This window comes from Ensifer sp. LC11, assembly GCF_001695835.1.
In the GTDB taxonomy this organism is placed as follows: Bacteria; Pseudomonadota; Alphaproteobacteria; order Rhizobiales; family Rhizobiaceae; genus Ensifer.
In genome coordinates this window covers 288358-345193 of sequence record NZ_MBSO01000023.1, presented here as the reverse complement: position 1 = coordinate 345193, position 56836 = coordinate 288358, and the positions used below count along the sequence as shown (strand labels likewise).

52 protein-coding genes and 1 pseudogene (2 of these 53 running past the window's edge) are annotated in these 56836 nt (G+C 62.2%); 29 read left to right on the top strand and 24 right to left on the bottom strand.

Going from position 1 to position 56836, the window contains the following annotated elements; all coding sequences use genetic code 11:
- Positions 1-511, top strand: the end of a protein-coding gene (locus tag BBX50_RS17815; RefSeq protein WP_065792085.1) for a HAMP domain-containing sensor histidine kinase. 959 nt of this gene lie to the left of the window's left edge; only the last 511 of its 1470 coding nucleotides appear in the window; the start codon falls outside the window, past its left edge; the stop codon is at positions 509-511.
- A gap of 156 nt (positions 512-667) precedes the next feature.
- Positions 668-1909 carry an adenylate/guanylate cyclase domain-containing protein gene (locus BBX50_RS17810; protein WP_065776649.1) on the top strand — a complete coding sequence of 414 codons (1242 nt, stop codon included), beginning with the start codon at positions 668-670 and terminating at the stop codon, positions 1907-1909.
- A 79-nt stretch (positions 1910-1988) separates the two neighbouring features.
- Here the strand turns inward: BBX50_RS17810 and hutC are convergent, their stop codons facing one another.
- Entirely contained in the window at positions 1989-2765 is a 777-nt protein-coding gene (gene hutC, locus BBX50_RS17805; RefSeq protein WP_065776730.1) for a histidine utilization repressor, read from the bottom strand.
- Between the two features lie 625 nt (positions 2766-3390).
- Between hutC and repA the strand changes: the two genes are divergently transcribed.
- From repA to BBX50_RS17775, 5 genes are all read left to right on the top strand, one after another.
- Complete coding sequence (gene repA, locus BBX50_RS17795) at positions 3391-4590, top strand: plasmid partitioning protein RepA (RefSeq protein WP_139108493.1); 1200 nt, start codon at positions 3391-3393, stop codon at positions 4588-4590.
- 3 nt (positions 4591-4593) lie between these two features.
- On the top strand, positions 4594-5595 hold the full coding sequence (gene repB / locus BBX50_RS17790; protein WP_065776647.1) for a plasmid partitioning protein RepB: 1002 nt from the start codon (positions 4594-4596) through the stop codon (positions 5593-5595).
- Positions 5596-5750: 155 nt separating this feature from the next.
- On the top strand, positions 5751-7037 hold the full coding sequence (gene repC, locus BBX50_RS17785; RefSeq protein WP_065776646.1) for a plasmid replication protein RepC: 1287 nt from the start codon (positions 5751-5753) through the stop codon (positions 7035-7037).
- A 504-nt stretch (positions 7038-7541) separates the two neighbouring features.
- Positions 7542-8051, top strand: coding sequence for an AAA family ATPase (locus tag BBX50_RS17780; protein ID WP_065776645.1), 510 nt, complete (start codon positions 7542-7544; stop codon positions 8049-8051).
- Between the two features lie 370 nt (positions 8052-8421).
- A complete protein-coding gene (locus BBX50_RS17775) occupies positions 8422-9591 on the top strand; it encodes an RHE_PE00001 family protein (RefSeq protein ID WP_065776644.1) in 1170 nt (389 codons plus the stop codon).
- Between the two features lie 57 nt (positions 9592-9648).
- Here the strand turns inward: BBX50_RS17775 and BBX50_RS17770 are convergent, their stop codons facing one another.
- The 8 genes from BBX50_RS17770 to BBX50_RS17730 form a co-directional block, all read right to left on the bottom strand.
- Positions 9649-9864: a hypothetical protein gene (locus tag BBX50_RS17770; protein ID WP_065776643.1), complete on the bottom strand. Its 216-nt coding sequence runs from the start codon at positions 9862-9864 to the stop codon at positions 9649-9651.
- A 61-nt stretch (positions 9865-9925) separates the two neighbouring features.
- Positions 9926-10546 (bottom strand): helix-turn-helix domain-containing protein, encoded by a 621-nt coding sequence (locus BBX50_RS17765; protein WP_065776642.1) that lies wholly within the window; start codon positions 10544-10546, stop codon positions 9926-9928.
- A gap of 754 nt (positions 10547-11300) precedes the next feature.
- Positions 11301-12806 carry a tripartite tricarboxylate transporter permease gene (locus BBX50_RS17755; protein ID WP_065776640.1) on the bottom strand — a complete coding sequence of 502 codons (1506 nt, stop codon included), beginning with the start codon at positions 12804-12806 and terminating at the stop codon, positions 11301-11303.
- A 10-nt stretch (positions 12807-12816) separates the two neighbouring features.
- A complete protein-coding gene (locus BBX50_RS17750; RefSeq protein ID WP_065776639.1) occupies positions 12817-13278 on the bottom strand; it encodes a tripartite tricarboxylate transporter TctB family protein in 462 nt (153 codons plus the stop codon).
- A gap of 228 nt (positions 13279-13506) precedes the next feature.
- Positions 13507-14484, bottom strand: a complete 978-nt coding sequence (locus BBX50_RS17745; protein ID WP_065776728.1) for a tripartite tricarboxylate transporter substrate-binding protein — start codon at positions 14482-14484, stop codon at positions 13507-13509.
- A gap of 227 nt (positions 14485-14711) precedes the next feature.
- Positions 14712-15467 carry a pseudouridine synthase gene (locus BBX50_RS17740; RefSeq protein ID WP_244513192.1) on the bottom strand — a complete coding sequence of 252 codons (756 nt, stop codon included), beginning with the start codon at positions 15465-15467 and terminating at the stop codon, positions 14712-14714.
- 94 nt (positions 15468-15561) lie between these two features.
- Entirely contained in the window at positions 15562-17124 is a 1563-nt protein-coding gene (locus BBX50_RS17735) for a D-aminopeptidase (protein ID WP_065776637.1), read from the bottom strand.
- 98 nt (positions 17125-17222) lie between these two features.
- Entirely contained in the window at positions 17223-18941 is a 1719-nt protein-coding gene (locus tag BBX50_RS17730; protein ID WP_065776636.1) for an ABC transporter ATP-binding protein, read from the bottom strand.
- 335 nt (positions 18942-19276) lie between these two features.
- On the opposite strand from BBX50_RS17730, the gene BBX50_RS17725 reads away from it, so the two are divergent.
- A complete protein-coding gene (locus BBX50_RS17725) occupies positions 19277-19576 on the top strand; it encodes a DUF6074 family protein (protein ID WP_065776635.1) in 300 nt (99 codons plus the stop codon).
- Positions 19577-19579: 3 nt separating this feature from the next.
- On the opposite strand, the gene BBX50_RS17720 is transcribed toward BBX50_RS17725, so the two are convergent.
- The 3 genes from BBX50_RS17720 to BBX50_RS17710 all read right to left on the bottom strand — a co-directional run bounded on the left by BBX50_RS17720 (position 19580) and on the right by BBX50_RS17710 (position 23616).
- Positions 19580-20800, bottom strand: coding sequence for an adenylate/guanylate cyclase domain-containing protein (locus BBX50_RS17720; RefSeq protein ID WP_065776634.1), 1221 nt, complete (start codon positions 20798-20800; stop codon positions 19580-19582).
- 64 nt (positions 20801-20864) lie between these two features.
- A complete protein-coding gene (locus tag BBX50_RS17715; RefSeq protein WP_065776633.1) occupies positions 20865-22931 on the bottom strand; it encodes a pyridoxamine 5'-phosphate oxidase family protein in 2067 nt (688 codons plus the stop codon).
- Positions 22932-23004: 73 nt separating this feature from the next.
- The gene (locus BBX50_RS17710; protein ID WP_065776632.1) at positions 23005-23616 is read right to left on the bottom strand and encodes a glutathione S-transferase; all 612 of its coding nucleotides are present in this window, start codon (positions 23614-23616) and stop codon (positions 23005-23007) included.
- Positions 23617-23760: 144 nt separating this feature from the next.
- On the opposite strand from BBX50_RS17710, the gene BBX50_RS17705 reads away from it, so the two are divergent.
- Complete coding sequence (locus tag BBX50_RS17705) at positions 23761-24654, top strand: LysR family transcriptional regulator (RefSeq protein WP_065776631.1); 894 nt, start codon at positions 23761-23763, stop codon at positions 24652-24654.
- A 21-nt stretch (positions 24655-24675) separates the two neighbouring features.
- On the opposite strand, the gene BBX50_RS17700 is transcribed toward BBX50_RS17705, so the two are convergent.
- From BBX50_RS17700 to BBX50_RS17690, 3 genes are all read right to left on the bottom strand, one after another.
- Positions 24676-25479, bottom strand: coding sequence for a LytTR family DNA-binding domain-containing protein (locus tag BBX50_RS17700; RefSeq protein ID WP_065776630.1), 804 nt, complete (start codon positions 25477-25479; stop codon positions 24676-24678).
- Positions 25476-26570, bottom strand: a complete 1095-nt coding sequence (locus BBX50_RS17695; RefSeq protein ID WP_065776629.1) for a histidine kinase — start codon at positions 26568-26570, stop codon at positions 25476-25478. Before BBX50_RS17695 ends, BBX50_RS17700 begins: the two co-directional genes overlap by 4 nt.
- 131 nt (positions 26571-26701) lie before the next feature.
- Positions 26702-27796 carry a histidine kinase gene (locus BBX50_RS17690; protein ID WP_065776628.1) on the bottom strand — a complete coding sequence of 365 codons (1095 nt, stop codon included), beginning with the start codon at positions 27794-27796 and terminating at the stop codon, positions 26702-26704.
- A gap of 245 nt (positions 27797-28041) precedes the next feature.
- Between BBX50_RS17690 and BBX50_RS17685 the strand changes: the two genes are divergently transcribed.
- A complete protein-coding gene (locus tag BBX50_RS17685; RefSeq protein WP_065776627.1) occupies positions 28042-31077 on the top strand; it encodes an autotransporter domain-containing protein in 3036 nt (1011 codons plus the stop codon).
- Between the two features lie 26 nt (positions 31078-31103).
- A complete protein-coding gene (locus BBX50_RS17680) occupies positions 31104-31616 on the top strand; it encodes an invasion associated locus B family protein (protein WP_065776727.1) in 513 nt (170 codons plus the stop codon).
- Positions 31617-31796: 180 nt separating this feature from the next.
- On the opposite strand, the gene BBX50_RS29385 is transcribed toward BBX50_RS17680, so the two are convergent.
- On the bottom strand, positions 31797-31952 hold the full coding sequence (locus tag BBX50_RS29385) for a hypothetical protein (RefSeq protein WP_201723493.1): 156 nt from the start codon (positions 31950-31952) through the stop codon (positions 31797-31799).
- 65 nt (positions 31953-32017) lie between these two features.
- Here BBX50_RS29385 and BBX50_RS17675 point away from each other — a divergent pair, with 65 nt between their 5' ends.
- Genes BBX50_RS17675 through BBX50_RS17665 form a run of 3 tightly spaced genes read left to right on the top strand, consistent with a single transcriptional unit; the run spans position 32018 to position 33022 of the window.
- Positions 32018-32341: a metalloregulator ArsR/SmtB family transcription factor gene (locus tag BBX50_RS17675; RefSeq protein ID WP_065776626.1), complete on the top strand. Its 324-nt coding sequence runs from the start codon at positions 32018-32020 to the stop codon at positions 32339-32341.
- The gene (locus BBX50_RS17670) at positions 32338-32748 is read left to right on the top strand and encodes an SRPBCC domain-containing protein (protein ID WP_065776625.1); all 411 of its coding nucleotides are present in this window, start codon (positions 32338-32340) and stop codon (positions 32746-32748) included. Before BBX50_RS17675 ends, BBX50_RS17670 begins: the two co-directional genes overlap by 4 nt.
- A 46-nt stretch (positions 32749-32794) precedes the next feature.
- Positions 32795-33022 (top strand): hypothetical protein, encoded by a 228-nt coding sequence (locus tag BBX50_RS17665; RefSeq protein ID WP_065776624.1) that lies wholly within the window; start codon positions 32795-32797, stop codon positions 33020-33022.
- A gap of 131 nt (positions 33023-33153) precedes the next feature.
- On the opposite strand, the gene BBX50_RS17660 is transcribed toward BBX50_RS17665, so the two are convergent.
- The gene (locus BBX50_RS17660) at positions 33154-34041 is read right to left on the bottom strand and encodes a LysR family transcriptional regulator (protein ID WP_065776623.1); all 888 of its coding nucleotides are present in this window, start codon (positions 34039-34041) and stop codon (positions 33154-33156) included.
- Positions 34042-34162: 121 nt separating this feature from the next.
- Between BBX50_RS17660 and BBX50_RS17655 the strand changes: the two genes are divergently transcribed.
- A complete protein-coding gene (locus BBX50_RS17655; RefSeq protein WP_065776622.1) occupies positions 34163-34858 on the top strand; it encodes a type 1 glutamine amidotransferase domain-containing protein in 696 nt (231 codons plus the stop codon).
- Positions 34859-35223: 365 nt separating this feature from the next.
- On the opposite strand, the gene BBX50_RS17650 is transcribed toward BBX50_RS17655, so the two are convergent.
- Positions 35224-35697 carry a VOC family protein gene (locus BBX50_RS17650; protein WP_065776621.1) on the bottom strand — a complete coding sequence of 158 codons (474 nt, stop codon included), beginning with the start codon at positions 35695-35697 and terminating at the stop codon, positions 35224-35226.
- 226 nt (positions 35698-35923) lie between these two features.
- Between BBX50_RS17650 and BBX50_RS30965 the strand changes: the two genes are divergently transcribed.
- The 3 genes from BBX50_RS30965 (at position 35924) to BBX50_RS17640 (ending at position 37576) form a co-directional block, all read left to right on the top strand.
- Positions 35924-36322: an SDR family NAD(P)-dependent oxidoreductase gene (locus tag BBX50_RS30965; RefSeq protein ID WP_280138361.1), complete on the top strand. Its 399-nt coding sequence runs from the start codon at positions 35924-35926 to the stop codon at positions 36320-36322.
- Positions 36294-36701: a hypothetical protein gene (locus BBX50_RS30960; RefSeq protein ID WP_274534024.1), complete on the top strand. Its 408-nt coding sequence runs from the start codon at positions 36294-36296 to the stop codon at positions 36699-36701. Before BBX50_RS30965 ends, BBX50_RS30960 begins: the two co-directional genes overlap by 29 nt.
- Positions 36702-36838: 137 nt before the next feature.
- Positions 36839-37576 carry a glutathione S-transferase family protein gene (locus BBX50_RS17640; protein WP_065776620.1) on the top strand — a complete coding sequence of 246 codons (738 nt, stop codon included), beginning with the start codon at positions 36839-36841 and terminating at the stop codon, positions 37574-37576.
- A gap of 77 nt (positions 37577-37653) precedes the next feature.
- On the opposite strand, the gene BBX50_RS17635 is transcribed toward BBX50_RS17640, so the two are convergent.
- The 4 genes from BBX50_RS17635 to BBX50_RS17620 all read right to left on the bottom strand — a co-directional run bounded on the left by BBX50_RS17635 (position 37654) and on the right by BBX50_RS17620 (position 39923).
- A complete protein-coding gene (locus tag BBX50_RS17635; RefSeq protein ID WP_065776619.1) occupies positions 37654-38031 on the bottom strand; it encodes a hypothetical protein in 378 nt (125 codons plus the stop codon).
- Positions 38032-38041: 10 nt separating this feature from the next.
- Positions 38042-38956, bottom strand: a complete 915-nt coding sequence (gene yghU, locus BBX50_RS17630; protein ID WP_065776618.1) for a glutathione-dependent disulfide-bond oxidoreductase — start codon at positions 38954-38956, stop codon at positions 38042-38044.
- 130 nt (positions 38957-39086) lie between these two features.
- On the bottom strand, positions 39087-39506 hold the full coding sequence (locus BBX50_RS17625) for a GNAT family N-acetyltransferase (RefSeq protein WP_065776617.1): 420 nt from the start codon (positions 39504-39506) through the stop codon (positions 39087-39089).
- 87 nt (positions 39507-39593) lie between these two features.
- On the bottom strand, positions 39594-39923 hold the full coding sequence (locus tag BBX50_RS17620; protein WP_065783923.1) for a hypothetical protein: 330 nt from the start codon (positions 39921-39923) through the stop codon (positions 39594-39596).
- A gap of 204 nt (positions 39924-40127) precedes the next feature.
- Here BBX50_RS17620 and BBX50_RS17615 point away from each other — a divergent pair, with 204 nt between their 5' ends.
- Positions 40128-41111: a TerC family protein gene (locus tag BBX50_RS17615; RefSeq protein ID WP_065776615.1), complete on the top strand. Its 984-nt coding sequence runs from the start codon at positions 40128-40130 to the stop codon at positions 41109-41111.
- Between the two features lie 79 nt (positions 41112-41190).
- Here the strand turns inward: BBX50_RS17615 and BBX50_RS17610 are convergent, their stop codons facing one another.
- A complete protein-coding gene (locus BBX50_RS17610) occupies positions 41191-42606 on the bottom strand; it encodes an aldehyde dehydrogenase family protein (protein ID WP_065776614.1) in 1416 nt (471 codons plus the stop codon).
- A 96-nt stretch (positions 42607-42702) separates the two neighbouring features.
- Between BBX50_RS17610 and BBX50_RS17605 the strand changes: the two are divergent.
- From BBX50_RS17605 to BBX50_RS17560, 10 genes and pseudogenes are all read left to right on the top strand, one after another.
- Positions 42703-43646: pseudogene (locus tag BBX50_RS17605) on the top strand (LysR substrate-binding domain-containing protein).
- A 151-nt stretch (positions 43647-43797) separates the two neighbouring features.
- Positions 43798-44322 carry a sigma-70 family RNA polymerase sigma factor gene (locus tag BBX50_RS17600; RefSeq protein ID WP_065776613.1) on the top strand — a complete coding sequence of 175 codons (525 nt, stop codon included), beginning with the start codon at positions 43798-43800 and terminating at the stop codon, positions 44320-44322.
- Between the two features lie 104 nt (positions 44323-44426).
- Positions 44427-45428, top strand: a complete 1002-nt coding sequence (locus BBX50_RS17595; RefSeq protein WP_083213720.1) for a FecR domain-containing protein — start codon at positions 44427-44429, stop codon at positions 45426-45428.
- A 119-nt stretch (positions 45429-45547) separates the two neighbouring features.
- A complete protein-coding gene (locus tag BBX50_RS17590) occupies positions 45548-47857 on the top strand; it encodes a TonB-dependent receptor (RefSeq protein ID WP_065776611.1) in 2310 nt (769 codons plus the stop codon).
- 113 nt (positions 47858-47970) lie between these two features.
- Positions 47971-48261, top strand: coding sequence for a DUF2218 domain-containing protein (locus BBX50_RS17585; RefSeq protein ID WP_065776610.1), 291 nt, complete (start codon positions 47971-47973; stop codon positions 48259-48261).
- Positions 48262-48456: 195 nt separating this feature from the next.
- Positions 48457-50151 carry an IucA/IucC family protein gene (locus tag BBX50_RS17580; protein ID WP_320410509.1) on the top strand — a complete coding sequence of 565 codons (1695 nt, stop codon included), beginning with the start codon at positions 48457-48459 and terminating at the stop codon, positions 50149-50151.
- Positions 50135-51871: an IucA/IucC family protein gene (locus BBX50_RS17575; RefSeq protein ID WP_065776609.1), complete on the top strand. Its 1737-nt coding sequence runs from the start codon at positions 50135-50137 to the stop codon at positions 51869-51871. Before BBX50_RS17580 ends, BBX50_RS17575 begins: the two co-directional genes overlap by 17 nt.
- Complete coding sequence (locus tag BBX50_RS17570; protein WP_065776608.1) at positions 51868-53148, top strand: AMP-binding protein; 1281 nt, start codon at positions 51868-51870, stop codon at positions 53146-53148. Before BBX50_RS17575 ends, BBX50_RS17570 begins: the two co-directional genes overlap by 4 nt.
- Complete coding sequence (locus tag BBX50_RS17565; protein WP_065776607.1) at positions 53145-54455, top strand: DUF6005 family protein; 1311 nt, start codon at positions 53145-53147, stop codon at positions 54453-54455. The genes BBX50_RS17570 and BBX50_RS17565 overlap by 4 nt, the downstream gene beginning before the upstream one ends.
- Entirely contained in the window at positions 54452-55297 is an 846-nt protein-coding gene (locus tag BBX50_RS17560) for a sugar phosphate isomerase/epimerase (protein ID WP_065776606.1), read from the top strand. Before BBX50_RS17565 ends, BBX50_RS17560 begins: the two co-directional genes overlap by 4 nt.
- A 45-nt stretch (positions 55298-55342) precedes the next feature.
- Here BBX50_RS17560 and BBX50_RS17555 read toward each other — a convergent pair whose 3' ends face one another.
- On the bottom strand, positions 55343-56836 hold the 3' portion of the coding sequence (locus BBX50_RS17555; protein ID WP_161490882.1) for an adenylate/guanylate cyclase domain-containing protein. 327 nt of this gene lie beyond the right edge of the window; the window shows 1494 of its 1821 coding nt (coding positions 328-1821); the start codon falls outside the window, past its right edge; it ends in the stop codon at positions 55343-55345.

Sequence of the window (56836 nt, the reverse complement as noted above, 5' to 3'; positions counted from 1 at the left end):
CCGGCAGGTGCTCGAACATGCAAGTGGCGCGCCTGAGACGGTGGATCTTGTCGCCCTCGCAAAAAACATGGCGGCCGATTTCGCTCCGCTCGCATTCGAAGCCGGCTACGAATTGGCGTTCGAAGCGACAGTACCAGTGGCGCAGGTCAACGCTCGGCCGCGGCAGATCGAGCAGGCTGCCGCCAACCTCCTGCGCAATGCCATCGAGCATGGCGGTGGCACTGGCACGATCACCGTGCTGGTGAATGCAGAGGGTGGCCTGGAAATTCACGACGACGGGCCGGGTATTCCGGCGGCGGAAAGGGAGCGGGTGTTCGAACCCTTCTATCGGCTGCGCCCGCGTTCCACCGGCGCCGGGCTCGGGCTCAACCTCGCCCGCGAGATCGCACGCCTTCACGGCGGCCGTATCGATATTCTTGTGGGTGCGTGGCGGGGTACCCGGGTTCGTCTGCAATTGCCGCTTCTCGCCCATAATCAGCCGGCGAACGGCGCGGCGCGCGCGCCCGCCTGACAGAACACGGGACCAACAGACCGTTCCCCAACTTTATCAAAAGCTTTTCAGGTACCCCCTTATCAAGGCGCTACCGTTGCTCCACATTTGCTGCGAGACATCGTGACCGTTCGGTTCACGCACAGTTCACCCGTTCGACCGTCATGGAGAACAGCAATGCAGAACCCCTCACCTTCACTTGAGGAAGGCAGCTGGCCGGTCCGGCGCAGGAGCGTGCTCGACTGGCTGATCATCGAAACGCGCAACCAGCGCTTCATCGACAACATCCTTGTCGAGATGTGCGAGCGGCTTGTGGCGGCCGGAGTGCCGGTTGCGCGCGCAACGCTGCATTTCCGGATCAACCATCCGCAATGGCTCGGAGCCCGCATCTTATGGCGCAGAGGTCTTACGGAAGCCGAGATTGACCTTTACGACTATGGTACGCGGAACACCGCAGTCTACCTCAAGAGCCCGCTTTATCTGATCCACGAGGGCGCGACGGAAGTTCGCACCAACCTGGAGGTTCTGACAGAAGAGGACGCGCAGAACTCGCTCTATGTCGACTTGCAGGCCGAAGGACTGACCGAATATATCGCCTGGCCGCTCGAGCACACGCTCGGCAAACGCCATGTGGTGACCTTCACCACCGATCGCAAAGGTGGCTTCGAGGATGAGCATATCGCCTTTCTTCAGGATCTCCTGCCCGCTCTGGCACTGGTCAGCGAAATCCGGCTCAAGAATCGTTTCGTGCGAACGCTGCTTGAGACCTATGTCGGGCCACATGCGAGTGAACAGATCCTCGCTGGCGCCACGACACGCGGCAGTGGCGTCACGGTCAGTGCTGCGATCCTGATCTGCGACCTCAGAAATTTCACCAAACTGTCCGACCTCTGGCCACGCGACGACGTGATCGATCTGCTCAACGCCTATTTCGACGCGATGTCGGAACCGATCGAACGCCATGGCGGTGAGATCCTCAAATTCATGGGCGACGGGCTGCTGGCAATCTTTCCGCTCAGCAAGCCGGAAGCGGCGGAAAACCTGCTGCAGGCGATCCGCGAAGCCGAGGCGGCCATCGCCCTCCTCAACAAGGACAACCTCGCCAAGGGCAGGGAGCCGCTCGGTTATGGGATAGGCGTCCATGTCGGTGACGTGATGTACGGCAACATCGGCTCGCGCCGCCGGCTGGATTTCACCGTCATCGGTCCCGCCGTCAACATCGCCTCCCGGCTCGAGAGCCTGACCAAGGAAACCAAACGTCCGGTGCTCTTGTCGCGGGCCTTCGTGGAATTGGCCGGCTGCGCGTCGAGCATGGAGCATCTCGGCCCCTATCCGGTAAGAGGGATTGGCGAGCCCATCGACGTCTACGCCTTTTCCGGCGACGGCCCGGCGCCGACCTTGCGGGTGGTCGCGGGATAAGACCGTCCGCCAGCCCGGTCACGATCTTGAAAAGCAGGTAGTTGTCCGCGGACAACTACCGCGCATCAGGCGCAGTTGGCTAGCCGATTGGGCTCGGTGCGAATTGCGCGACGAGTTCATGACGATCGCCGGGATAGGTCAGGCGCACATGCGTGACCGGCGCGCGACCGCTCCAGGTGCGCCGCTCGATCACCAGGCAGGCGGTGCCGGTGGAAATATCGAGCGCTTGTGCTGCCGACTTGTTGGCCGCGACGGCGCGAATGCGGTGTTCGGCCGTGCTCCACGGCACCTTGCCGAGCAGCCACGAACCGGGTGCCGACGTCTCGAACAGTTCCGCCTCTGCTTCCGGCACGGCCGAAAGGCTGATCAGCCGCTCCTCGAAACAGAAAGGACGGCTGCCGGCAAAATGCCGACATGTTAACTCCAGCAGCTTTGCCGACGCGGGAAGATCCAACCGTTCGACGTCCCTCCCCTCGACCTTGCGCACCCTTCGCTCGTCCAGCCGGAAGCTGTAATCGAGGCCTAACGATTGAACCTCGAGCTTGACGTCGTGGATCTCCATGACGGCGGACTGAACCTGCGGAAACGTGACATAGCTCCCGGACTTGCGTCGACGCTCGATCAGTCCTCGCTTGACGAGTTCCGTCAGCGCCTTGTTCACGGTCATCCGCGAGCAATCATATTGCTCGGTCAATTCGTGCTCGAAGGGGATGCGGTGCCCCGGCGGCCATTCCCCTGAAAGGATACGCCCTTCGACGTCGCCGAGAATGCGCTGGTGCAGCGACAAGGGTTGCCCTTGATCGGCAACGGCTCCCTGTGTCTCATCTGAAACGGTTTGGTCTTGCTTGGTGTCCATGACAGCGAACTTAATCAATTCGCGGCCGCGAAACAGCCCTTCTCTCGCTGAAACACGCTTTTCCACGACGGCATCCGTCGACGATGTTGACAGCTGTCAACGCCAGCGCCGCCAGCGCCTCACGCGGGCAAACTGGCACGGATCAGTACAGGAGGTGCCAGGGCGTGAGAAAAGCGCGTGCCCATTCCTGATCGCGGTCGGATTCTTCGCACGCGGCGTTGTCAGCCGTCGTCGGTTCGACCTCCGTTCGTGGCTGCCGTATTGCCTTCGTCGCCTTTGGCGGAGGCGGCGCAAGGTAACCGAGGGTCATTCCACCAAGATAGAACATAACGAACCTTCTCGCGTCACGTCGTTGATCGACACAATCGTGACACAATCAAGCCAGCCGTCAATAGTCTATAAATTCTATGCTCTAATTAGAGATATCCGGTCGTATCGAGATCGTCGCCGCGGCGTGTCCCATTGCTGGAGTTGTCCGCGGACAACTTCAGCTCCCCTCCAGTCGCCACCGCGGGACATCGGCGCAAATCGCTATGCATTTGTAAAACCGCTCCGAATCGGAGCATAGTGCATCTGCGCATATTGTCCGGATATGACGATTTTTGCGCAGTTTTCGGGGATATCGATGTTGCAACAGAAAATTCAAGGCGAGGACGTACAGGAGCATCTGCCGACGCTTCTGGCTGCCGACGCTTTGGAACTTGCGCATCAGCTGCAACAGCATCAAAAGAAAATCTTCCCCCCACAAGCGCAAAAGGCAATGCGCCTTTTCAGCCCTGCCGAAGCAGCCGCATTCATCGGAATCGGCGAAGGCTATCTCAGGCAAGTGGCCTCAGAGGGCCATGGCCCGGCGCCGTTGTCAAACGGTCGGCGCATGTACGCGATCGACGATATCGAACGCATCCGCCGCGTTCTCGACGAAGGCGGAAAATCCGGCAAGTACATCCCGCACCGGCGTGGCGACGAAAAGCTGCAGGTCCTGTCGGTCATGAATTTCAAGGGCGGGTCGGCAAAGACAACGACATCGGCCCATCTTGCTCAATATCTGGCGCTTCGCGGCTACCGAACGCTCGCGATCGACCTCGATCCGCAGGCCTCACTCTCAGCCCTTTTCGGCCATCAGCCGGAACTGGATGTCGGCGAAGGCGAGACGCTCTATGGAGCGATCCGCTATGACGCTCCGCGCGCCATTACCGACATTGTCCGGTCCACCTACACCGCCAATCTGCATCTCATTCCCGGCAATCTCGAGCTCATGGAGTTCGAGCATGAGACGCCGAAGGCGATGATGACCGGTGGGGCGGCGGAAACCCTCTTCTTCGCCCGCATCGGCGACGTGCTGGCGGAAATCGAAAGCTTCTACGACATCGTCGTTATCGACTGCCCCCCACAGCTCGGCTTTCTCACCATGTCGGCCCTTTGTGCCGCAACCTCGGTTTTGATCACCGTGCATCCGCAGATGCTCGACGTGATGTCGATGTCGCAGTTCCTGTCGATGACGAGCGAGTTGATGAGCGTGGTCGAGAAGGCCGGCGGTCGAACCAGCTACGACTGGATGCGCTATCTCGGAACCCGATTTGAGCCGAATGATGGTCCTCAAAGCCAGATGACTGGCTTTATGCGCGCCATTTTCGGCAATCGCATGCTGCAGAATGCCATGGTGAAGTCGACCGCCATTTCCGACGCCGGCGTGACCAAGCAAACGCTCTACGAGGTCGAGCGCTCCCAATTTGTCCGCGGCACCTATGATCGCGCCATGGATTCGCTCAACCTCGTCAATGGCGAGATCGAGGACCTGGTCCGCAAGGTCTGGGGGAGGAAGTAATCCATGGCCCGCAAGAACCTGATCGGCATTTCAGACGACTCCATCGATGCGGATGTCGAGCGCGTCGCCACCGATCGACCGATTGCAGGGCTGAATGCGGCTACTCGTTCACCGACAACCGTCGGCGGCATCACCCGATCGCTGTCGAACATTACGCAGAAGGTTGAACGCGCCCAGGAGCTGGAACGACAACTCGCCGAGGGCCTTGCTGTCGTCGAGCTCGACCCAGCGCTCGTCGATGCGTCCTTCGTCGCCGATCGCCTCGGTGTTGCGGCGGATGCGCAATTGAGCCTGGCAGCGCAGATTCGCGAGCACGGACAACAGGTCCCGATCCTGGTGCGGCCGCACCCGACCGCCGATGGCCGTTATCAGGTCGCCTACGGCCACCGGCGGCTTGCGGCCGCCCGCGAAATCGGCGGCAAGGTCCGCGCCGTTGTTCGCGACCTCAACGATGAGCAGCTGGTCGTCTCGCAAGGGCAGGAAAACAACGCCCGCGCCGACCTCTCTTTCATCGAACGATCGCTCTTTGCCACCCGTCTTGAGGATCGCGGTTTTTCGCGTGAGATCATCATGTCAGCGCTCGGCGTCGACAAGGCCGCTCTTTCGAAGATGATCACGGTCATTCGCCGGCTACCGATTACCATTATCGAAGCCATCGGCCCGGCGCCATCGATCGGTCGACGCCGTTGGTTCGAGCTTGCCGAGTTGCTCGATCCGACCGGCAAACCCGAGGCCGCAAGCACCTTCATGCAAGGAAAGAAATTCCAGGAGGCGACGAGCGATCAGCGCTTTGATGCATTGTGCGCGTATCTGAGCGCCTCCAGGGTCCGTGCCAAGGCAATCCCTTGGGTAGCGCCCGACAGGACAACCCCGGTCCGGATCCGTGAAACAGACAGCGGAACGACGCTCGCCTTCAGCACGAAGGCGGCACCGGGCTTTGCAGATTTCGTGAGGCAGAGGCTCAAATCTCTGTACCTCGAATATCAAGAGGAAACAGGAGACTAACAGAGCAAAAGAAAAAGGCTTCCGAACGACTAGCGCTGCGGAAACCCTTCTCTCGTGTAGCAACTAGAGAATCCCATTTCCGCGAATCGGTGTCAAGAGTTTTCAACGTCGTTTCGGCGAACGGATTTCTTTTGCCTTGGAAAAGGTGAAGAAAAATGGATCGTGGGATTGTCACGACGCCCTTCGGGCGGCGGTCGATGACGCTTGGGATGTTGGCGTGCCAACTTTCCAGCGCTCCGGCCGTCGACGATGGGAGCGTCGACAAATGGAAATTGTTTCGAACGATTTGTGTCGCCAAGGCGAGCCTTGGGGTTTCCGATCGTTCGCTTGCCGTGTTGAACGCACTGCTGTCATTTTATCCAAGGACCGAACTGGACGTCGCAAACGGTCTCGTCGTGTTTCCATCCAATGCGCAGCTTTCCTTGCGAACGCACGGCATGGCCGAAACGACACTCCGGCGGCACCTCACAGCGCTTATCGACGCCGGTCTCATCCTGCGGCGCGATAGCCCCAACGGCAAGCGTTACGCTCGCCGCGACCGCAAAGGCGCCATCGGACAAGCGTTCGGCTTCGACCTTGCACCGCTGCTTGCCCGCGCGGCCGAAATCGAAGCTGAAGCAGCACGCTTGGAAGCTGATCGCCGCTATCTGCAGGTGATGCGCGAACGGTTGAGCCTTTGCCGCCGTGACGTCGCGAAACTTGTCGAGCTCCTGCGCCAGTCGGATTTTGTCTACGCGGATGAGGCGGAGATGCAGTGCCAGGCCGTCTATCGGGCTCTTTCGCGCAAACCGCTGATCGCCGAAGTGGTTCGAGCGTTGGACATTCTCGCCGCACTGCGCGACGACCTGACTAATCGCCTGGAAACACTTCTAAAAACACAAAATACGGTCGGCAATGAACGCCAAAATGAGCGGCACATACAGAGTTCAGAATCCGATAATCTTTCTGAATCTGAAGCCGCTTGTGAAAAGGCTGAAGCCGAGTTTTCGCGTCAGCTTCAGGATGAAGAACGGTCGCGGAAACATCTGTTGAGAAGCCAGCTTGCGGAGGATCCGCCAACTCAGAACCGACAGCGGTTGCCACCGCCGGCGCAAAACCCGCTAAATGCGCTGCCGGTCGTGCTCAAAGCCTGCCCGCAGATCCGTGATTATGGACCGTGCGGCCGTATCGACACTTGGCGTGACCTGCTATCGGCAGCGGTCGTGGTCAAAACCATGCTCGGGATCAGCCCTGATGCCTACGACGACGCTTGCGCCACCCTTGGTCCCGAAACGACTGCGACCGTCCTTGCATGCCTTCTCGAACGATCGGAACACATTCATTCTGCAGGCGGGTATCTGCGTGATCTGACACGGCGGGCAAGAGGCCAGTCGTTCACGGTCTCGGCGATGCTGTCTGCGCGGCTGCGTGCCCAGGCGGGAGGCACAGCGATGAGTTCATAGACGAGATCCGCACGCCCTTTGCTGCTGCGGGCCACGGTCTTGGAAGATTGTCGCGCGCTTGTTTGCGAGGGGAAAATGAGGGACACTATGGGCGAAGGGATTCGTTGATATCTTTACGTTATCATCATGCCCCGGGTTGTTTTTGAAGCCTCGCCATCTCTCAGAAAACATTGCTGTTTCTAGCCCTTTCGGAAGGAAGGGGGCTGTTTGGTTCCGTCTCGCGGACGCGAGCTGAAAATGCCCTCGGCGACGGTCGTCAGCGATCCCTAAGATTGACGTTGTCGACGCAGGAATATACCCGATTTCGGTTCAAGCAGAGCGTTTTTCGTGACGGTTTTAAGCCTCGATGAACGCAGCCTCTGCGGCTGGTTGACAGCTGTCAACGACGTTGGCGGATAGTGCCCTCCCCTTGCCTACAGAAGTTCAAGGGGAGCCGCTGGATTGCACAGCGATGCTGTTAAAGTTGGAAGCTCCATAGAAAACCATCGAGGGAGAAAGCAGCCGATGGCGCAAGTCGTTATTGTCAATGGGCCTGCGGGTGTCGGCAAGACCACGGTGTGCCGTATGCTTGCGCAACGCCAAGCCGGTACGATCAACATCTCTGGCGACGTTTTGCGCCAATTCGCGCCGCCTGATGCCCGTGACCACCTGGGGGCTGGCTCAACCTACAGAGCGGCGGCCGCGCTTACCACGAGCTATCTGGACATGGGCGCCCCACGCGTCCTGTTCGACTATGTTTTCGAAGGCGCGGAGAAGCTCGCAATCTTTCGCCGGGGACTTCCTTCAAACGCATCGGTTCATGTCTTTACGCTCTGGGCGCCGGTTGACCAAATCATTCACCGGGAGGCCACGCGCGAAGGGAGGGATAGATTGGGCGACACCGTGTTGGCTACATTTAACGCGCTTTCGCGAAATCTGGGGACGCTCGGTCTTGTGGTTTCGAACACCGAAACAGCAGAGGCCGCTGCACAGACCATTCTTGATGAAATTGTCCGTGCCGAGCGCACTGCGTAGCGCAAGGCGCCAACCAGATCCGGGTCCCGTGTCCGACAACGCCAAGTCCGTCGCCTGGGCATTGCCGGAGTTGACAGCTGTCAACGTGCCAACGCCTGTACTCGCCGACAGAGCCGAGGTGGGTGACCCGATCGGCAGCTTACGTGACCAACTATCCGGGGCAGGATAGTGAGTTCTGCGGCCCCTGCCCTGGAAGATCCTGAGGAAGCGGTTACATCGGGGATATCCATTTGCTGAGCCGCCTTGATGGTGGCCGCCGCGCTTTTCTGTGAACCCGCATTCCCCCGCGATCCAGCCAGAAATCTTCCACCTGTGACCGAAATGAATATCGTGTTACGTTCCGTATCCGCCGCAACACTCTTAGTTCGAAATGCGATACCAGACCCCTGATCCTTTCCATCCAGCCTTGATTCCCTTGATGATTTCGGCCGAGGACGCGTTGGCGCGGCTCGACGAACGCACGAACCGCCACGCGGTCGAAGAAGGCTATCGAGAACGCGGCCACTTTTTCGATGCCGCCGCGGCTCTGTGGGTCGCAGGCGAGCTCGTGCACGTCGAGGACCTTGTTCTGCACGATGCGCATATGGATGCCCGTGCACCGACACATGAATTGACCATTGCTCATTCCGTGCTGCGGGCTCGTCGCCGCATCTGGCTGGCGGAGCCTGCCTGGGCCTTGTCCAGCCAGGGGATCGCGGCGCTCAGAGGCGAACAGCTTGCGGCTGCGGATAGCGGCGGGATGCTAACCAAAACGCGCCCGGAAGCGCCTCACACGGCCGCCGGTTCAGATCCTGGGCCCGAGGTCGAGGCGGACGGGCAACCGGAAGACAATCCGATGGCAGCCGAGTTTGCGGCCATCGATGCGGCGATCGCTCGCTCGCAGCATCTGCTTGACGCCCACAAACAGGATGCCCTTGACGTCGCCGAGCGGGCAGCCCTTGCAACGGCTCAGGAGCCCCTCGGGCAGTTGGGTCTGCTCTTTGACGAGGAATGGGACGAGGAGGCGCGCCTTGATGATTGGCGCCAGACAATCGCTGCGGCGGATCAGTTGCCGCCTTGCCTCGGCGCCACCTTGCTCTTCGATGCCTGGGACCGGAAGGAACCACTGCGTCGCCAGCATTGGCTGGGTGCGCTGCTGGTCAGCGCCTATTTGCGATCACGGGGTAAGGTCACATCGCATCTGCTTGTCTTTAACACCGGCCTGAAGACGGTCCGGTATGAACGGCGGCGGTCGCAAGATGCGCTCACCCGGTGGAGCGCCTTTCTGGAAGCGATGACGGTGACAGCGGAACTGGGCCTCAAGGAACTCGATCGGCTCTCTCTCGCAAAGACCCAGATGGAGATGCGCATTCGCGATCGCCGTTCCAACAGCAGCCTGCCGGCGCTGATCGAGCTTGTTCTGTCGCGGCCGATTGTCTCTGCGGCTCTTGTTGCCCGGCATGTCGGCGTGACGCCGCGCGGCGCGCTCAACCTGGTGCGTGAACTCGGCATTCGCGAAATGACCGGCCGCGGGCGCTACCGCGGCTGGGGTGTGTTGTAAGACGACGGCGAAGCGACCGCATCCCCTTGGTTGTGATCGAACGAAAGCGGCGTCGCCTCAGCCCGTGGTGATCAAGATCAAAAGCGCGAAGATGACAGGCACGAGGATCAGTGCCGGAATAATGATGGCCGGATAGCCGAAGGCGACGATTGCAAGCAGCCAGATCAAGGCGCAATTGATCAGAAACAGCACCTTGGCCGTTTGCGATCCTTGCACGGCCTCCTTCAGCATCCAGCCGAATACCGGCACGTGATAGACGAGTCTGGCGATCATTGGTTTTCCCTTTCTTGGGCGATCCGTGAGGGGAAACGGATCGGCTCCGGTACATTCATTTTTACGGACGCGCGGCGTCATTGGCGCGCTGGCGGCTGAAGCCGGCGGTCGCGTCAAGGCGTTCAGGGTCAAGCACCCGCATGGTTTTCGGATGGCTGAAATCAATCAGGCCTTCGCGCTTGAAACGATTGAGGCAACGGCTGACGGTTTCGACCGTGAGGCCCAACCAATCCGCCAGGTCGGCGCGTGTGAGGTGAAGATGGAAACTCAGCCGGGCAGGGGCACCGTTGCGGGCAGCCCGGTTGAACAAACGAGCCAGTTCGACCAGCGCACTGGCAACCTTTTCGCTGGCAGTCTTGCGGCCGAGCAATGTGGCATGTGCTTGCATCCGGTGGAGCGTCGCCTTCAGTTCACGGGCGATAGCCGGGTCGTCCGCATTGAGGTCGGCATCGCCCAGGGGCTCGATGCGTGCAACGCTCAGCGTCTCGGCCGTGGCAATGTTGCGGCCATCGACCGTGAAGCCGAAAAGCCGGCCCGGGCCGAGCACGTCCGTGATCTGCCGCCGTCCGTCGTCAAGCAGCTGGGAGAGAACGACACAGCCGTCAACGACGCGGTAGAGCGAGCGGTTGCGGCCGCCTTCATAAAGCAGTGTGTGGTTTTCGCCGACAATGCGGCTTCGCACGACTGGGCGAGGCGACCTTATTGACGACGTGCGAGGAGGAACCGCAAGTTGAGCGGCTGTGAATTGGGTCTCAGGCATGAAAGACGTCCGCGTTGCGGATGCAAGGCGGCGTCGCGCCCTGGTGGCATCCGTCATCGAAGCAAGATGTTGACAGCTGTCAACAGAGGTTCAGGGCCGAGCGATGCGTTGCGGCGGTCCCCGCGGACTGGCGTTTGGCGAGTGAAACTGCGGCGTCGAACGAGCCACCCGCTCCGTAATTATGGGCGAGCGGCTTGCTTGCAAGGGTTCCCCGACCGTGTCGTGCGGGGCGGGTAACAATGCCCAGAAGAACCGACAGGCGCTGCAGACATGTTTGTGAGCAGGCTTTTCCGTGCCGTCTTCGCCGGTTGCGGTCTGACAGATATCCGGCAAAGAGCCATCGGGGAGGGCATAGAGGGCAAGTTCGGCGGCCGGCCGAGGTGCGGCAAGCGCTGGCCCGAGATGGGCGAAGCCGAGCAGGAAAAGCGCCACGGCGCACAGGGTGCGCAGCGCTCCGGTCCATCTCGCTTTGGTGCGGCGCGTCATCGCCTCTGTGCCCATCCTGACCTGCTTGTCCGATGATGCAGAGATAGGCGAGCAGCTTGACAAAGCTCAATGTGGCAAACCGCGCAGGGGCAGAATGCCGCAGTCACGAGAACGCCGTGCGTCCGGTCGGGCGCACGGCGTATTAAACTATTGATTTATATTGTTTTTATCACAAAAATGGCGGGCAGAATCAATCCTCCTCGACAAAAACCTCCCGGCGCTTGGCTTTCACGCTCGGCAGGAACACCACAACGAGCACCAGCGCTGCGATCGAGAGCAGGATCGCGCTGATCGGGCGGGTGACGAATGTGGTTGGGTCACCGCGCGACAGGATCATGGCGCGGCGAAGGTTTTCTTCCAGCAGTGGCCCGAGCACGAAACCAAGCAGCAGTGGCGCCGGCTCGCAGCGCAGCTTCAACAGCAGGTAACCGACCAGGCCGAAGAAGGCGACGGCATAGAGGTCGTAGACGTTGGAGTTGACGCTGTAGACGCCGATCGAGCAGAAGGCCATGATGATCGGGAACAGCACGTAATAGGGGATCTTCAGCAGTTTCACCCAGAGCCCGATCAGCGGCAGGTTCAAGACCACCAGCATCAGGTTGCCGATCCACATCGAGGCGATGATGCCCCAGAAGAGCGCAGGCTGCTCGCTCGCAACGTTCGGGCCCGGCACGATGCCCTGGATGATCATCGCGCCGATCATCAGCGCCATGACCGGATTGGCGGGAATGCCGAGTGTCAGCAGCGGAATGAACGAGGTCTGTGCGCCGGCATTGTTGGCGCTTTCCGGACCCGCAACGCCGGCGATGGCGCCGTGACCGAATTCTTCCGGTCGATCCGAAACGCGCTTCTCCACCGTATAGGAGGCGAAAGCTGCGAGGATCGCGCCTCCGCCCGGCAGGATGCCGAGCGCGGAGCCGATGATGGTGCCACGCACGACCGGCGCGAACATGCGCTTGAAGTCGTCGCGGGTCGGCATCAGGTCGGTAACCCTGGCCATCAGCACCTCACGGGTGCGTTCGTTCTCAAGATTGCGCAGGATTTCGGCGATGCCGAAAACGCCGACCGCGAGAGCCACGAAGTTCAGGCCGTCGGCATATTCCCGGATGCCGAGCGTGAAGCGGGGCGTGCCCGAATAGATGTCGGTGCCGACGAGGCCGAGCAACAGGCCGAGGGCGACCATGGCCAGAGCCTTGACGATCGACCCGTGCGCGAGCGCGATCGAGGAGACGAGACCGACGATCATCAGCGAGAAGTATTCGGCGGCGCCGAATTTTAGGGCTATCTCGGTCAGAGGCGGCGCAAACACAGCGACGAGGAAGGTCGAGACGGTGCCGGCGAAGAACGAACCGAGGGCGGCGATCGCCAGTGCTGCGCCGGCGCGGCCCTTGCGCGCCATCTGGTAGCCGTCGATCGCAGTAACTGCCGAGGAGGATTCGCCCGGCATGTTGATCAGGATCGCTGTGGTCGAGCCGCCATACTGCGCGCCGTAGTAGATGCCGGCGAGCATGATCAGCGAGGAGACGGGCTCAAGCTGGAAGGTGATCGGCAGCAGCATGGCGATGGTCGCCGTGGCGCCGATGCCGGGCAACACGCCGATCAAGGTGCCGAGCAAAACGCCGATCAGGCAGAAGAGCAAATTGGCCGGAGAAGCGGCGGTCGCAAAGCCGAGCGCGAGATTGCTGAAGAGTTCCATCACGCGTCTCCTAAAACTGGACCCAGGGGCCGAAGCGCTGGAAGGGAAGGCCCAATCCGTAGCTGAACACCGCGACCGAGAAAGCGGTCAACGCCGCCGACAGTGCAAGCGCCATGAGCGGTTTCATCCGGCCCGAGGCAAAGCACGCGATAAGGGCGGTGAAGAATAGCGCCGGTACGAAGCCAAGGCCACGGACGGTCAGGCCGAAAAAGACCGGTGCCGGCAGGATGAAGATCATGCCACGCAGAGCGATCGCGCCGATTGGCTCGCCCCGGACGCGGGCGGATTGCACGAGGATCACGATGCCGAGAAGTGTGAGGATGATCGCGAGCAAAAGTGGGAAATAGCCAGGCCCCATGCGAAAGGCCGTGCCGAGCTCGAGGTTGAAGGCTTGCCAGGCGAAGAACAACCCGACCGCCGTCAGGATGCCGCCGCAGAGCGCATTGGTGGTGTCGAAGGAGAGTGACTTCATCGTGTCCCCATGTGTTGCTGGCGGGGTAGCCGGGCCGAGGCGTTGACGGGCCTCCCGCATTGGCATTGCCGGCTCTCGCCGGGTTCGCACATTGGGCGATGTCGCGTTGACAGCTGTCAACCGGTGTTGCCGGCGCTTGGGCCTGTCATGGCACCGCCGCGAGCATCATCCCATGTCAGAACCGCCGCGCTCGGAAAACGATCAGAGCGCGGCGCGACGGATAAGGGATCAGTCGGCGTACTGGCCGGCCGCTTCGATCACCGGCTTCCAGCGGGTGATCTCGCCTTCAAGCTTGGCCTTCAATGCAGCCGGGGTGGCGTCGGCATCCGACGAGGGTTCGGTGCCAAGTTCACCGAAGCGCGCGACGACGTTCGGGTCCTTCAGAGCGACCTGAAGCGCCTTCGACAGGCGCTCGTTCACTTCGGCCGGTGTGCCTTTGGGTGTGTAGACGCCATGCCAGATGCCGACCTGCAGGTTCGGCAGGCCGCCTTCGGCGGTCGTCGGCAGGTCCGGGAAAACCTTGAGGCGTTCCGGCGAGGTGACGGCGTAAGCCTTGATCGTGCCGCCCTGGATCTGCTTCGTGGTGTTGGTCGTCTGGTCGCACATGATATCGACCTGACCACCGAGCAGATCGGTCATTGCCGGGCCGGTGCCCTTGTAAGGCACGGTCGTCAGCGGCGTTTCGATGGCGCTCATGAACATCATGCCGCAAAGATGCGAGGCGGCGCCGATGCCGGCATTGGCAACGGTGACGGTGTCCTTGTTCGCCTTGACGTATTCGACGAGGCCCTTCAGATCGGCCGGCTCGAGGTCCTTGCGGGCGACGATCGTCATCGGCACCTCGGTGACGAGACCGACATATTCGAAGGCGTTCAGCGTGTCATAGGCAAGCTTGCGGTAGAGCGTGGCGCTGGTTGCCATGCCGATGTGGTGGAGCAGAACCGTGTAGCCATCCGGATCGGCCTGGGCGACACGACCGGCACCGAGGGTGCCGCCGGCACCGCCGACGTTCTCGACGATAATCTGCTGACCGAGATCCTTGGACATGGATTCGGCAACGAGGCGTGCAACCGTGTCCGTCGGGCCGCCGGCAGAGAACGGTACCACCATAGTGATCGACCGCTCGGGGTAGGTCTGGGCGTTTGCGGAAACGGCAAATATGGAAAGGGCGGCGACGGCGCCGAGCAAGGCGTTGAGGGTTTTCATCTTTTCCTCCCGGATGAAATATCGGCCAGCCGGCAAGGTTTCCTCCCACGCCGGTCCTGGATGCCCCATTTGCAAATGCAACCTTAACATAGACAATGGCTTAAGCGCGCGGGCCTATGCATTTGTCAGGCGCTCGGCGTGCGTTTGGGTGGATTTGGAAACATGGGCGTGATCGCGTGGGTGGAATTCCACCCATCGCGGGGCCATCTACGCATTGGCCCGGACGTTCAGGCGCCCGTGCGTTGCCGCAGATAGGCGATTTCGTCGGCCGTAAGCGCGCGTGTCGCGCCCTTTGGCAAATCCCCAAGAGCAATCGTCCCGATCGAAACCCGCAGCAGCCGCAGGACCTCGAAACCGAGCGCGTCGAGCATGCGCCGGATCTGCCGGTTGCGCCCCTCTTGGAGTTCCACTTCGATCCACGTGTTCTTGTCACCACTTCTCAAATGGGCCGCGCGGGCGGCGCTGAGCGTCTCGCCACCCTCCTCGATGCCGGCGATCATGCGTGCGAGTTGGCCGTCGTCGATCTGCCCGGCAATCTGCACATGATAGATCTTGCCGAGATGGGTTTCGGGATCGAGCAGGCGTTGGGCGAGCACCGTGTCATTGGTGAAAAGGAGCAGGCCCTCGCTCGCCTTGTCGAGGCGACCGACGGGGGACAGGAACGTGGGGTCGATGCCTTCGAGGCAATCGAAAACCGTCGGCCGTCCCTCCGGGTCGTGTCGCGTGGTGACGAGGCCGCGCGGCTTGTTCAGCATCAGGTAGATTTTCGCCTCCGCAAGGACCGCGGTGCCGTCGACAGTGATGCGATCCTTGTCGATATCCACCCATTGCGAGAGGTCCATCGTCTTGCGTCCGCCAATGCTGACGCGCCCTTCGAGCACGAGTTTTTCCGCCTGCGTGCGCGAGCAGTATCCGAGCTTGGACAGCGCCCGGGCAATGGTCACCCGTTTGCCGGTGTCGCCTTCGGTCCGTCGGCGACCAATCTCTCGTGTGCCTGTTGGTCGCTTCTGCTTCACGCTCGTTTCTTTCGGCTCAATTGCGCCCTGTCCCTAGCATATCCGCCAAACCGGCATGCCATCAGTTGATCTTGGCGTAGTCGATCAGCCGGGCGAGCCAGCAGCCGATCGTCAGCCCAGCCACCTTGCCTTCTGCGTCGCGCCGGACGCGCACGGTCCAGTCACCCGGTGCCGGCGCATCCATCGACCGTTTGCAGCGAAGCAGCCACAGGTCTTCAGCCAGCGGTCGCATGGCGTGCATGGCGCCGGTGCCGAGCGAGCCGTCGAAGCCGGCATAGAAAACGCCATCGGTGGAAACGATGTCGAGATGGGCGTCGAGTTCACCCTGATGGTACCGGCCGGCGATATCGGGGAGGGCGGCTCCGGACACACGCTCGGCGGAGACGGCCAGATTTTCTCTTGTCCGCTCCATGCTTAGCGTGGCGCCGTCGCGCGCGAGTGTCGCTGCGGGCGACCGGGCGACGCCATCCGCGCCGATCGCAAGCGTCTCTGGAGACGTGGCGAAATGCAATGCCAGGCGGGAGGATCCAAGAGGGCTCGCGACGAGTGCAAGGCCGGTCTCCGAATCCAGATAACTGCCGAAGCTTCGTGTCTCCCAAGTTCCCGGTTTGATGTCGGCGTCGCTGTGACCAAGTGCCACCTTCATCAGCGCCGTTGCGGCGGCATGCGCATCGGCCTCGTGATTGAACATCACCACGACGGAGAGGCGTTCGACGGGCGCGTAGAGCCTGCGGCTGCGAAAGCCGCGCAGGGCGCCACCGTGGCCGGTGATCGCTGCGTTGCCGATCACATCGTGCGCAAGGCCGAAGCCGTAATGGGCTGGTCGTCCATCGGCATAGGTCTGCGGTGCCGACAGGCGGCGATAGAGGCCGTCCGCGTCCTCGCGCGTTCGGTCGATGAAACATTCCCAGGCCAGCATGTCGTCGAGCGAAGCGGAGACGCCGGCGTCACCCGCCCAGTAGATGCGGTTGACCGCTTCGAAATAGCCTGATGTCTCGTTGCCCTCGTAGCCGGCGATGCCGTCGGGTGGCAGGCTTGTGTCCGGAGTCAGCGCAGCGGTCTGCATGCCCGCCGGATCGAAGACAGTGCGCTGATACAGCTCCGCCATCGAACGGCCCGTATGCTCTTCGATGAGGTCGGCAAGAATGCGGAAATTGCCGTTGGAATAGGAATAGCGGGTGCCCGGTTTGAAATGGGTCGAGCGCGCCCGGGACAGAAGCGGACGGGCGTCTTCGCGACGAAAGACGCCATCATGCTTGGCGCCCTGCAGCACGGTCAGCGCCCAGTAGTCACGCAGCCCGGACTGGTTGTGACAGAGATGGGCGACGGTCGGGCGCTTGCCTACGAGAAGGGGCAGATAGGCGTCGAGTGCGTGATCGAGCTTTGCCGGCTCGCCGACGGCGTCCAGCAGAACGGCGCAGGTCAGTTGCTTGGTAATCGAGCAGATCGGCATCCGCGTCGCGGCGGTCATCGGCTTACGGGCCGTGAGATCGGCATAGCCCCAAGCGCGCTGCATCACGACCTCGCCATCCTTGACCACGCCGGCAACGCCGCCCGGACCGGGATAATCCTGCGGCAGAGCGGCAAGGGCGCGTTCGAGGGCGGCGAAGGTCGAAGTGTTCATGGGGCGCGTCGGGCTGTCGAGAGAAGGGCAGGGGCAAGTGGTTTCGTTCGTATCGCCCCCTCATCGTACATGCAATGCTTGCGCGCCTGCCGCTTCGATCAGCCGGTGCTCGCCTGGGCGTGGTAGAGACGGCTATAGGCGCCCTTGGCGGCGAGCAGCGTTGCGTGCGGCCCCTGTTCGCGAATGCCGCTGCCGTCGACGACGACGATGCGGTCGGCATCGCGGATGGTGGCCAGCCGGTGCGCGATGATCAGCGTCGTCCTGCCCTTCGAAAGTTCCGCAAGCGACTGCTGGATCGCCCGTTCTGTTTCGGTGTCGAGCGCCGAGGTTGCCTCGTCGAGAATGAGGATTGCCGGGTTCTTCAGGAACATGCGGGCGATCGCCAGCCTTTGCTTCTGCCCGCCGGAAAGTTTCACGCCGCGTTCGCCGATCATGGTGTCCATGCCGTCGGGGAGGGCGGCAATCATGTCGTCAAGCTTGGCGCGCCGCGCTGCGTCCAGGATATCGGCTTCGCTCGCGCCGAGCCGCCCATAGGCGATGTTGTCGCGAATGGTGCCGGCAAAGAGGAAGACATCCTGCTGGACGATGCCAATCTGGCCGCGCAGCGACGAAAGGGTGATGTCGCGGATATCGGTGCCGTCAACGGTGATCGCGCCTTCGCTGACCTCGTAAAAGCGCGGCAGCAGCGAGCAGATCGTCGTCTTGCCGGCGCCTGACGGGCCGACGAAGGCGATCGTCTCTCCGGCATGGATCGTCAGGTCGATGTTCTGGATGATCGGCTTCTCGGTGCTGTAGCCAAACGTGACATTGCTGTAGCGGATATCGCCCTTGAGACCGGCAACGGCGGTCGCACCAGGGCGGTCCTCGATATCGGGCTCGGTTTCCATGAGCTCAAGGAAGCGTTTGAAGCCGGCAATGCCCTTCGGGTAGGTCTCGATCACCGAGTTGATCTTCTCGACCGGCCGGAAGAAGACACCGACCAACAGCAGGAAGCTGACGAAACCACCATTTGTCAGTTCGCCCGTCAGCACGAAATAGCAGCCGGTGATCATGACGATCAGTTGCGTCAGCCGCATGCTCATGTAGCTGAGCGACGTGCTGGCGGCCATGATGCGGTAAGCCTCAAGCTTGGTGCGGCGATAGTTCTGGTTGTCGGTTTCGAACAAATTGCGTTCGTGCGCCTCGTTGGCAAAGGCCTGGACCACGCGCATGCCGCCGACATTCTCTTCGATCCGCGCGTTGAAATCACCGACCCGGCCATAGAGATTGCGGAAATTCCGCGTCATGCGCCCACCGTAGCGGCTGGTGACCCAGGCGGTGAGCGGCACGACGGCGGCCGTGATCAGCGCCAGTTGCCAATGGACCATCAGCATCAATATCAGCGCGCCGATGAAGGTCATGACGGCGATGAACAGATCCTCCGGCCCGTGATGCGCGACCTCGCCGATTTCTTCGAGATCCTTGGTCAGCCGCCCGACGAGGTGGCCGGTTTTCTGGTTGTCGAAGAACGAGAAGGAGAGTTTCTGCATATGGTCGAAGGCCATGCGTCGCATGTCCGTCTCGATATTGATGCCGAGCATGTGGCCCCAGTAGGTGACCGTCGCCATCAGGCCGGTGTTGAGCAGGTAGACGAGGAGCAGCCCGACCGACGAGAGCAGGATCAGCGTCCATTCCTGGCTCGGAAGCAACTGGTCGACGAACAGCTTTACCGCGATCGGGAAGCCGAGTTCGAGCAGGCCCGAAAGGACCGCGCAGGAGAAGTCGAGGATGAACAGGCCACGGTAGGGGCGGTAGAACGCGAAGAAACGCTTCAGCATGCACGTGCACTCACTGGGGGCGGGCGCGCCCTGGGGCGCTCATAGAAAGATGATTTTTAATGTCATGTTTTCAGGTCGAAACCAACCCAGAAAAGCGGAAAAGCGTGTCGTTCGCGTGACGTGGCCGCTGTCTCGCACGCCGCGACACGCAATCGGCTCACTTCGGTACTGAAGGGAAGGAAACGTTAACCATAGGCTTCGTAGAAATGGAATCAGCAGAGCGATCCGCCTCCGGTTGGGGACACCGGAAGCCGAACAAGCGCTCGATATCCGTATGCGTAGGGCGTCTTCGTGCGTTCGCGTCAATGCACGAAGTCCAGGGGGCGAATGAGACAATGGCAGGCAATCAATCGGTGGATGCCACGGAAACCAGTGCGAGCACAATCGTTCCGTTTCCGGTGGTCAGGAGATTGCATGCCATCCGCAGCGCTGCCGCCGAGCTAGAGGATTTGCACGGTGCCGAAGCGCTGCAATTCTGGCGCCGCCGCTGCCGCACTCTTGCAGACGAGCTATTTGCCTGCGGGTGTTGCGAAGACGAGGTGCGCCAGCAGGTGCTCGTCTTCCAGGACGAGGTGCAGGCCGAACTGCAGCACCGTCATCTGTCCCGCCTTTCCGCCGGCGCGATGAGCCAGTAGCCGTCAGCTCACCGGCAGTTCCGGATCCCAGGTAAACAGCTCCTTCGCCTTGGCGATGCCGCGCAACGCAAAGCGGCCGAGCGAGACGGCATGGGCCCGCTCAGCCGGCGGGCATGCCTCGACGAAATCTGACGACATGATCATGTGCCGCTCGACAGACCGGCACATGGACGAGATGCGGCTGACCTCGTTGACAGCCGGGCCGACGACGGTGAAGTCGAGACGCGTCTGGCTGCCGATGTTGCCGTAGAAGACTTCACCGATGTGCAAGCCGAGATAGACATCCGTGACCGGCTTGCCTGCCTCTTGCCGGCGGGCGTTGAGCTCGACCAGCATGCGCCGCAATTGCCGCTCCGCGCCGATCGCATTGGCGCAGGCAACGGCAGGATCTTCGGCATTGAAGATCGCCAGCACCCCATCGCCGATCAGCTTCAGCACGCTGCCGCCGTGGTCTTGAACGGCCGTGATCACGGTTCCCGAATAGTCGTTGAGGAGGGGAATGATCTCGTCGGGTGCCGCGGTGTCGGAGATGCGCGTGTAGCCGCGCAGGTCCGAAAACCACATGACCGTTTCGATCCGCTCGGCCGAGCCTCGGGCGATGCTGCCCTTGACCACGCGCTGACCGGCGTCGGCGCCGAGATAGACGTCCGCGAGCGTGCCGATGATGCGCACGCATGAGCCGGTCTTCACCGCCAGTGCAAGGGTCGGCAGCAGGATCCGGAGTGCCGCGATGTCGTCGTCGCTGAACCCGTCTTCGCTTCGCGTGGTCCAATAGGAATAGAAGCAATCCATTTCGCCGACGCGGCCCTGGTCGGTGAAATGGTGGATCATGCTGACGCAGTCGGTATGGCCTTCGTCTTTCAGCTTGTCCAGTATGTTGTACTTGGTCCCCTCATCGGCGGAGAGCCGAATGCGGCGCTCAGCCGTTCGATCGCAAAGCATGTGGTAGAAGATCGAGTTCTGCCAGTTCAGCAATGCATCGCCCGTGGTCGTCGAGCCGTACTGAATGACCTCCGGCGTGATCTCGCTTTCATCGTTCCACTGGAAGGCACGACCCTCGAATTCCGGATGCAGAGTGTCGATCAGTCCGAGCGCGCGCGCCAGGTTAAGGCCGGCGGCGCGACATTGCTCGCAGAAGCCGGCAAACAGCTCCGGCTCGTCCAGGCCTTTCAGGCCCTGTTCGGAAAGCCACAGCACGATATCGCGGATCTGTTCGTTGTTCATGGTGCATCCCGGACGGCTGACGTCGCCTGACAATGTGGTGCACCACCAATAGCCGAACCAGGGCTCAGAGCGAAAGATGCAGTTTGCGCTCCTCGCTTTCCGCCGGTACGGCGCAGCATATGAGCGCTTCGCCTTCGGAGACCGGGTAGGAGGGCTGCGAGGGGTAGGTTACCTTCCCCTCGAGCAGCGGCGTCCTGCACGTGCCGCAGCTGCCATTGCGGCAGCCGAAGTCTGGTGCCAGCCCGCGTGCTTCTGCAAGATCGAGCAGGCTACCTTCGCCCGGTTGCCAGCGGGCCTCCTTGGCGGATTTGGCAAAGACGATGTGGACGGGAGCGCTGGCGGGCGCAGCTATCGCCGGCGCTGAACCGCCGTCCGGTCGGCGCGTCAGCGACGACAGGCCGAAAGCTTCGGCGTGGATGCGGGCGTCGGCGATGCTGAGCGCACGCAAACCGTCATAGAGCGACTGGGTGAAAGCTGCCGGACCGCAGAGGTAGAAATCGTAGTCGTCGAAGGGCAGTGTGGCCTTCAGATGGCTAATGTCGATGCGACCGGCGATATCGTAGTCCTGTCCTTCGCTTGCCGTTTCCGGCTGGCTGAGTGCCCGCACCAGGCGGATATTGCCCTGACCTTCCTCGACCAGGGCGGCGATTTCTCGATCGAAGGCGCGCTCTTCCAGCGAACGGGCGGCCTGGAACAGCCAGGTCGGACGCAATCGGCGCTTGCGGCGGCCTTCGGCGGTGATGTGCTTGAGCATGGCGATGACAGGCGTGATGCCGACGCCGGCGCCGATGAGCACGGCGGGGCGCCGCTCCGTCCCGTCGATCGTGAAGCTGCCCGCCGGGGCCCGCGCCTCGATCCGGTCGCCCGCCTTCAATCCGTGCAGGTACTGCGAGGCGGCGCCATCCAGCTTGACGCTGATGCGGTAAAAGCCGTCGGTCGGGGCCGAAGAGAGCGTGTAGCTTCTGACAAGCGGTTTGCCGCCTGCTTCAGCGGTCAGCCGGATCGGCAGGTGTTGGCCAGCCCGATGGGCCATCAGACCGACGCCGTCGTCCGGTTCGAGGTAAAGCGAACGGATCGTCGCGCTTTCCTCTTCGGTGCGGGCGACGCGAAACGGCCGCCAAGTGTCGGCAAGCGCTGCGGCCTGCAAGCGTATCCTTGCCTGTTCCCAATCACCCGTCGGCAGCAGGCTCGGCGACCAGCCGCCGTCCTCGAAGGCGAAGCGAAGCGGCAGGCCGTCCTCACGATAGACGACCTGTTCCGGCCGGAAGCGCCACAGGCGTTCGGCTCCCTGAAAGGCGGCAACTTCCGGCGAAGACAGAATGACCTCGGCGCTGCCGGTCATCTGCAGCATGTCGCCGGTTGCAAAGTCGACAAACAGCAATCCGGCCCTTGGATTGACCATGAAGTTGCCGAGCGTATTGAAAAACAGGTTGCCGGAGAAATCGGGGATGGTCAGCACGCCATCCTCGCCGATCTCAACGAAGCCGGCCTTGCCGCCGCGGTGCGAGACGTCGACCTGCCGTTCGCCCGTGTCCAGATCGACATAGGAAGCGACGAAGAATGTGTCGGCGTGGGCGATGATTGCCCGGGCGCGATCGTCCAGGGCGGAGCGATGAACCGGCCGCACCGGTGCCGGCTGGTGCGGGTCGCGGGTAAAGGCGAACTGGCGAAGCTGGATATATTGCGGGCAGTTGCCGAAGCTCTGGCGGACACGGATGGTGAAACCGTCGTCGCCGTCGCGGCGGATCGCGCCGTTCAGCCGGTTTCGGCGGCGGGTTTCGAGCTGGATGCCGAGCATGCCGATCGCGTGGGCGTCGTCCATCCCGGCATCGGCCGGGTCATCCGGCTCGCGTGGCAGCCGGACGGTAAGGTTCAAGGCGTCGGGTGCGTGCATGAAACCCGGGGCCGCCGCGCGCATCGTCGCCCAGACGTCTCCCTTGGCATCGACGGTGCCGAACAGGGCGAAAGGCAGCATCGGGAAGAATTGCTGGTGCTGCTCGGGCATGAACGTGCGGACGAAATTGCGTCCGGTCGCGTCCATGCGCTCGACGACGCCGAGGCTGCGCTGGATGGCGAGTTCGCCCTCGTGCCAGGGCGAATCCGGTCGTTTCGCTTTTGCATTGTCCGGCATGATCAGGGGTTCCTCATTGGGACGAAGCTCCGGGGCAGGGTGATCTGCCCCGGGGCGGGTGGATCAGTGGGGATCAGGCGGCGAGGCCGACGGCCGTCTTCTGAAAGCCGACGAAACCCGGCAGTCGCTCGATGCGGGCAAGCCAGGCCCGCACATGGGCGTAGCTGGAGAGATCGACATTGCCTTCAGGTGCTGCCGAAACGTAGCTGTAGAGGGCGACGTCGGCGATGGTCGGCCGGGCGCCCAAAAGGAAGTCGCGGCCGGCCAGTTCGGCATCGATCAGCGCCAGGATGCGGTGCGCCCGGGCGATTGCATCGTCCGCATGCAGGTTGGCGCCGAAGACGGTGACGAGCCGTGCTGCCGCCGGACCGAAAGCGATATCGCCAGCGGCGACAGACAGCCATTTCTGCACCTTGGCGGCCGACGCCGGGTCTTCCGGCAGCCAGTCGATGCGGCCGAGCTTCTTGGCGAGATAGACCAGGATGGCGTTGCTGTCGGCAACGACGGTGCCGTCGTCGTCGAGCACCGGAACCTGACCGAAGGGGTTGAGCTTGAGGAAGTCCGGCGCCTTGTGGGCCCGCGCCTTGAGGTCGACGTCGATCAGTTCATGCGGCACTGCAAGCAGCGACAGGAAGAGCTGCGCCCGGTGCGAGTGGCCGGACAGGGGATGGCGATAGAGTTTCATGGAAGAGTTACCTCGAAGCATGAGGACCGTGGCGGCCTCCGGGAGGTTCGGGATGAACCGCCTTCGAAAGCAATCTATGACTTTCCAGTTTTTGGCAGTAGAGTGCTAATCTGATAGCTTGATTCCCGATTTTTGGAAGGAAAGATGGATCGTCTCGACGCCATGAGTGTTCTGCTGGCCGTTGTCGAAAACGGTAGCCTTTCCGCCGCCTCACGCCAGCTCAAAACGCCGCTCGCCACCGTCAGCCGCAAGGTTTCGGAACTCGAAGCGCATCTGGGCGCGCAGCTCATAACCCGGACAAACCGCAAGGTGCTTTTGACCGAAACTGGCCGCGCCTATATCGAGGCCGCCAAGGAGATCCTGTCGCGCGTCGAAGAGGCTGAAAGAGTTGCGGCCGGTGAATACAGCGCGGTGAAGGGTGACCTGACAGTCTCGGCGCCGATCGTCTTTGGGCGCCTGCATGTGTTGCCCGTCGTTGTCGACTTCCTGAAAGCCCATCCGGAGATCGACATGCGGCTCGCCTTGGGCGACCGTTTCGCCAATCTCGTCGACGACCACATCGACGTGGCGCTCAGGATCGGCAATCTGCCGGACAGCAACCTCGTAGCGACAAGGATCGGCACGGTTCGCCGGGTGGTCTATGCGAGCCCCGGCTACATTTCACGGCATGGTGCGCCGGCGCATCCAAGCGAGCTTGGGGAACATGATTGCATCACCTTCGAAAACGTCACGGCGGCCCATGTCTGGCGGTTCCTTGAGGACGGGCGCGAGCTGACGGCGCCGATCCGGTCGCGATTGATCGTCAACACGGCGGAATCGGCCGTTGATGCGGCGATTGCCGGCCTGGGACTGACGCGCGTGCTGTCCTATCAGGTGGCGCAGCCGGTTTCCGACGGTCTGCTCGTTCCGCTGCTGGAGACGTTCGAACATCCGCCGCTGCCGGTGCAACTGGTCTATCTTCCGCAAGGACTGGTGCCGATGAAGCTCAGAGCCTTCGTCGATTTCGCCGCGCCGCGACTGCGCGCTGTCTTGAGATAGCCGCTGGCGCCGGTACCGACGTCACTCCGATTGCGGCCGCTCGCCGGTCATCGGCCGGATGTGGCGGGAATAGGTACGCCCGACGCGGATTTCGCTGCCGTCGGACAAAAGTACTATCAGGGCGGCGAAGGGGGCCTGCTTGAGGCCCACGATACAGTCGCGGCGCACGATCGAGCTGCGGTGAAGTCTTAGAAACTCGGCGGGATCGAGGCGGCGCTCGAGCGAAGCCAGACTTTCGTGGTGCAGGTAGGAGCGACCCTCGACGTGAATGCGGACATAGTCGCGCTCCGCCTGGAAGCGCACGACCCGATCGAGAGCGATCCGCACGAACTCTCCTCTGGACTTGATCCAGAGGTCGCCTGTCTGGGTTTCGCGCTTGCGTAACGCCTGCCGCAGCGCCAGCACGGTTTCATTGAGTTCCAAGACGCGTTCAGCACTGGTGCGCGCCGCGATTGCGACACGGGCCCGCTCGATTGCCGTGCGCAAACGGTTGGACTCGATCGGCTTGGTGACATAGTCGACGGCTGCGGCTTCGAAGGCTCGAAGGGCATAGTGATCGAAGGCCGTCACAAAAACGACCGCAGGCGCGGTGTCGCCCAGTTGCTCCAGGATATCAAAGCCGGTGCCGCCCGGCATTTGGATATCAAGCAGGATCACATCCGGCAGGAGTTCGGCGATAAGGCCGCAGGCCTGCTGCACATTGCCGGCCGTCCCGACCACCTCGATCCCGGCTATTGTTCCGAGAATGCGCAACAGGCGGCGCCTGGCGAGCGGCTCGTCGTCGATGACGAGAATGGAAAGAGGGGCTGTCTGGATGTCGTTCATGCGAGCCTCAGGGGCATGGTGATCGCTGCTCTGAAACGCCTTGGCGCCACGAGGCCGGAAACGCAGGCGCCGACGCCCGGGAACCGAGCCTGGACGCGATCGGCAACATTCTTGAGGCCTATCCCGGTGCCGGTGGCCTGGCGCCGCCCGCTCTCCGTCTCCGCTGCGATATCGTTTTCAACGGCGATCTCAAGCGCATGGCCGATCTTGGCCGCGCTGATGACGATCTCGACCTGGTCGGGCGAACGGCCAACGCCATGTTTGACCGCGTTCTCGATCAGCGGCTGCAGGATCAGGCTTGGCACCAGTGCCTCTTCGAGGCCATTGGCGATGTCCATCCTGAGTTTCATCCGGTCGCAGTAGCGTTCACCTTCGATGTGCAGGTAACCGGCTTGCAGCGCGAGCTCGTCCGCAAGCCGCACGTCGTGCAACGGGTCGAGCTCCAGTGTCGTGCGCAGAAAATTCGACAGCGAAATCACCATGCGCGTCGCAGCGTCCGTCTGTCCCTCTTCAATCAGGCCGGTGATGGAGTTCAGCGTATTGAACAGAAAGTGCGGATTGACCTGGTAGCGGAGTGCTCGCATCTGCGCGGCCAGCGCCTCCTCGCGCGCGATCGCCAGACGGCGCTCGCGCTCGCGCAATTCGAAACTATAGAGCAGCGCGACGAAAAAGAACGACCATCCGACAAATGTCGCCATGCTGTAGACCAGCGTATAGCCGGTGTTCGTCCAGTCGACCGTGATCGGGTCGGGTCGAACGATGAGTACATACAGCAGGAAATCGACCGCCGTATTGCCGAAGGCGGCAAGAAGGGATGCGGCGAAGCCGACCACGATCTTGAGAGCGATGTGCTGGTGCCGCACGCCAAAGATCGCTGCGGCGATGCCATAGGACAAAGCCATCCCGCAGCACATCAGGAGCAACTTGCCGGGCGCCGACAGGATCGGGTTGATCCCGAGTATGCCCCAAAGGATGCTGCTGATCAGGAATTCAACGAACCAATAGAGAAGACCGAGCCAGAGAGTCGTGCGCTGCACGCTGGCGATGTAGGCGCTCTCGTCGGCTGTTTTCGCTTCATCCTCAAGTTTCATGCCGTTTTTATCGTTCAACCGGCCGCCGATGTCGATTGCCGTTCGTCGGCCAAATCGAGCGGTTAGCAGAAAGCTCGGGTCTTTCGACCACCGCCACCTGCCGCTGGCGGCACGCGGGGCCGGCTCCGGTCTCATGCCATCCGCAGCGGCATGGTGATCGACGCGCGAAAGCGGTGCGGCGCGACAAGACCGGAAATGAAGGCGCCCACCTCGGGAAACCGGGCCCTGATGCGGTCGGCGACATTTTTCAGCCCCGTGCCGGTACCAACAGGCATTCTCGTCACGCGCTGCGGCTCGCGTGCCAGGTCGTTTTCGACGGAAAGCTCAAGCGTCTCGCCCTGTCTTGCTGCCCTGATGAGGATTTCGACAACGCCTGCGGAGCGGCCGACGCCATGTTTTACCGCATTCTCGATCAGCGGCTGGAGAATGAGGCTCGGCACGAGCGCCTGCTCGAGGCCGGGTGCTATGTCGAGTTTGACACGCATGCGGTCGGAGAAGCGTTCGCCCTCGATGTTCAGATAGCCGAGTTGCAAGGCCAGTTCGTCGGCGAGACAGACGTCCTGCATCGGGTCGAGTTCGAGCGTGGTTCGCAGAAATGAGGAAAGCGAAAGCACCATGCGGCCGGCAGCAGTCGAAGAGCCTTCCTCGATCAGGCCGGCGATCGAGTTCAGGGTGTTGAACAGGAAGTGCGGATTGACCTGATAACGCAACGCCCGCATCTGCGCCGTCAGGGCCTCCTCCCGTGTAACGGCAAGACGACGCTCGCGTTCGCGCAGTTCGAAGGTCGCGAGAAGCGCGATGTAGAGAAAGGCCCACCCATGGAACAGCGCCACACAATAGATGATCGTGTAGCCGACATTGGTCCAGTTGATGTCGCCCGGATCGCCATGCGCGATCAGACCATGACAGAGGAAATCGACGCCGGCATTGATGGCCGCCGCAACGAGTGACAGGGCGGATCCAAGCAGAAGCTTGAAGAGAATGGACCGGTCCCGGTAGCGGAAGAGGGCAGCGGCCATCGCGTAGGACATCAGCGTGCCGCTCAGCATCAGGATCAGGGTGATCGGCGCAATTGCGATGGGATCATAACTGAGGAACGCCCACAGCGTGTTGCTGATGACGGACTGCATGAACTGGTAAAGGAGACCGAGCAAGAGGGTCGCCCGGCGCACGCCGGCGGCATACTCCGCTTCGTCAGGTGATACCGTGCCATTTCCTCGCGCCATGCGGGTTTTATCGTTCAAGTCTCAGCGGTTGTCGATCGCCGTTCATCGGTGAAAACGAGCGGTTTGCAGAAAGCCACAGCCCTTCAGCGCTGCAATTTGCCGTTTGCAGAAAGCCGAATTCTCCCGTTTCGCGGGCTTGCTATAGCCGCCCCATACCCGTGCGCTGCCGGTTTGGCCGGGAGAGTGCGCCGACAAATGCAAATGAAAAGGGGCAGACATTGAATAGCTGTGCGAAGGCGGACGTTTTGAGGATCAACCTGCTGAGTTCAACCGCGCTTGGCCGTGCCGGCCTCGTCTCTATGATGCTGGCGACCACTGCTTTCACGCCGTCGCCGGCGAAGGCGGCCGGATTGCTCGTTCCGAACGACACGACCTGGTCCAGCGACCAGACGATCGACGGCAATCTCGTGATCCGCGGTGGTCCCGCGGGCGCTACGCTGACGATCAAGGACGGCGCCAACGTCGCGAGCAAGGGTGGCTACATCGCTGACAGCAAGGGATCGATCGGCACGGTCGTCGTCTCCGGCCCGGGATCCACCTGGGATATTGTCGATACCAATCCGAACGGGTACCGCGTGCTTTTCATCGGCGGGTTCGAGGGCGGCATTTACGGCGGCAAGGGCACGCTGATCGTCGAAAACGGCGGCAAGGTGTCCGCCAAGGAGACCTATATCGGTGCCCTCCAGGAGGGTGACGGAACGCTCGTGGTGCGCGGCGCCGGTTCCATGCTCACCACCGATTTTCTGGGTGTCGCCTTCGGCGCGCTGACACTCAACACCGCCGCAGTCAGGATCGAGGACGGCGGTATCGTCAATTCGAACAAGGCTACCTTTGAGAACGGCACGGTTCTTGTCAGCGGCGAGAATTCGCGCTGGATCAATACCGGTCACTTCGAGATTGGCGACAGCTTCACGATCGAGAAGGGCGCCGTAGTCACGACCAATACTGCGACCCTGCGCGAGGACGAGAGCGTCGACACCATTCAGACCTATATCGATGGCGCTGGCAGCGAGCTCAAGGTTGCCGACAAGCTGACGATTGGCGAAGCCGGGCGCGCCAACCTTTCGGTCGCCAATGGCGCCAAGCTTTCGGTTGGCGGCGACATCGTGCTTTCCGGCATCGGCGGCGTCAACAATGAAGGCATGGGAAATCTGACGATCGGCGGCAAGGTCGACCTGAACAATATTGCCGAGCCACGCGCCCGCCAGGCGCAGGCGGCCGGCACGGTCAACGCTTCGGCAAAGATCGACTTCGGCCCGCGCAAGGGTTACGTCAATTTCAACCATACGAATACGGGCTACGAATTCGCCAATGCCATGGGCGGCAAGGGCACGATCACCAATTTCTCCGGCGAGACCATCGTCAGCGGCGACCTGACGAAGTTCTACGGCAAGGTGAACGTCTCCGGCGGCAAGCTGGTGCTGAAGAGCAACCTCGACACGATCGACAACGATCCGGATAACGGCCCTCTGGACTACAGCGAGACCCGGTTCGAAGTGAGTGGTGGCACTTTGATCGTCGATGGCGAGACGGGACGGGTGCAGGGTGATCGCTTCTATACCAACGAGGTGAATGTACTCGGCGAATTGAACCGCATCCGCGATCCGAACTCGACCTCTTTCGGTCGATTGGGTGGTTCCGGTACGGTCGGCGACACGTTCATCGATTCCAAGGCGATCATTTCGCCTGGCAACAATTCCACCGGCACGCTGACGATCATGGGCCGTCTGGATATGGCGACCGGATCGATCTACGAAGCTGATATCGCTGGCGACGGCCGCTCCGATCGCATTGTCGTCAAGAGCATTGGAAACAACGAGAACACTGGCATCGCCAAGATCGGCAGCGGCACCAATGTTCAGGTGACGGCGCTCGATCCGAACACCAGCTATCAGACCGGACAGACCTATACGATCCTGACTGCCGACCGCGCGATCGAGGGGCAGTTCGCCGAGGCCATTTCGAAATCCGCTTTCCTCGAGGTCTCGCTCGACCAGAAGGAGAGGCAGGTCGATCTCAAAATCAAGGTGAAGAACGGGGGTACGAAGCCGGGCGAAGAACCGAAGCCCGGCGAGGAGCCAAAGCCAGGTGAGCCGAAGCCGGGCGAACCCGGTGTCTTCGAAGGTGAGGCTGCCACCGGCAACCAGCGGCAGACGGCCCTTGCTCTCAACACGCTTGCCCAGAGCGGTTCCTCGCTCGGGCTCTACAATGCCCTGACGATCCTGGACGGCGACGCGGCACGCCGGGCCTTCGACCTCCTGTCCGGCGAAGTCCATGCCTCGGCGCAAACCGCGCTCATCAACGATAGCAGCCTGCTGCGCAACGCGGCGAACGACCGCATTCGTGACGCCTTCGGCGACGTGGCGGCTGCGAATGTGCCGGTTCTGGCCTATGGTCCGGAGGACAAGGTCACGACCGGCGCAGTCGGGGCGATCAGCGCGGTCGCTGTCCCGCCGCCGGCGATGGTCGGCTGGGGGCAGGTGTTCGGCTCTTGGACCAACACCGACGGCAACGGCAACACCGGTGCGCTCGACCAGTCGACCGGCGGTTTCGTCACCGGCTTCGACGCGGCGGTCTCGGATAGTGCGCTCGTTGGCATCATGGCCGGCTATAGCCGCACGAACTTCGATGTCGACAGCCGCACCGCCAGCGGCGACAGCGACAATTACCACCTTGGCGTCTACGGCGGCGGCCGCTGGGGTGATGTCGCGCTCCGGTCTGGTCTCGCTTACACCTGGCATTCGATCAATACGTCGCGCACGGTTGCCTTCCCGGGCTTCACCGATCAGCTGAAGGCCGACTATGATGCCGGAACCTTCCAGGCATTCGGCGAAGTCGGTTATCGCATTGACCTGCCGAGCGTGGCGCTCGAACCCTTCGCGAACCTCGCCTATGTCAGCCTGCACACCGACGGCTTCACCGAGCGCGGTGCCGCGGCTGCGCTGTCGAGCCGGAGCAACACGACCGATACGACGTTTACGACGCTCGGCCTTCGGGCCTCGGCTCCTCTCAGCCTCGGCACGACAGATGCGAAGCTGCGCGGCATGCTTGGCTGGCAGCACGCCTTCGGCGACACTACGCCGTTCTCGACGATGGCTTTCGGCACGGGCAGTGCCTTCTCGGTCGCCGGAACGCCGATCGCCGAGGATGCGGCGATCATCGAGGCCGGCATTGACTTCGCGCTGACCGGCAATGCAAGCCTCGGCATCACCTATACCGGTCAGTTCGGCTCCGGCACGACGCAGAATGCGGTCGATGCCAAGCTCGACGTGCGCTTCTGATGCGCAAGCTTGTCTGGATCTCAACCATGCTGATGGCGACATTTGTCGCCATCACGCTTGTTTACGGGGAGGATGCGGCAACCGAGAAGTCTGCCGCACCATCTCAGCTTTCAGAGACTTACGAGGACTGGAGCGTTGCCTGCGTCGAGATCGAGGGGAAGAAACACTGCCTTCTGTCGCAACGCCAGTTCCACAAAAGCGGCCAGCATGTGCTGACGCTCGAACTTCGGCCGGCGGAAGATGCCGGCCTCGAGGGAAGCCTTGCGCTTCCCTTCGGTCTTTACCTGGACAAGGGCGTCACCCTTGGCGTCGACGAGGCGACGGGCGGCAAGCCGACCCGGTTTAGCACCTGCTTGCCGTTTGGCTGCATCGTGCCGCTGACATTTACCGAGACGACCGTTGCGCTGCTGCGCGAAGGAACGGCGTTGAAGATCGGTGCGTTTGCCAGCGACAGCGAAAAGGACGTGGCGTTCTCGGTGTCGCTCAAAGGCTTTGCTGCGGCACTGGACCGGGTGATCGCGCTGTCTGGGAAATCGTGAGGCCGGTTTACGGCTTCAGGTAGCGCGCCGGCTATTTGGGGCGTCTGCATCAGGGCACCGGTCTCTTGCCGGTCAGTCGCTCCAAGCCGAACCCCGTCGCCGGGCGTCCGCTGCGAGCATGGGCCGGCCTGCAGACGCTGCCATCGTTCCGGATGCCTTCAAGCGCCGGAAGACATCAGCCTATCGGGAGGATACGTCGATCGCGTCGCCGATGACGTAGAAGTGCCCGCCCGCCACATAGTTCAGACTGTGCAAGGCCCGGTCAGCCGTCTTGAACATCCAGTGCCCGTCGCGAAACACGCGATCATCCGCCCAGGCCGCGAAAATCTCGATCATTGCGCATTTGACAAACGCATAGCCAATTGACTATACGTCAATGCATAGCCAAATGGATATGAGATATGTCGCAGTTACAGGATGCGGTTTTCCGGGCACTCGCCGATCCCACACGTCGCGGGCTCTTTGAGCACCTTTGCCGCCAAGGGGATACGACCGTTGTCGGATTGCTGGCCGATGCCGGAGTTTCGCAGCCGGTCGTGTCCAAACATCTCAAGATCCTCAAGGCTGCAGGGCTCGTGCACGACCGGCACGAGGGCCGCTACACCTATTACAGCGCCAAGCGCGAAGCCCTCGCGACCCTGGTTGACTGGACCACCGAAATGGCCGGCTTCTGGCAGGACCGTTTCAACGATCTCGATGATCTTCTCAAGAGAATGGACCAATGACCGAAACAACCGAAACAACACGCTCCGTCGTCGTCGAACGCGACTTTCCCTATCCGCCGGAAAAAATCTGGCGTGCGCTGACGCAACCGCATCTGATTGCCGAATGGCTGATGAGGAACGATTTCATCCCCGAAGTCGGGCGCCGCTTCACCCTCTCGGCCGATTGGGGTCAAGTCGATTGCGAGGTCGAAACGATCGAGGCAAACCGCTCGCTTGCCTATCGCTGGGACACCAAGGATCTCCTCAGCGTCGTCACATGGACGCTCGCCCCCACAAAGACCGGGACGAACCTGCGGATGGAACAGCGCGGCTTCACGGCGGACCAAAAAGCCTATTTCCAGGGCGCCACGGTCGGATGGCCGCGTTTTCTCACCCAGTTGGCGGAAGTCGTCGCGAAACTCGATTGAGCGCTCCGCGCTTCGGGACAATTGCTCAGATTCAAGGTACCGAAAAATGACCGCTCTCATCCGGAAAATCCATCGCTGGACATCCCTGCTCTTCTCCTTGGCCGTTGCTGCGATCTTTGCCGGCATGCCTTTGGCGGAACTTCCCGAGTGGGTCTACTATCTGCCTTTGCCGCCGCTTGCCGTGCTTCTGCCGACCGGCCTTTATCTCTTCGCGCTGCCTTATCTGGGCAAGCGCGAAGATGCGGCCCAGGCGGTGTCACGAAGCCGGGCCTAACGGTCGCGTGGCGGCGGCTGACCGGTTTACTCGGCGGAAAGAGCCGGCGGATGAAACGTTTTCGATGTTCGGCCGGCGTGACGCATGAAGGCACGGCGGAGCGCGGTGCCTGGCGGCCTGTCCCTCGTCGCCTATTCCAGAAGGCAGTCTATCAGCGCTCGCGTTGCTGCCGAGAGATGGCGGTGGGGCGGGTAGATGAGCGAGAAGGGGCGCGACCGGCCGCCGAAATCTGGCAGGAGCTCGACCAGGCTGCCCCGTGCCAGGCGATCGCGCACGACGAAATCGTAGGTCTGGCAAATCCCGAGGCCTGCCTCCGCCAGGGATACGGTACCGAGCACATCATCCTCCACTTGGACCGGGCCATGGGGGATCCAATCGACATCCGTGCCGTCGACCCGCAGCAACCAGGGGGCCGGACGGCCGGTGCTTGGCATGATGAAAGGCAGGCACGTATGGGATGTGAGATCCTCCACCGATCGCGGCAGCCCACGCCGGGCGATGTAACCGGGCGAAGCGACCAGCCTTAGCGGCGCGTCGCCGAGCTTTCGCCCAACCATGCCGCTGTCCGGCAGCTGCCCGAGGCGTATGGCCAGGTCGAAACCCTCTGCGACGAGATCGACGTTGCGGTTGGCAATCGACAGTTCGACGGCGACCGACGGATGTTTCAGCGCGAAGCGCGTCAGCTTTTCCGGCAACTGGAAATGGCCATAGGTCGTTGATGCACTAAGGCGAACCCTGCCGGCCAGGACGCCTTCGCCCTGAACTGCCCGCTCGGCTTGGTCGATCGTTTCGAAAGCCGAGCGCACCTGCTCCAGGTATGCGCGTCCCGCTTCGGTAAGGCTGATGCGCCGCGTCGTTCGCCGCACCAGTTGGGTGCCGAGCTTCGTCTCGAGCCTGGTAATCGCCCGGCTCAGCACGGAAGGCGTCGTCGCAAGCGCCACGGCCCCGGCGGTCATCGACCCTTTGTCCATGACCGTAATGAAAGCCTCGACGTCGGCGAGGTGATCGAAGCGGCGCATCTTTGCCTTTCAGGACCAAATCATTTCCTTGCAGGCGAATTTATCGCCGCTAATCGAAGCAATAGATAAGCAGCATCATTCGACGGCCGCAATGTCAGGCCACTTCAAACAGGAGAAAATGATGCCGAACACAACAGCCAATCAGCAAAAGCCTGTGCTCTTCGTGCTCACCAGCCACGGCACCAAGGGAGACGGCGGCCAGCCGACGGGCTTCTATCTTGGCGAGGTCACCCATCCGCTGGCGGTGCTCGAAGCGGCCGGTATCACCGTGGAATTCGCCTCGATCAAGGGCGGGGAGCCGCCGGTCGACGGGCTTGACTTGGAGGACCTGACCAACGCCCGCTATTGGAACGACGAAGCGTTCCGCGCCGCAATTCGCACGACGGCCAAGCTCGATGATGTCGATCCCTCCCGCTACGCGGCCGTCTTCTTTGCCGGCGGTCACGGCGCGATGTGGGATCTGCCGCAAGACAGGGCAGTTGACCGCGTGACCCGTTCGATCTTCGAGGCGGGCGGTGCCGTCGCCGCCGTCTGCCACGGCCCGGCGGCATTGGTGAACGTCAAGCTCTCCGATGGCGCTTATCTCGTATCCGGTCGCAATGTCAGCGCCTTCACCGATTCCGAGGAGCGCGCCGTCGGGCTCGACAAGACAGTGCCGTTCCTGTTGGCGAGCACGCTTGCAGAGCGCGGCGCGACGCATCATCCGGCGCCCGACTGGACATCAAAGGTGGTTGTCGATGGCCGCTTGATCACCGGTCAGAATCCCCAGTCGGCCACCGGTGTCGGCGAGGCGCTCCGCGACGTCCTCGCGGCCTGATGTTTTCCGGCGCCGCCGATTGCCAGTCACAAGGCGACTTGTCACAAGGCGAATTGCGCCCTCTGTTCTTCGGGCGTTCCGTGACAAGGCGTCGGCGTGTCCGAATGGGAAGGTTGCCGGCGATCCATCGCCGGCTGCTCCATGTTCCCGATCTGTGAGACGAGCCGGACAGGTAAGACGCTCGACTGCCGTTTCGTTGGCCATGGCGAGAAACCGGAAAAACCGCCATGTTCGCCATCCCTGCCGTGTCCGGTTGGCACGGCTCGCACTCCAAGGGGTAAGGCGTCTCGCTCAGAAAAGTTCCGGCTTTGCGCTTTGCTGCGTGCGAATGCCCATGCTCTCGCCTCTATTCGAACAGGACGCGCTCAGCCGCGTCGCGCTGCCTCGATCGCGGCGACGTCGATCTTGCCCATGGTCATCATCGCCTCGAAGGCCCGCTTTGCCTCGGCTCCACCGGCGGCCATGGCTTCAGTCAGGACACGTGGCGTGATTTGCCAGGAAATGCCCCACTTGTCCTTGCACCAGCCGCAGGCGCTCTCCTGGCCGCCATTGTTGACGATCGCATTCCAGTAGCGGTCGGTCTCTTCCTGATCGTCGGTGGCGATCTGGAACGAGAAGGCCTCGCTGTGCTTGAACATCGGGCCGCCGTTGAGGCCGAGACAAGGAATGCCGGCAACGGTGAAGTCGACGGTCAGCACGTCGCCTTCCTTGCCGGACGGATAGTCGCTCGGCGCGCGGTGCACGGCACTGACTTTGCTGTCGGGAAAGACCTCGGCATAGAAGCGAGCGGCGGCTTCGGCGTCCTTGTCGTACCAGAGGCAGATCATGTTCTTTGCCATTACGCTTTCCTTTCACTTTGAAGCCCCAAGGCCCGTTTCCTTCGCCACCCTGCGAGATAGGTCAACGATTTCGTTTCTCCACCCAAGAAAAGGGCAATCCCACCGTTGGGGCACATTTGGCGCACCTGCTCCTGGCGAGGGATTCCCATGTTGGAATTTCTACCCGTGATACCTAACTGTGCGGGTCCTATACTCGCGGTGGGGGAGCCACCCGACATCTCAGGGGATGCAGATGAAGCAGTTGAACGGAACCGTCGCAGCAATTACCGGGGCCGGTCGCGGCCTCGGCGCGGCACTGGCCTATGCGCTGGCCGAGGCCGGGTGTGATCTTGTCCTGTGCGGCCGCAGCGAAAGCGCTCTCAAGGATGTGGCGGCAGCCATTGCCAGCAATTTTGGCCGTCGGGTTCAAACGGTCGTGCTCGACCTTGCGGATGCAGCGAGCGTTGCCGGCGCCATCGGCACCATCAAGGCGCAGGGCGGACGGGTCGATATCCTCATCAACAACGGCGCGACGTGGCTCGAACACAGCGACGAGGGGCATTCGAGCGCCGAGGTGCTTGGGTGTCGTCAATGCGGCAATCACCGGAACGTATCTGTTGACACAGGGTCTGTTGCCGCTGCTTAGCCATTCGCCTCGGCCGGACATCGTCACGATCGGATCGATCAGCGGCCTGCCCAACGCAGCACTTCAGACCGCGTCCGTGCCATTCTATGCCGCCAAGCGGGCGCATGCGGCCCTGGCGGATGGCCTGCGCCAGAAGCTGGCGGGCACGCCGGTTCGTTCGATCGTCGTTCACCCGCCGTATCTTGAAGACATCTCGCCGCTCGAAGCCGCGTGGGAAGACGCAAGTGAGCGGCGCAAGGGAGAGGCGGCCACCAACCGGGACATCGCCGAGGCGGTGCTGTTTGCGCTGACGCGTCCGCGGCATGTGACCTTATCGATCACTGTCGATGCGGATGAAGGTGGTCTCTTCCCCGCTGCCGCCACCCGATCCGCATCCTAGTCTGGTACGCCAACCGCGGCGCCGCTCTTTCTGGCAGGAACGGTCGTCCATGTATGTGGACGATTGTTCCATGATTGAAGGACTACAGAGCCAAAGTCCACGTCGATATATCCAGATCATCAACATGGAGAAACGACATGCACAACATCTCTGAACCGATCTTCACCTCTGGCTTTCCGCTCGGCAGTTCGGCAGGCTTGGTCACCGCCTTCGAATGGCTCGGCCAGCCCTATCGCCTCACCCGTGTCGACATGCTCGGCGAAATGCGCACCGATGCCTATGAGCGGTTTAACGGCCGGGTGGAAACGCCCGCGCTTGTGACCGACGAGGGCCACGTGCTGACCGAGACCATGGCGATCGCACTCTGGCTGGAGGCGCGCGATCACGAGCGCCGCATCAGTTTCGCGCCGGGCACCTTCGAGGCGGACCGCATGCACCAGATCATCGCCTTTCTTAACACCGGCTTCACCGGCGCCTTCTTCTCGATGTGGGTGGCGCTGGAGGCGGAAGATGCCACCGAGGCGTATCGCGAGACGCTGCGTGCTCTCGGCCGCGAGTTCGTCGCCAAGCGCCACAAGCAGCTCGAGGCGATGATGGGCGAAGGCGACTATCTGCTGGGTGACCGGCCGACCCTCGCCGATGCTGTTTTCGTTGGTGTGGCGCGCTGGGTCGATTTCCATGAGGCGATCGACCCCAAGGACTACGAGCGCAACTATCCGCGCATCAGCGCTTTGCGCAAACGCATCGAGGCCGATCCCGCCTTCCGCTTCGCGCTGGCGATCGAGGACGGTGTGCCGGCCGTTGGCAGCGGCGCGATGAAGGGCCTCGTCCCGTTGAACGACGTGCTGAAGAGGGCGGGCGCACTCGACGCTTGACCTGCGAAAAAAGAGGTGGCGCACCCGCGAGCGGTGCGCCACCTCAAATAGTTGGAGCGGCCAGGCCGCCGCCGACATCAGACCTCGAAAACGTCCACGAACGATTCCGGGAAGCTTTGGCGGGCAACCTTCTCGTTGATGATGAGCAACGCTTCATAGGACACGGGATCGAAATCCTTGTCGACCGGCAGCACCTCGCGTCCGAACAGGAGGTTCAGCCGGGCGGCATCGAGATTGCCGCGCTCGAATGGTTCCGCGCCGAAATGATGCCAGAGGGCATGGAGGAAGGCCGCATCGATGCGGTGCGCCCCAGAGCCCGGCCGGGCATGGCGGGGCAAGGCCTTGATCGGGGTTGCCCCCTTGGGATTGGCCCGACGGATGACGAACTGGATGCCCGTGCCCGGCATGGCGTAGGGAAAACCCCGGTGTTTCGTCATATCAGCCAGCTTGGCCATTCTGTTCTCCTTACGCGGTCTGCTTCTCGACGATCTTGTCCTCAGTCTTCGTATCGAAGTCGGAGGCGTCGTGTCGCTCATGCAATTGCTCGGCCGGATCGCCGCTCAGGCGATTGACCATACGGCCGCGCTTGACGGCAGGCCGTGCGGCGATCTCGGCCGTCCAGCGCTGGACGTGCTCGTAGCTTTGCACCTCAAGGAATGCGCCGGCGTCGCCGTAGGTCTGACCGAGCGCAAGATTGCCATACCAGGGCCAGGTGGCCATGTCGGCGATGGTGTATTCTTGGCCGGCGAGGAACCGGTTGTTGGCGAGATGGCGATCGAGCACGTCGAGTTGGCGCTTCACCTCCATGGCGTAGCGGTCGATGGCGTATTTGATCTTCATCGGCGCATAGGCGTAGAAATGACCGAAACCGCCGCCGAGGAAGGGGGCGGAGCCCATCTGCCAGAACAGCCAGTTGAAGGTTTCGGTGCGGGCGCGAAGCTCGCTCGGCAGGAAGGCACCGAACCTTTCAGCAAGGTAAAGCAGGATGGAGGCTGATTCGAAGACACGGACCGGCGCGCCGCCGCCCTTGGGCGCATGGTCCATCAGCGCCGGGATCTTGGAGTTCGGGTTGACGTCGACAAAGCCGGAACCAAACTGGTCGCCGTCCCCGATGCGGATCGGCCAGGCGTCATATTCGGCGCCCGAATGGCCGGCAGCCAAAAGCTCTTCCAGCAGGATCGTGACCTTCACGCCGTTCGGCGTCGCCAGCGAGTAGAGCTGCAGCGGGTGCTTGCCGACCGGCAGGTCCTTGTCGTGCGTCAGCCCGGCGATCGGACGGTTGATGCTGGCAAAGGCGCCGCCGTTGCCCTTGTCCCAGGTCCAGACCTTGGGAACTTCGTAGCCGGCAGGAAAATTGTCAGCGGGGGATTTTTCGGTCATCAAATCTGTCCTTGTCTTGGCGGAAAACGTCGATCGGTCGGTTTGCCTTATATAGGAAGTTCATCAAGCCACCACATCACCCGGCCGGCGAGGGTGACCATGCTCAATGGAAAGGCGCTGGAGGATTTTTTTATCGAAGGCGGATGAGGCCGGCATCTGTCGCGACGAAACCGCATCGACCGAAGTAGAAATCGCGAAGATGCGGGTCGAAATCCACATGCAGCCATTCGCACCCCGCCGCCTTGGCGTGCATCACCGCTTCTTCGACCAGCCGCGCGGCGTGGCCCATCCGTCTCTGGGGCGAGGCGACCATCGTGTCGAGCAGGAAGGCGTGAACGCCTCCGTCCCATGCGACATTGACGAAGCCTGTGAGCACGCCTGAAGTCCGCATGCAGACCCAGCCCAGGCTGAAGCGGTTGACCTGGTTCCACCAGTCGTCGTCTGTCAATGCATGCTCGAAGCATTCGGCGTGCAGGGCGTTCAGCTCCCGGTTTTCGAAGGCTCCGCGCCACTCGAGGCCTGCAGCATCCCCGATATTTCCCGTGTCCATGACCGCGATCCTCCAAGTCGACCCAAACCTATCAGTATCGCGACGCGGGCCAAATCATGCGGCGCGATCCACCGTCACGATCTGACCTTAAAGCTTGCAGGAGGCGACCTTGTCGGTTTCGATAACCGTGTTCCTCAGCACGAGGGTCCAGCCGCGATCGAATTCGAGACCCTGGAAGCGCATTCGACGCCCGAAGCCGGCGCAGCCGACGCGGTTATCCTCATGGTTGCTGTCCCATTCGATGACGACGGTCTGCTTTGCCGCCACAACCTTGCAGGCGGCGCGTTGCGGGTCGAAGCTCGTCACCTGGCGACAAAGTGTGCGGGCGGCTTTGACGCTCGTAGCCGGATTGGCGAGCGCGGGCGCGCTTGCAGCGAATGCAGTCGCCGCCGCCAGAACGAAGAGCTTTGATATCATTTTGTCTCCCGAAGGTTCCGCGTGACCGGCCATAGACCGCTCCGGTTGCTTACACGAAAAAATCGTAATGTCTCCCTTGAACCGCGAAAGTTGAGCGCCTATCTGCCGCCTAACCCGCTGGTCCGGGCCCCTCTGGCGAGAGCTTCGGCACTCTTGCGATGTCGGACCTTATTCCGACATCATGTGCCGATTGGGGACCCGTCTGTGGACTTTTCCTTCATGTCTGTAGTGTGGCTGGGAACGCCGCTCTGGATGTGGGCGAGCTTTTTCGCTCTCGTCATCGCTATCCTGTCGTTCGACCTTGGCATTCTCCACAAGGAGAACAAGGAGATCGGCGTTGCCGAAAGCGTCAAGCTTTCCGCCTTCTATATCGCGCTCGGCCTGACGTTCGGCGGCTTCGTCTGGTGGTATCTCGGCTCCGAATCCGGCCTTGCCTACATGACCGGCTTCGTCGTCGAAAAGACGCTTGCCCTCGACAACGTCTTCGTCATCGCGCTCATCTTCTCCTTCTTCGCCGTTCCGCGGCTCTATCAGCACCGCGTCCTGTTCTGGGGCATTCTTGGCGTCATCGTGCTGCGCGCGATCATGATCGGCGTCGGCGCGACGCTGGTCGCTGAGTTCGCCTGGATTCTCTACATCTTTGCAGCGTTCCTCATCTTCACCGGGATCAAGATGCTGGTCATGAAGGAATCGGAACCGGATGTTTCGAACAACGCTCTCGTCCGCTTCATGCGCAGCCGCTTCAACGTCACCGAAGAGCACCATGGCGAACGCTTTTTCGTGAAGCTCGTAAACCCGAAGACCGGCAAGATGACCTGGTTCATCACGCCCCTGTTCATGGCGCTGGTCATGGTCGAGGTCGCTGACGTGATCTTCGCCGTCGATTCGGTTCCGGCGATCTTCGCCATCACCACCGACCCGTTCATCGTCTACACGTCGAACATCTTCGCAATCCTCGGCCTGCGCGCCCTCTATTTCGCTCTTGCTGCGATGATCCACCGCTTCCGTTACCTTAAGCCGGCGCTTGCCGTCGTCCTGACCTTCATCGGCTCGAAGATCTTCGTTGCCGACCTTCTGGGGCTTGAGAAGTTCCCGGCGGCTCTCTCGCTCGGCGTGACCTTCGCGATCATCGCTTCCGGCGTCGTCTGGAGCCTGGTGAAGACGAGGGAGGAGCAGCAGCCCGCATAACACCCTCACGGGGCCAAGATCTAAAACGCGGCGGCCTTCAAACGGGGCCGCCGCGTTCGTATGTTTGGTCGGCTGGCGGCTAGCCGATGATCGCCTTCGGCTCGAGGAAGGCTTCAAGACCGAATGGTCCGAACTCGCGCCCGATTCCGGAATGTTTGAAGCCACCGAACGGCGTCTGGGGGTAGGCCGGGGTTTCGTTGATGACCACCCGCCCGGCCTCAAGCCGGAGGGCTACAGCGCGCATGCGTTCGATGTCGCTGCCAAGCACGTAGGATTGAAGGCCGTAGTCCGTGTCGTTGGCCACGGCAATCGCCTCGTCCTCGTCCTGATAGCGAAGGACGCTGAGCACCGGGCCGAAGATCTCCTCGCGCGCAATCCGCATGTCGTTGGTGACGTTCGCAAAAACGGTCGGGCGGACGAACCAGCCACGGTCCAACCCTTGTGGCCGGCCCTCGCCGCCAACCAGCAGGGTCGCACCCTCTTGCTGCCCGAGGCGGATATAGGACTGTACCCGTTCCCACTGCCTGGCGCTCACCATCGGGCCGATGTCGGAGGCCGGATCGCTGGAGGGGCCGACCTTGAGTGCCGAAACAGCGTCCGCAAGACGCGCGCTCACCTCCTCGTATCGTTGTTGGGGAACCAGCAGCCGCGTTCCGGCGATGCAGGCCTGCCCGCTGTTGCGAAAGGCGGAGGCAAGAATGTGCGGGATGGCACGGTCGAGGTCGGCGTCATCGAGAAGGATCTGCGTTCCCTTGCCGCCGAGCTCGAGCGTGACTCGCTTGAAGCTCTCCGCGGCCGTGCGCAGGATCGTCCGCCCGGTGGTCGTGGAGCCGGTGAAGGTGACCTTGGCGACGTGCGGATGCCGGCTGAGATCGGCGCCGACGACATGGCCGTAACCGTTGACGACGTTGAGTACGCCGCGTGGCAGACCGGCCTCGTGCAGCACTTCCACGAGCGTCTGCGTCTGGATGGCGCTCAACTCCGATGGCTTGATCACGATGGTCGTGCCGGCGGCCACCGCGGTGGTAAGCTTGGTGCAGATGAAGCCGATATTGCTGTTCCACGGCGTGATGGCGGCCGCCACGCCCACCGGCTCCATGACGACATCGGCATTACCGATCCGGCGCCTGAAGGCATAGTCGGCCACGGTCTTGGCTGCCACATCGAACACCTTCGAGGCATGCGGCACGGAGAAGGCCAGGAAGGATTGCGGCGCGCCGTATTCGGTGGCCATGGCGGCGCAAAGCGCATCGGCCCTGGTGGCGACCGCATCGCGCAGGGCCAACAACATCGACACCCGTTCGGCCACTGTCGTCCGCCGCATGGCCGGGAAGGCCCGTTTGGCGGCGGCAACCGCGGCGCCGGCGTCTTCGCCATCCCCGAGACGGGCCTCGCCAATCTTCTCCTCGGTGGCGGGATTGAAAAGGTCGAAGCGTTCGTTGCCATGAGGGGTAACGAACGCGCCATCGACGTAAATCTGCTCAATGAACTTCATCTTCTGACTTCCTGTTGCGATGACAGGGATATGCGTCCGAATGATCGTCAGGTTAAGATCATCAATCATAGACAGGTTGATGAGGAAAATAGCGCAATGAAAGCCAGTCTGTCGGAACTCGAGGCGGTGACGACGATAGCGCGGCTCGGCGGTTTCCGCGCCGCCGCGCGGGAACTCGGCGTCTCGTCCTCGTCGCTAAGCCATGCCGTGTCGGCCCTTGAGGAGCGGCTTGGCGTGCGGCTGTTCAACCGGACGACGCGGTCGGTGGCGCTGACGGCTGCCGGAGAGGGCTTCGTCGCCGAGATCCTGCCGGCGCTCGCCGCCATCGAGGGTGCCGTCGAACGAGCGGCCGAATCGCAGGGGCGACCGACCGGAACGCTTCGGCTCAACACGTCCCCGGGGCCGCAAGGATGGTGCTCCGGCCGCTGCTTGTCGAATATTTGCGGCGCTATCCAGAGATGACGTTGGAGGTCGCGACGGACAATGCGCTGGTCGATATCGTCGCACTCGGTTTCGACGCCGGCTTCCGGCTGGCCGAGGCGGTTCCGCCGGATATGATCGCGGTTCCGGTGCTGCCCCAGTCGCGCATGGTCGTCGTCGGATCGGCGGACTACTTCCGGGCAAGAGCGGTGCCGCGGCGGCCTGTCGACCTTCTGCAGCACGCCTGCATCCGCGCCCGCATGGCGAGCGGCAGGATCTACCATTGGGAGTTCAGCCGCCGCGGAGAAAGTGTCGAAATCGACGTCCCCGGGCCGCTCATCCTCGACGACAGCGATCTGATGCTGGAGGCGGCGCTTTGCGGCACAGGGCTGGCCTATCTGTCGGACCACGCCGTGCAGGAGCACCTCGCTTCGGGGCAACTGGTGCAGGTGCTGGATGACTGGACGCCGCCCTATGATGGGCTTTGCCTCTATTTTTCAGGCCGCCGGCACGTGCCGGCGAAGTTGCGGGCGTTGATCGACCTGGTCCGGGAGAGGCGCCCGAACCATGGCCGTATGGCCCAGGCGCTCACTGGCCCCGATGGCCGACCCGCGCCTTGAAAAAATAACATGAGTATTAAAGACAAGTTTATTTCCGCGTGCTAAGAGACACGCCGTTCGTGCGGCCGGCCGGCTGATCGAACGTATCTCAGCAGTCAGTGCGGGCGGCCCTGAATGCCAAATCGAAGTTGTTTTGATCGGATCAGACACCATGGTCGACATGGAAACGCGCCATCAGGTCTATTTCGCCAATCGTACCGCTCTGGTCGCCTATGCAACGCGCATCGTCGGATCGCGCGAAACGGCCGAAGACATCGTGCAGGAGGCGTTCCTGCGATTCGCGCCGGCGAGCGCCAACAGCGCCTCCTCTGAGAGGTCGACCGGCTTGTCGCTTGCCTATCTCTACCGGATCGTCCGCAATCTTTCCCTCGATCTTATCAAGCGACGCAAGATCGAGGCGCGGGAAGAGCAAAGCGAGCCGCCTTACTGGTCGATGCCGATCGAGGTGCCGTCGCCTGAAGACATCGTTGTCGTAACCGACGAGATCCGACGGGTCACCGGCATTCTTGCAGACCTTCCCACAGAGATCAGGGTGGCCCTCGAAATGCATCGCTTCGGCGGCTACACGCTGGAGGAAATCGCCGTTCACCTCGACATCTCGGTCGCGACCGCACATCGCCACGTGCGCACCGCCATGATGCGCGTCGCGACAGTGCTGGCGAGTGACGCCTCCTAGAAATTTGGGGGCCGCGTGAAAAAAAATCCGGCGCTATTCGTCTTTGTGACAAACCGAGTGAATCCGCTAGTGTCTCGTCGACCACGCAACCAGTAGGCAGAGCTTTGACCAAGGACAACCATATACCGGAAGCTTTGCTTGAAGAGGCGATGGACTGGTTCCTCGAGCTGAAGGCGCGCCCGAACTGTCGGGACACCGAAGCTCAGTTCCGGGCCTGGCTGGGCAGATCGGAGTTGCACGTCCGATCCTGGCAGACTGCGCTGAAGACCTGGCAGCTTCTGGGCGAAGTGCCGCCGGTTCACGAACATCTCTGGCGGGGGGCAAGGCCGTTGGCTTCGCTTCAGCCAGCAACCCGCCGCCGGGACCGTCGGGTGGCCAAGGTCTGGGCAACGGGTGCGGCGGTTCTCGCCCTTGCCGCCTGCCTCGTCATGTTCGTGTCGCTACCCTCACTCCTTCTGTGGTGGCAGGCCGATCATGTCACCGAGACCGCGCAGAGCCGGACGATTGCGCTTGAAGACGGAACCATCATCGAAATGGGTGGCGGCAGCGCGATTGCCACCGAAGTCAGCGCCCATGCCCGGCATGTCAGACTTCTGAAAGGCGAGGCTTTTTTCAATGTCGCGCGCGACCTCTCCCGTCCCTTCGTCGTCGATGCCGGCGGTGTTGAAGTTTCGGTTCTCGGCACCGCCTTCGATGTTCAGCTTGCGAGCGCGGATACGACGGTCGAACTCGCACACGGGACGGTGGCCGTCTCCTATAGCGGACCGGACCACAAGCAGAACTTCGAACTGGCGCCGGGCGAAACGGCGACGGTGACCCATGCGACCGGCGCCGTCACCCGTAGCGCGATCGCGCCGGACGAGATCGGCGCCTGGCGAAGCGGAAAGATGTTCGTCAACAACGTGACGGTTGCCGCCGCCGCGGAACGGTTGCAGCGCTACCACTCCGCCTGGATCGCCATTCCGCAGTCGCGTCTTGCCCAACAGCGGGTGACGGGCGTCTACGACCTGAAGGACCCGGATCACGCGCTACAGGCCCTGGTTCAGCCGTTCGGTGGCACGGTTCGCGCGGTGACATCCTATGGTCGCGTTCTGACCCAGTTTTAATTGGAGTCAAAAAATCAGGAAAAAATCGCGCACCGGTGAAAAAAAATCGGGAGCCGGTCGTCTTTGGTGGGAAGCGCATGCCCGAGAGGCAGCACGCGGAACGCCGAGACGGGGGTAAAATGAGTTCGCCGAAATGCCGCAAGGGACATCTGTCTTTCAACGCAGGACATCGCCACGCAGGCCGACGCCTGCTCACCACGACGGCGATCGTCGGATTTTCGTCCCTTGCGCTGATGCCCCTTTCCACCGCGTTTGCCCAGGAAACGACAACCCGCGTCAGCAATGCCCGCACCTTCAACATTCCGTCCCAGCCACTTGCCAGCGCACTGAACGCTTTCGGGCGGCAGGCCGGTCTCCAGGTCACCTTGGCTGCGGCAACCTCGCAGGGCCTCCGGTCGACCGCCGTCAGCGGAACGCTCAATCCTGAGCAGGCGCTTGCCCTGCTGCTGTCGGGCACGGGCATCTCCTATAGGATCTCCGGCGGAACGGCACTGGTTGGTTCGGCAACGTCAGCGGCCGGTAGCGATGGGATCGCAGTGGACGGATCGACGATGCTTGATCCGATCTCGGCCTTTGGCGCCGGCCCGCGCGGTGCCGGCGAAATCGTCATCTCGTCGGAAGACCTGAAGCAGAAGAACCCGGCCAACATCGCCGACGTGTTTTCCGGGGAGCCGGGCATCTCTGTCGGCAGTTCGCTGCCGATGTCGCAGAAAGTCTATGTTCACGGCATCGAGGAAACCAGCCTTGCCGTGACCATGGACGGCGGTCGGCAGAACAACAAGGTCTTCCACCACAACGGTACCAACCTCATCGACCCCGGCCTGCTGAAGGCCGTGAGTGTTGATGCCGGCGTGGCGCCGGCCGATGCCGGTCCGGGAGCGCTCGCCGGCGCGATCGCCTATGAGACGATCGACGCGCGCGATCTGTTGGATGGCGACGGCTTCGGTGGTTTCGTCACATCCAGCTACAATTTCAACAGCGACACGGTGACGACAGGGGTCTCTGCCTACGGCATGCGGGACGGGTTCGAATTTCTGGGCTACCTCAACTTCGGCAAGGGCAATGATTTCACGGCCGGCAACGGCCAGGATGTGGGTGGAACCTCAACGGACCTCTTGAGCGGACTGGGAAAGCTTGCCTACGAGTTCGACAGCGGCGACCGTTTCGAGATCAGCCACGACAGCATACGCGATGATGCGCCGCGTCCGTACCGCGCCAACATGGAGTCCACCACCGGCAGCAAGCCGTGGGAGCCGTCTATCCGCGATTATACGCTCGAGCGCGGCAACACCGTCTTTACCTATACCGACAGCACGCCGGAAGGATGGTGGGACCCGACCCTCCTGCTCGCCTACAGCAAGACCGAAGTCGAAGTGCCGGTCTACCCGAGACCGGCGCCCGGCCTTCCCCTCAGCTATCAGGGGATCGGCGCGTCGGACAGCTTCAACGGCAAATTCGAGAACAAGTTCTCCTTCGACATCGGCAATGTGGTTGCCGGCATCGACTTTTACGACGACGAGGCGAAGCTTCGGGATCTCTTCGATTCCGGCTCCGAGAAGGCGCGCAATGTCGGCATCTATGCTCAGGCACGGCTGGAGCCCTTTGAGAGGACGCGCCTCTCGTTCGGTGCGCGCGGCGACAACCAGCACTTTACCGGGACGACCGGCCAGGAGTGGACCAATTCCGGTCTCAGCGGCAACGTGTCGGGTGAATACGATCTCATCGAGGACCTTCTGATCGGCAAGGCGGGCTATTCGCACGTCTGGGCGGGTGTCCCGCTCGCCGAGAACTTCATCATCAATCCCAAATGGGATTACGGCCAGGGCCCGAAGCCGGTGACGGCGGACAACTACATCCTCGGCCTGGAGGCCAACTACAACGGCTTTACCATCGAAGGCAGCGTCTTTCAGACGGATATCGACGACGCCCGCACGCCGCGCTACCGGGCGGACCTCGGGATCACCGCGCGTGACGTTCGCTCGCGTGGCTTTGAAATCGGCGGTGGCTACAACTGGGGCGACGGTTATTTCAAAGTGAAATACGCCAATATCGACGTCGAGATCGACGGCAAGCCCGCCGATTCCGATCTCGGCACCTATCTCGCCACTCCGGCTGGCCAGATCATTACCTTGCAGGCGATCCATACGCTGACGGACTGGGGCGTCACCTTCGGTGCCGACGCCGAGATCGCGCTCGACTATGACGACGTCGCCTTCGGGAACAAGCCCCTCCAGGGTTACGAAGTTTTCAATGCGTTTGTCGAGTATGTGCCACCGCAGCGGCCGAACCTCACGCTGCGCGCCGAACTCAAGAACATCTTCGACGAAACCTATTCGAGCCGGGCAACCTACGGCCAGGAGTTCTTGGAAGTTAAGCCGCTTTACGAGCCGGGCCGTTCCTTCATCCTGACCGCCAGAGCGACCTTCTAGTCGAAGGTCGCGATCGCGACGGCCGCGTCCTCCCCGCGTCCGTCGCCCCAAGAAGCGACGGCGGCCGCCCAAGGGCCGCCCGAGCAGCGAAAGCCGAAAGACAGGAGTTCCAGATGCAAGAAGCGACCACCCACTTTGCGACGGAAGAGGGCCAGAAATACCTGGCGCAGCTCTGCAAGCATTTCGCCCACAAGATCGACGTCGAGCAGGCGGGCGACCGTGCCGAACTCAGGTTCTCCTGCGGCACCGGTTATCTTCACGCCACACCGGATGGCCTGAACATTCGCGCCCGCTCGCCCGACGATGCCGATCTCGATGACACGAAATCGGTCATCGAAAGCCATCTTCTGCGCTTCGCGTTCCGCGAAGAGCCTCGCCAGCTCCATTGGCAGGCCGCTGGCTGAGCGCGATCTACCGAGACCAGTCCGGATAAGAAAATTCAAAGTGTTGGCCGACAACGCCCAACGCCATTGCGCGGCTATGCGCGCCGCGTGCCGAGGATCGACACGATGCCATCGTCTAGGCAAATCGCAGAAATCGCAACCTTTCAAAGCTTCGCAAACTGCTATCTGCGCGAAGTGAATCCGGGTATCCGGGTCATGCATCGAACCGCTGGCGGCACTTTCGACTGTGTGGAATGGTCGCTGCCGAGGCACCACATGATCCTGCGCGCCGAGGTGACGTCGCCGTCCCTTTGCGGCCCGCGTCACTTCGGCAGGGTCTGGGGCAGGGGTGTTTCCGACGTGATGTGGCGGCAGATCGAATTGATCTCCGCGCTCCATATCCTCATCCACGAATGCTATCGCCAGGTCGACGAGGCCGAGGCCGACGTGCTCCGCGGCTTTGAACTCGAGCTGCTGATGCGTGTGCTTGAAAGCTATCAGCAGACGGCGCTCTACATCGACAGGGCCGAGCCCGATCCGGCGGACCGCGACCACTTTATCGAGGCGGAACAATCGCTTGTGTTCGGGCATTGGCAGCACCCGACGCCAAAGAGCCGCCAGGGCATGACCTATTGGCAGCAGGAGAGCTATGCGCCGGAACTGCGCGGCCAATTCAAGCTGCACTATTTTGCAGCAAAGCGCGATCACGTACGGCACGCTTCCGCACGTATGCTTGAGGCGCACGAGATCGTGCGGTCCCTGGTCGGGACACCTGGTGACGGCGTGGTGCTCGGTCGCGACGAGTATCTGCTGCCGATGCATCCACTACAGGCGGAAGCCCTGCTTCTCGACGCCGATATCGACGCCATGCTGCGGCAAGGGGTGTTGCGCCACATAGGTCAGCTCGGTCCGGCCTTCACCGCGACCTCGTCCGTGCGCACGGTCTACGCTGCCAACGCTGACTGGATGCTGAAGTTCTCCCTTCCCGTCCGCATCACCAATTCCGTTCGTCTCAACCGGCGCCAGGAATTGGAGGCGGGGGTTGCGATGGCGAAGCTGATCGACCGGATCGGGTTTACCGAACGGTTCCAAAGTTTCCGCATTATTCAGGATCCGGCCTATATCACGCTCGATCTGCCGGGGCGCAGCGAAAGCGGCTTCGAGGTCATCCTGCGCGAAAATCCCTTTGCCGGCGAGAAGGGCGGAGGCGTCGTGACCGTCGCTGCGCTGACGGCCGATCCGCTGCCGGGGCAACCGTCCCGGCTCGCGCGGCTCGTGCGGGCCGTTGCCGCGCGCGACGGCGGCGGCCTGCAGGAGGCGTCAGTCGCCTGGTTCCAGCACTATCTCGATTGCGCGGTCGAACCTCTGATCCGTCTTTATGACGACTATGGCATTGCGCTTGAGGCGCATCAGCAGAACAGCCTGCTTGATGTCGGCAACGGTTATCCCTCGGCCAGCTATTATCGGGACAACCAGGGCTTCTATCTCTCCGAACGCTACCGCGCGCTGATCGTCGGCCATGTTCCCGAGACGCAGACGATCGCATCGCTCTATTTTGCCGACAGCGAAATCCGCGATCGCTTCGCCTACTACCTGATCGTCAACCAGGTCTTTTCCGTCATCAGCCGCATGGGTCATGACAGGCTGTGCGATGAAAGCCTGTTGCTGCGCGAATTGCGCGCCCATCTCGAACGCTATGCCGCCCGGATGACTGGAGCGGGCCGCGACTTCGCGCGCCACGTCCTCGATCTGCCGACGATCGTCTCAAAGGCCAATCTGACGACACGCCTCTATGACGTGGACGAACTGCAATCCAGCAACGCGCCGACGCTCTATCGCCCCGTGCCGAACCCGCTCAGGGCGCCGATCGTTCTAACAGTGCCGAGGACCGATCATGCCATTGCCTCTTGATCTCAAGGCTCGGCCGGATGAGCGGGTGCTTCGTCAGCTCGTTTCAGCCCTCCTGTTCGAAGGCATCGTTCCGGCCTACGAACATGCCGACAACGGCGTCACGACCTTTCACTGGTCGCTCGGGGGCCAGGATTTCCGCTGCCGCGGTTCCGTTGGTCCCTTTGGCCGCCTGCGCCTTGTTGCCGGTTCGGTGGAGATGCGCGAAGACACGGATGGCTGGATCGTGCCGCCGCTGGCGCAACTGGTCTCCGCCCTACCGGGCAGCGGCCCAACCCGTGGAAAGCTGCTTGACGAACTCACGCAGACCGTCGCCTTTTGCCGGTGGAACGAGCGTCACCTGCCGGAGCGGCCAAGGCGCGCCATGCCCTTCGCGGCGCTCGAAGGCGCGCTTGACGAGGGGCACCCGTACCATCCCTGCTACAAGGCGCGCACCGGCTTTTCCTTCGCGGATCATGCCGCATTCGGTCCGGAGGCTGGAAGGGCATTCCAGCTCGTCTGGCTGCTTGTGGCGCGCAAACAGCTCCATCAGGCAATCCCCGGCAACGACGACACCTTCTGGCAGGCGGAACTCGGGCAGGAAACCTGGTCGCATCTGCAGTCGATGCGGCAGCAGCACGGCGCGGCGGCTGACGATTTCGGACTTGTCCCGCTGCATCCCTGGCAGTGGCGTGAGCTGCGCGAAACGCAGCTTGCCGGGTGGATCGCGTCGGGGGACGTCCATTTCCTCGGGCCAGCCGGCGATCGCTATACGGCAACGCAGTCGGTGCGCTCGCTGCTGAACCAGGACAGGCCGTTGTCGGCGAGCCTCAAGCTGCCGCTCAACATCGTCAACACCTCGTCGCGGCGAACGCTTGAACCACATTCGGTCTGCACGGCGCCGGTGATCTCGCGCTGGATCGCCGGGATCGTCGCGAACGATGCGGTTTTTGGCGATCGCTATCCGCTAACCGTCCTGCAGGAATATGCCGGTGTGATTGCCGACCGCGACGGACCTTTGGCCGGACAGGTCGCGGCCATCTGGCGGGAGAGTGCGGAAGCCGCCCTCGCAGCCGGCGAGGCTGTCATTCCCTTCAATGCCCTGATGATGGTCGAAGCGGACGAGCGCCCGTTCGCAGACGACTGGATCGCACGTTTCGGCCTGATGCCGTGGATCAACCGGCTGATCGAAATCGCCGTCCTGCCCGTCTGGCACCTGCTCGTCCATCATGGCCTAGCGGTCGAGGCGCATGGGCAGAACATGCTGCTGGTTCATCGTGACGGCTGGCCGGTCAGGCTCATTCTGCGTGACTTTCACGAGAGCATCGAGTTCTCGCCGGATTTCCTGCGCGAGCCGGAAAAGGCGCCGGACTTCGCGGCGCTGGACCCGGTTTACAGGGATGCCGAGCCGGACCGGTTCTACTGGACAGACAATCTGGATTCGCTGCGCGAACTGGTGATGGACACGCTGTTCGTCTTCAATCTCAGCGAAATTTCCCACCTTCTTGACCATGCCTATAACCTGCCGGAAGCGCTTTTCTGGCAACGCGTCGGAAGCGCGCTTGCAGCTTATGAAGCGGAGCACGCTGCGACAGAACGGCTGGCCCAGCTCGGCTGCGACCAGCCACGCATTCTCACCGAATCCCTGATGACGAGGAAGCTCCTCGCCGCCAAGCCGGAGTACCACCACACGGTGCCGAACACCTTGGCCGCGCCGACGCTTCAACGAAGGAGAAAGTCATGATCCGCATCGATGACAGGCTCTATGACGAGACCTATTTCAACGAAAGATCGCTCCAGTTGGCAGCGGAGATCGGCCTTGGCGAGCGAGACACCGGCCGATACGCCGTCTGCTTCGCGGAGACCGTCGACTGGCTGGCGCTGTTTTTCGCCATCCGCAAGGCGGGCGCCAGCGTGCTGCCGATCCATCCCGGCACGCCCTATCCGGCCGCGTGCAAACTCGCGATCGGCGCCGGCTGCAACAGGCTGTTCTACAACAGCCTGACGGCCGAAGTGCTCGAAGCGCCTGAGACAGCGTCGAAGCCGGGCACGCTGCTGCAGATGAGTTCGGGCACCACAGGCGCGCCGAAATGCGTGGCCCGCAGCTGGCAAGAGATCGATGCCGAAATCGAGAGCTATGTGCGTACATTCCGCGAACCGGAGGAGATGACGCCGGTTGTCGCCTGCCCGACGACCCATTCCTATGGGCTGATCTGCGGCATCCTGGTGGCGCTGAAGCGCGGCCAGACGCCTGTCATCGTCAATACGGCCAATCCAAAGTATCTCCTGAAGGTGCTGCGCGAGACCGAGCGGCCGCTGCTCTATTCGTCGCCGGCGATCCTGCACACGCTGGCGCGGCTTCTGCCTGCCGGCGAGCAGATCCACGCGACGATGACGTCGGGTACGCTGCTTCCCGATCCGTGGTTTGCCGATATCCGCGCGAAGAGCCGGTTCATGTTCCAGCAATATGGCTGCTCCGAATCCGGCTGCATCGCCATCAATCCGGATGTGGCTGCTGCCGGCGACATGGGCTTCGTTCTGCCCCATCTGAGCGCTGCAACCGGCAGCAGCGCCGAGGACGCCGGTGAGATCGTCGTCAGGAACGCCGATGGTGTCGCGATCCACACCCGCGATCTCGGTTATCGCCGTGCCGATGGCATGCTGGTTTTCGTCTCGCGTTTGGACGACATGATCAATGTTTCCGGCCTCAACGTCTATCCGAAGGACGTAGAGGATGTGGTGATGGCCATGCCCGCCATCACCGATGCGGTCGCCTTCCGCAAATCTGACCGTTTCGCCGGCGAGCGCGTCGCGCTGCTCTTCAGCGCCGAGGGATCAGTCGCGCCGCAGGCGGTGCGCGAATGGTGCAGCCGCCAGCTCGCCGGCCACCAGTTGCCGATGGAAATCCTGCAGGTCGATGCCGTTCCGCGTCAGGCGAACGGCAAGATCAGCCGCCGCGACGTCGCGGCGCGTCATGTCGCAGGCGAATTCAACAAGTCGATGGCGGGAGCCGCATCATGACCGAAAGGGAAATCTTCGCGGCGATCGAGACTGTTCTCATCGAAAAGATGGCGCATGGGCATATGGAGGGCTTCGGCCCGGACGCCCGCCTCAACGAGGACCTCTATCTCGACTCCGTCCTGATCCTCGAAATCTTCCTCAACCTGGAGCTCGAATACGGGCTTTCGGTGCCGGAAGAGGCGATCGCGAAACAGGAGATCGAGACGGTTGCCGATCTCGTCGCACTCTACGTGCCGAAGCCGACGGCCGCCGTTGTTCCTGCCTTTCCGCTGACCGGCGGCACCAGCGACGAGGGGGTTCACGGTGACGCCTATTACGACATCAAGGTGCATTGCTTCGTCAGCTGCGTTTCTGATGGCCTGAAGCGGCAGGGGCTGGACCAGCGGCCGTTCTACTTCGGTGTCTGGGATGCAAAGTTTGCGGTCAGCGACCGCTTCGGGCTTCTCTATCACGCACCCGACATCACCCAGGAATTCTTCCGCAGCTGGTTCGAGCGGCTCTATGGCGTCTCGGTCGTCGAATGGTACGATCCGGAGCGCACCAAGCTCGACAACCTTGCGGTGCTGCTCGGCCTTCTCAAGCAGCGCAGCGCAACCGGTTCGGTCATGGTCATGCTCGACATGTTCCATCTGCCGGAGCGCGAGAACAAGTTCAACCAGAACCCGTTTCCGCATTACCTGATGCTGCAGGAAACCGCCGATCCGGAGACGTGGTTCGTGCACGATCCCGACTATCGCTGGGAGGGCGAGATCGCGCGTGACAAGGTCGTTCACGCCATCATGCAGCCGACCGTCGGCGGCGGTTATGTCTTCGACAATGCCGAGGCACGCGCGCCTTTCGCCGAGGATCTGAAAGCCTATTTCGAGGCCTGCTTCGTCAGGGACCGCAATCCGCTGGTCAATGCCGTTCGCGACATCGTCGCCGCGCATCTCGACGGGCGGAACGGCATCGCCTTGACGGATCTGGCCGCAGCGGTGCGCGAGCTGCCTGTTATCACCATCCGCAAGTACGCCTACGAACACGGCTTCGCCTTCTACTGGCGGGCGCTGAAGCTACCGGCGGCCGAATTCGAGGGTTGGTGCGGAGAAATCGAGGCGCTGGTTCAGGCACTGAAGACGCTGCACTACGCCGTGATGAAGCTCGCCCAGACCGGGGATCGGTCTCTGGCGGAAGCCGTCTTCGAACGTCTCGACGAGGCGGACCGGCTGGAAACGAAGCTGAAGGCCAAGCTCGCCGAGGTCTTCGATCTCTGGTGCGACCTTGCCATCCCCGCAGAAATTCCGTCTTTGAAGAGAGTTGCACGATGAGAGTCTCGCTCTGCACCATCACCTTCCGGCACCATCTGATCTCGCTCGACGAGATCGCCGCCTGGGCTGAGGCCAACGACTTCCAGGGGATCGAGCTCTGGGGTGCGCATGCGCGCAATCTGGCGCCGCGGGCCGACCGGAACGCCGAATGGCTCGACGGCTTCGGCCTGTCGGTGCCGATGATCAGCGACTACCTGCCGCTCGACGGCGACGTGGAGATTTTGCGCCACAAGGCGGTGGAGCTTTGCCGCCTTGCCCGCCGCTGGCGCACGCGCAAGATCCGTACCTTTGCCGGGAGCCGCGGCAGCCTCGAAGTCAGTGCTGACGAGCGCCAGCAAATTGTCGGCCGCCTGAAGGAGATCTGCACCATCACTGCCAGCTACGGCATCCATCTGCTTGCCGAGACCCATCCAAAGACGCTCGCCGATACGGCCGCTTCGACGATGCGGCTTATCGAAGAGGTTGACCACCCCGCCTTCGCGATCAATTTCGACACGCTGCATGTATGGGAAGGCGGCGACGATCCGGTCTCTGTCCACCAAACGATGAAGCCGCACATCCGCCACTACCACCTCAAGAATATCGTCGGCCGCGCCGACCTTGCCGTCTTCGAGCCGGCCAATGTCTACGCGGCTGCCGGCAGCAGGCGCGGCATGACGCCGCTCTTCGAGGGGGTGGTCGATTACGGGCGGTTCCTGCAGGAGATTGCGGGCGAGCCGCAGGCCGATGCGTCGCTGGAGTGGTTCGGCAACGATTGCCTCGACATCCTGCGAAGCGACCGCAAACAGGTCCGCCAGATAACCGGCGGGACTGAACCCGCCCGCCGGACCGTGAACCTCTAGCGCCGCGAGCGCCGTGCCCGCCGCGTGTCGGCGAGCACTTGGCCGCTACGCGGTTCGGAGCCTGTAGACCTCGGTCTCCTCGGTTCGCCCGGCGAGGCAATGTTTGCCGAGCTGGACGAGATCGGAGCGATCCTCGGCCAACAGATCAAAGGTCTCGCCGCTCAAAAGGATCATCACTTCTTCACCCGGCGCGATTGATTTGCCGAGTTGCTCCAGTCGGTTGCAGGCGTTCACGGTATCGCCGACGATCGTATAGGCCGATCGCCCGGTCATGCCGATGTTGCCGGCGACGACCGGCCCGGAATGAATGCCGATGCGCATTCTGAGCGGCGCAAGGCCCTGGCGGAGCCGGTCCGCATTGTCCTTGGCGATCGCCTGGGCAATGGCGCGCGCGGCGCGGATCGCGCGGTCGGCGTGATCCTTTTGCGCGTCGGGCGCGCCCCAGAAAGCCATGACGCAATCACCGATGAACTTGTCGATTGTTCCGCCTTCACCTTCGATGCAACTGCCGAGCAGGTCGAAGTGGCTGTTGAGGAGTGCTGCGACGTCGCCGGCGCTGGTCTTTTCGGCGGTTGCTGTGAAATCGACCACGTCGGTGAACATGATGGTCACGACGCGTTGGGTCGATGCGAGGTCTTCACTGCCGATCAGGTGGCGAACGAGCTTCTTCGGTACGTAGGTTTCGAGCCAGCGCAGTCCGGTCAGCATCGTATTGTAGGCCCGCGCCTGCTCGTCGAGTTCTGTAAACACGCTGCCGGGCAGGGGCTGCAGTGCGGCGAAATCGAGCCTGCCGACGGCGCGCACCTCTCGCGCCATGCTGGCGACAGGCCGGACGATCATTCGGCTGACGATCAAGGCTATGACGATCGCTGCCAGCAGCACCGCGAGGCCGGCGATCCCGGCGCGCACCAGGTTCGAGATCGGCTCTTCCAGCATTTCGATCGGAACTTCGACGCCGATGGTGAGAGGGGCCGGCGCGTAGCCGCCGACTTCGCGGGTCAGAATGACGCGACCGGCGTCTCCGGATAAGACAACGCGCACTTCGAGTGCCGAATCGTCGACGGTTTCCGGCTCTTCGTTCCAGAGTTGCGCGAGGAACGGGTCGCCAAGCTCGCTGAGTTTCGGCAACCGGTGCTCCGCCGACAACAGCGGATGACCCGCCGCCATCAGCGGATGAGCGAGCACGTGCTCGCGGCCGTAAAGGACGAACGGTGTTGTTCCGGGGTTTACGACGGCGATCTCGCGTAGATACTCCGAGATGGCGTCAACTGTAATCGTCGCCCTGAACACGCCGACGAACTGGCCGTCGACCGTCGTCGGTTGCCTGAGGTTTGCCACCGACGTGCGGATTGCCGGGTCCGGCACGAAGTAGACCGGCCCCCAATGGGCTTCTCCACTGCGGCGTGCCTCCTCGATCTCCGCGCGCTCATCGTCGGTCTGGACCGTTTCCGCGAAGGAAAAGACGCCCTTCGGGCCCTGTGTCACGCCGAAGATATCGCCTTTGGGCGTCACGAAGGACAGCACCCGAACTTGCGGGGT

Coding starts and splice junctions, on each gene's coding strand:
- BBX50_RS17810 (WP_065776649.1), top strand. CDS start 668: ATGCAGAACCCCTCACCTTCACTTGAGGAAGGCAGCTGGCCGGTCCGG.
- hutC (WP_065776730.1), bottom strand. CDS start 2,765: ATGGACACCAAGCAAGACCAAACCGTTTCAGATGAGACACAGGGAGCC.
- repA (WP_139108493.1), top strand. CDS start 3,391: ATGTTGCAACAGAAAATTCAAGGCGAGGACGTACAGGAGCATCTGCCG.
- repB (WP_065776647.1), top strand. CDS start 4,594: ATGGCCCGCAAGAACCTGATCGGCATTTCAGACGACTCCATCGATGCG.
- repC (WP_065776646.1), top strand. CDS start 5,751: ATGGATCGTGGGATTGTCACGACGCCCTTCGGGCGGCGGTCGATGACG.
- BBX50_RS17780 (WP_065776645.1), top strand. CDS start 7,542: ATGGCGCAAGTCGTTATTGTCAATGGGCCTGCGGGTGTCGGCAAGACC.
- BBX50_RS17775 (WP_065776644.1), top strand. CDS start 8,422: ATGCGATACCAGACCCCTGATCCTTTCCATCCAGCCTTGATTCCCTTG.
- BBX50_RS17770 (WP_065776643.1), bottom strand. CDS start 9,864: ATGATCGCCAGACTCGTCTATCACGTGCCGGTATTCGGCTGGATGCTG.
- BBX50_RS17755 (WP_065776640.1), bottom strand. CDS start 12,806: ATGGAACTCTTCAGCAATCTCGCGCTCGGCTTTGCGACCGCCGCTTCT.
- BBX50_RS17750 (WP_065776639.1), bottom strand. CDS start 13,278: ATGAAGTCACTCTCCTTCGACACCACCAATGCGCTCTGCGGCGGCATC.
- BBX50_RS17745 (WP_065776728.1), bottom strand. CDS start 14,484: ATGAAAACCCTCAACGCCTTGCTCGGCGCCGTCGCCGCCCTTTCCATA.
- BBX50_RS17735 (WP_065776637.1), bottom strand. CDS start 17,124: ATGAACACTTCGACCTTCGCCGCCCTCGAACGCGCCCTTGCCGCTCTG.
- BBX50_RS17730 (WP_065776636.1), bottom strand. CDS start 18,941: ATGCTGAAGCGTTTCTTCGCGTTCTACCGCCCCTACCGTGGCCTGTTC.
- BBX50_RS17725 (WP_065776635.1), top strand. CDS start 19,277: ATGGCAGGCAATCAATCGGTGGATGCCACGGAAACCAGTGCGAGCACA.
- BBX50_RS17720 (WP_065776634.1), bottom strand. CDS start 20,800: ATGAACAACGAACAGATCCGCGATATCGTGCTGTGGCTTTCCGAACAG.
- BBX50_RS17715 (WP_065776633.1), bottom strand. CDS start 22,931: ATGCCGGACAATGCAAAAGCGAAACGACCGGATTCGCCCTGGCACGAG.
- BBX50_RS17710 (WP_065776632.1), bottom strand. CDS start 23,616: ATGAAACTCTATCGCCATCCCCTGTCCGGCCACTCGCACCGGGCGCAG.
- BBX50_RS17705 (WP_065776631.1), top strand. CDS start 23,761: ATGGATCGTCTCGACGCCATGAGTGTTCTGCTGGCCGTTGTCGAAAAC.
- BBX50_RS17700 (WP_065776630.1), bottom strand. CDS start 25,479: ATGAACGACATCCAGACAGCCCCTCTTTCCATTCTCGTCATCGACGAC.
- BBX50_RS17695 (WP_065776629.1), bottom strand. CDS start 26,570: ATGAAACTTGAGGATGAAGCGAAAACAGCCGACGAGAGCGCCTACATC.
- BBX50_RS17690 (WP_065776628.1), bottom strand. CDS start 27,796: ATGGCGCGAGGAAATGGCACGGTATCACCTGACGAAGCGGAGTATGCC.
- BBX50_RS17680 (WP_065776727.1), top strand. CDS start 31,104: ATGCTGATGGCGACATTTGTCGCCATCACGCTTGTTTACGGGGAGGAT.
- BBX50_RS29385 (WP_201723493.1), bottom strand. CDS start 31,952: ATGATCGAGATTTTCGCGGCCTGGGCGGATGATCGCGTGTTTCGCGAC.
- BBX50_RS17675 (WP_065776626.1), top strand. CDS start 32,018: ATGTCGCAGTTACAGGATGCGGTTTTCCGGGCACTCGCCGATCCCACA.
- BBX50_RS17670 (WP_065776625.1), top strand. CDS start 32,338: ATGACCGAAACAACCGAAACAACACGCTCCGTCGTCGTCGAACGCGAC.
- BBX50_RS17665 (WP_065776624.1), top strand. CDS start 32,795: ATGACCGCTCTCATCCGGAAAATCCATCGCTGGACATCCCTGCTCTTC.
- BBX50_RS17660 (WP_065776623.1), bottom strand. CDS start 34,041: ATGCGCCGCTTCGATCACCTCGCCGACGTCGAGGCTTTCATTACGGTC.
- BBX50_RS17655 (WP_065776622.1), top strand. CDS start 34,163: ATGCCGAACACAACAGCCAATCAGCAAAAGCCTGTGCTCTTCGTGCTC.
- BBX50_RS17650 (WP_065776621.1), bottom strand. CDS start 35,697: ATGGCAAAGAACATGATCTGCCTCTGGTACGACAAGGACGCCGAAGCC.
- BBX50_RS30965 (WP_280138361.1), top strand. CDS start 35,924: ATGCAGATGAAGCAGTTGAACGGAACCGTCGCAGCAATTACCGGGGCC.
- BBX50_RS17640 (WP_065776620.1), top strand. CDS start 36,839: ATGCACAACATCTCTGAACCGATCTTCACCTCTGGCTTTCCGCTCGGC.
- BBX50_RS17635 (WP_065776619.1), bottom strand. CDS start 38,031: ATGGCCAAGCTGGCTGATATGACGAAACACCGGGGTTTTCCCTACGCC.
- yghU (WP_065776618.1), bottom strand. CDS start 38,956: ATGACCGAAAAATCCCCCGCTGACAATTTTCCTGCCGGCTACGAAGTT.
- BBX50_RS17625 (WP_065776617.1), bottom strand. CDS start 39,506: ATGGACACGGGAAATATCGGGGATGCTGCAGGCCTCGAGTGGCGCGGA.
- BBX50_RS17620 (WP_065783923.1), bottom strand. CDS start 39,923: ATGATATCAAAGCTCTTCGTTCTGGCGGCGGCGACTGCATTCGCTGCA.
- BBX50_RS17610 (WP_065776614.1), bottom strand. CDS start 42,606: ATGAAGTTCATTGAGCAGATTTACGTCGATGGCGCGTTCGTTACCCCT.
- BBX50_RS17600 (WP_065776613.1), top strand. CDS start 43,798: ATGGTCGACATGGAAACGCGCCATCAGGTCTATTTCGCCAATCGTACC.
- BBX50_RS17590 (WP_065776611.1), top strand. CDS start 45,548: ATGAGTTCGCCGAAATGCCGCAAGGGACATCTGTCTTTCAACGCAGGA.
- BBX50_RS17585 (WP_065776610.1), top strand. CDS start 47,971: ATGCAAGAAGCGACCACCCACTTTGCGACGGAAGAGGGCCAGAAATAC.
- BBX50_RS17580 (WP_320410509.1), top strand. CDS start 48,457: ATGCATCGAACCGCTGGCGGCACTTTCGACTGTGTGGAATGGTCGCTG.
- BBX50_RS17575 (WP_065776609.1), top strand. CDS start 50,135: ATGCCATTGCCTCTTGATCTCAAGGCTCGGCCGGATGAGCGGGTGCTT.
- BBX50_RS17570 (WP_065776608.1), top strand. CDS start 51,868: ATGATCCGCATCGATGACAGGCTCTATGACGAGACCTATTTCAACGAA.
- BBX50_RS17565 (WP_065776607.1), top strand. CDS start 53,145: ATGACCGAAAGGGAAATCTTCGCGGCGATCGAGACTGTTCTCATCGAA.
- BBX50_RS17560 (WP_065776606.1), top strand. CDS start 54,452: ATGAGAGTCTCGCTCTGCACCATCACCTTCCGGCACCATCTGATCTCG.